General features: G+C 34.6%; 54 protein-coding genes, 1 tRNA gene, 4 pseudogenes, 1 riboswitch and 2 other annotated features (2 of these 62 only partly in view). Of the genes and pseudogenes, 16 read left to right on the forward strand and 43 right to left on the reverse strand.

The window, feature by feature from the left end:
* The 7 genes from NST60_RS05435 to NST60_RS05465 form a co-directional block, all read right to left on the reverse strand.
* On the reverse strand, positions 1 to 1,100 hold the 5' end (the start) of the coding sequence (locus tag NST60_RS05435; protein WP_341098319.1) for an ATP-binding protein. It extends 1,132 nt beyond the left edge of the window; 1,100 of the gene's 2,232 nt are visible here — the first part of the coding sequence; it begins with the start codon at positions 1,098 to 1,100; its stop codon lies off the left edge, out of view.
* Between the two features lie 24 nt (positions 1,101 to 1,124).
* Positions 1,125 to 1,307 carry a hypothetical protein gene (locus NST60_RS05440; protein WP_341098321.1) on the reverse strand — a complete coding sequence of 61 codons (183 nt, stop codon included), beginning with the start codon at positions 1,305 to 1,307 and terminating at the stop codon, positions 1,125 to 1,127.
* Positions 1,304 to 1,663 (reverse strand): response regulator transcription factor, encoded by a 360-nt coding sequence (locus tag NST60_RS05445; RefSeq protein WP_016201880.1) that lies wholly within the window; start codon positions 1,661 to 1,663, stop codon positions 1,304 to 1,306. Before NST60_RS05445 ends, NST60_RS05440 begins: the two co-directional genes overlap by 4 nt.
* Positions 1,664 to 1,674: 11 nt before the next feature.
* Entirely contained in the window at positions 1,675 to 3,279 is a 1,605-nt protein-coding gene (locus NST60_RS05450; RefSeq protein WP_341098323.1) for a response regulator, read from the reverse strand.
* A 198-nt stretch (positions 3,280 to 3,477) separates the two neighbouring features.
* Positions 3,478 to 4,287: a pyrroline-5-carboxylate reductase gene (gene proC / locus NST60_RS05455; RefSeq protein WP_016201878.1), complete on the reverse strand. Its 810-nt coding sequence runs from the start codon at positions 4,285 to 4,287 to the stop codon at positions 3,478 to 3,480.
* 91 nt (positions 4,288 to 4,378) lie between these two features.
* On the reverse strand, positions 4,379 to 4,696 hold the full coding sequence (locus NST60_RS05460; protein WP_016201877.1) for a hypothetical protein: 318 nt from the start codon (positions 4,694 to 4,696) through the stop codon (positions 4,379 to 4,381).
* A 48-nt stretch (positions 4,697 to 4,744) separates the two neighbouring features.
* Positions 4,745 to 4,954, reverse strand: coding sequence for a helix-turn-helix transcriptional regulator (locus tag NST60_RS05465; protein ID WP_016201876.1), 210 nt, complete (start codon positions 4,952 to 4,954; stop codon positions 4,745 to 4,747).
* Between the two features lie 168 nt (positions 4,955 to 5,122).
* Between NST60_RS05465 and NST60_RS05470 the strand changes: the two genes are divergently transcribed.
* Complete coding sequence (locus NST60_RS05470; RefSeq protein ID WP_016201875.1) at positions 5,123 to 5,512, forward strand: helix-turn-helix domain-containing protein; 390 nt, start codon at positions 5,123 to 5,125, stop codon at positions 5,510 to 5,512.
* Between the two features lie 72 nt (positions 5,513 to 5,584).
* Complete coding sequence (locus tag NST60_RS05475) at positions 5,585 to 6,007, forward strand: DUF4395 domain-containing protein (protein ID WP_169188054.1); 423 nt, start codon at positions 5,585 to 5,587, stop codon at positions 6,005 to 6,007.
* 83 nt (positions 6,008 to 6,090) lie between these two features.
* On the opposite strand, the gene thrS is transcribed toward NST60_RS05475, so the two are convergent.
* Both thrS and NST60_RS05485 read right to left on the reverse strand, forming a co-directional pair.
* Positions 6,091 to 8,016: a threonine--tRNA ligase gene (thrS, locus tag NST60_RS05480; RefSeq protein ID WP_341098325.1), complete on the reverse strand. Its 1,926-nt coding sequence runs from the start codon at positions 8,014 to 8,016 to the stop codon at positions 6,091 to 6,093.
* Between the two features lie 53 nt (positions 8,017 to 8,069).
* Positions 8,070 to 8,297: a binding site (T-box leader), on the reverse strand.
* A 257-nt stretch (positions 8,298 to 8,554) separates the two neighbouring features.
* Positions 8,555 to 8,785: a binding site (T-box leader), on the reverse strand.
* Positions 8,786 to 8,901: 116 nt separating this feature from the next.
* Positions 8,902 to 9,972 (reverse strand): bifunctional transcriptional activator/DNA repair enzyme AdaA, encoded by a 1,071-nt coding sequence (locus tag NST60_RS05485; RefSeq protein WP_341098327.1) that lies wholly within the window; start codon positions 9,970 to 9,972, stop codon positions 8,902 to 8,904.
* A gap of 315 nt (positions 9,973 to 10,287) precedes the next feature.
* On the opposite strand from NST60_RS05485, the gene NST60_RS26740 reads away from it, so the two are divergent.
* The gene (locus NST60_RS26740; protein ID WP_084668632.1) at positions 10,288 to 10,488 is read left to right on the forward strand and encodes a DUF3888 domain-containing protein; all 201 of its coding nucleotides are present in this window, start codon (positions 10,288 to 10,290) and stop codon (positions 10,486 to 10,488) included.
* A gap of 164 nt (positions 10,489 to 10,652) precedes the next feature.
* Here NST60_RS26740 and NST60_RS05490 read toward each other — a convergent pair whose 3' ends face one another.
* The 7 genes and pseudogenes from NST60_RS05490 to NST60_RS05520 all read right to left on the reverse strand — a co-directional run bounded on the left by NST60_RS05490 (position 10,653) and on the right by NST60_RS05520 (position 15,885).
* Positions 10,653 to 12,296, reverse strand: a complete 1,644-nt coding sequence (locus NST60_RS05490; RefSeq protein ID WP_016201870.1) for an FAD-dependent oxidoreductase — start codon at positions 12,294 to 12,296, stop codon at positions 10,653 to 10,655.
* 55 nt (positions 12,297 to 12,351) lie between these two features.
* Positions 12,352 to 13,650 (reverse strand): arsenic transporter, encoded by a 1,299-nt coding sequence (locus tag NST60_RS05495; RefSeq protein ID WP_016201869.1) that lies wholly within the window; start codon positions 13,648 to 13,650, stop codon positions 12,352 to 12,354.
* 15 nt (positions 13,651 to 13,665) lie between these two features.
* Positions 13,666 to 13,995 carry an ArsR/SmtB family transcription factor gene (locus NST60_RS05500; protein ID WP_016201868.1) on the reverse strand — a complete coding sequence of 110 codons (330 nt, stop codon included), beginning with the start codon at positions 13,993 to 13,995 and terminating at the stop codon, positions 13,666 to 13,668.
* 193 nt (positions 13,996 to 14,188) lie between these two features.
* A pseudogene (locus NST60_RS05505) lies at positions 14,189 to 14,527 on the reverse strand (ArsR/SmtB family transcription factor).
* A gap of 542 nt (positions 14,528 to 15,069) precedes the next feature.
* Positions 15,070 to 15,480: pseudogene (locus tag NST60_RS05510) on the reverse strand (RNA-guided endonuclease TnpB family protein); the annotation flags it as partial.
* Positions 15,465 to 15,662: pseudogene (locus NST60_RS05515) on the reverse strand (arsinothricin biosynthesis radical SAM protein ArsL); the annotation flags it as partial. The pseudogenes NST60_RS05510 and NST60_RS05515, both read right to left, overlap by 16 nt.
* On the reverse strand, positions 15,661 to 15,885 hold the full coding sequence (locus tag NST60_RS05520; protein WP_016205525.1) for a carboxymuconolactone decarboxylase family protein: 225 nt from the start codon (positions 15,883 to 15,885) through the stop codon (positions 15,661 to 15,663). The gene NST60_RS05520 and the pseudogene NST60_RS05515, both read right to left, overlap by 2 nt.
* Positions 15,886 to 16,437: 552 nt before the next feature.
* Here NST60_RS05520 and NST60_RS05525 point away from each other — a divergent pair.
* The 3 genes from NST60_RS05525 (at position 16,438) to NST60_RS05535 (ending at position 18,016) form a co-directional block, all read left to right on the forward strand.
* Entirely contained in the window at positions 16,438 to 16,890 is a 453-nt protein-coding gene (locus NST60_RS05525) for a MarR family winged helix-turn-helix transcriptional regulator (RefSeq protein WP_016201864.1), read from the forward strand.
* Between the two features lie 87 nt (positions 16,891 to 16,977).
* Positions 16,978 to 17,877, forward strand: a complete 900-nt coding sequence (locus NST60_RS05530; protein WP_341098332.1) for a permease — start codon at positions 16,978 to 16,980, stop codon at positions 17,875 to 17,877.
* 16 nt (positions 17,878 to 17,893) lie between these two features.
* Positions 17,894 to 18,016 carry a hypothetical protein gene (locus NST60_RS05535; protein ID WP_016201863.1) on the forward strand — a complete coding sequence of 41 codons (123 nt, stop codon included), beginning with the start codon at positions 17,894 to 17,896 and terminating at the stop codon, positions 18,014 to 18,016.
* 292 nt (positions 18,017 to 18,308) lie between these two features.
* Here NST60_RS05535 and NST60_RS05540 read toward each other — a convergent pair whose 3' ends face one another.
* The 5 genes from NST60_RS05540 to NST60_RS05560 form a co-directional block, all read right to left on the reverse strand.
* Positions 18,309 to 19,061, reverse strand: a complete 753-nt coding sequence (locus NST60_RS05540) for an iron ABC transporter ATP-binding protein (RefSeq protein ID WP_016201862.1) — start codon at positions 19,059 to 19,061, stop codon at positions 18,309 to 18,311.
* On the reverse strand, positions 19,058 to 20,122 hold the full coding sequence (locus NST60_RS05545) for an iron chelate uptake ABC transporter family permease subunit (protein WP_169189623.1): 1,065 nt from the start codon (positions 20,120 to 20,122) through the stop codon (positions 19,058 to 19,060). Before NST60_RS05545 ends, NST60_RS05540 begins: the two co-directional genes overlap by 4 nt.
* On the reverse strand, positions 20,122 to 21,039 hold the full coding sequence (locus NST60_RS05550; RefSeq protein ID WP_224427985.1) for an ABC transporter permease: 918 nt from the start codon (positions 21,037 to 21,039) through the stop codon (positions 20,122 to 20,124). The genes NST60_RS05545 and NST60_RS05550 overlap by 1 nt, the downstream gene beginning before the upstream one ends.
* A gap of 124 nt (positions 21,040 to 21,163) precedes the next feature.
* Positions 21,164 to 22,177 (reverse strand): siderophore ABC transporter substrate-binding protein, encoded by a 1,014-nt coding sequence (locus NST60_RS05555; protein WP_016201859.1) that lies wholly within the window; start codon positions 22,175 to 22,177, stop codon positions 21,164 to 21,166.
* 457 nt (positions 22,178 to 22,634) lie between these two features.
* Positions 22,635 to 23,654 (reverse strand): ABC transporter substrate-binding protein, encoded by a 1,020-nt coding sequence (locus tag NST60_RS05560; protein WP_235678805.1) that lies wholly within the window; start codon positions 23,652 to 23,654, stop codon positions 22,635 to 22,637.
* A gap of 164 nt (positions 23,655 to 23,818) precedes the next feature.
* On the opposite strand from NST60_RS05560, the gene NST60_RS05565 reads away from it, so the two are divergent.
* The 3 genes from NST60_RS05565 to NST60_RS05575 are packed head-to-tail and all read left to right on the forward strand — an operon-like array spanning position 23,819 to position 26,696.
* Positions 23,819 to 24,823 carry a FecCD family ABC transporter permease gene (locus tag NST60_RS05565; RefSeq protein ID WP_169188049.1) on the forward strand — a complete coding sequence of 335 codons (1,005 nt, stop codon included), beginning with the start codon at positions 23,819 to 23,821 and terminating at the stop codon, positions 24,821 to 24,823.
* Complete coding sequence (locus NST60_RS05570) at positions 24,820 to 25,875, forward strand: FecCD family ABC transporter permease (protein ID WP_016201856.1); 1,056 nt, start codon at positions 24,820 to 24,822, stop codon at positions 25,873 to 25,875. Before NST60_RS05565 ends, NST60_RS05570 begins: the two co-directional genes overlap by 4 nt.
* A gap of 17 nt (positions 25,876 to 25,892) precedes the next feature.
* A complete protein-coding gene (locus NST60_RS05575) occupies positions 25,893 to 26,696 on the forward strand; it encodes an ABC transporter ATP-binding protein (RefSeq protein ID WP_016201855.1) in 804 nt (267 codons plus the stop codon).
* Between the two features lie 232 nt (positions 26,697 to 26,928).
* Here NST60_RS05575 and NST60_RS05580 read toward each other — a convergent pair.
* Both NST60_RS05580 and NST60_RS05585 read right to left on the reverse strand, forming a co-directional pair.
* Positions 26,929 to 28,373, reverse strand: a pseudogene (locus tag NST60_RS05580) (spore germination protein).
* Positions 28,374 to 28,554: 181 nt separating this feature from the next.
* Positions 28,555 to 28,677 carry a hypothetical protein gene (locus NST60_RS05585; RefSeq protein ID WP_016201853.1) on the reverse strand — a complete coding sequence of 41 codons (123 nt, stop codon included), beginning with the start codon at positions 28,675 to 28,677 and terminating at the stop codon, positions 28,555 to 28,557.
* A gap of 145 nt (positions 28,678 to 28,822) precedes the next feature.
* Positions 28,823 to 28,972, forward strand: a riboswitch (cyclic di-AMP (ydaO/yuaA leader).
* Between the two features lie 149 nt (positions 28,973 to 29,121).
* Here NST60_RS05585 and NST60_RS05590 point away from each other — a divergent pair.
* Positions 29,122 to 30,948, forward strand: coding sequence for an APC family permease (locus tag NST60_RS05590; RefSeq protein ID WP_169188047.1), 1,827 nt, complete (start codon positions 29,122 to 29,124; stop codon positions 30,946 to 30,948).
* Positions 30,949 to 31,089: 141 nt separating this feature from the next.
* Here the strand turns inward: NST60_RS05590 and NST60_RS05595 are convergent, their stop codons facing one another.
* On the reverse strand, positions 31,090 to 31,479 hold the full coding sequence (locus NST60_RS05595; RefSeq protein WP_016201851.1) for a sporulation protein: 390 nt from the start codon (positions 31,477 to 31,479) through the stop codon (positions 31,090 to 31,092).
* 1,383 nt (positions 31,480 to 32,862) lie between these two features.
* Here NST60_RS05595 and NST60_RS05600 point away from each other — a divergent pair.
* Positions 32,863 to 33,843: an aldo/keto reductase gene (locus NST60_RS05600; RefSeq protein WP_016201850.1), complete on the forward strand. Its 981-nt coding sequence runs from the start codon at positions 32,863 to 32,865 to the stop codon at positions 33,841 to 33,843.
* A gap of 84 nt (positions 33,844 to 33,927) precedes the next feature.
* Here NST60_RS05600 and NST60_RS05605 read toward each other — a convergent pair whose 3' ends face one another.
* The 6 genes from NST60_RS05605 to NST60_RS05630 form a co-directional block, all read right to left on the reverse strand.
* Entirely contained in the window at positions 33,928 to 34,830 is a 903-nt protein-coding gene (locus tag NST60_RS05605) for a phosphotransferase (protein WP_016201849.1), read from the reverse strand.
* Positions 34,831 to 34,878: 48 nt separating this feature from the next.
* Positions 34,879 to 35,226: a GNAT family N-acetyltransferase gene (locus NST60_RS05610; protein WP_016201848.1), complete on the reverse strand. Its 348-nt coding sequence runs from the start codon at positions 35,224 to 35,226 to the stop codon at positions 34,879 to 34,881.
* A 565-nt stretch (positions 35,227 to 35,791) separates the two neighbouring features.
* A complete protein-coding gene (locus tag NST60_RS05615) occupies positions 35,792 to 36,307 on the reverse strand; it encodes a hypothetical protein (RefSeq protein WP_016201847.1) in 516 nt (171 codons plus the stop codon).
* 196 nt (positions 36,308 to 36,503) lie between these two features.
* Positions 36,504 to 36,896 carry a DUF454 family protein gene (locus NST60_RS05620; protein WP_016201846.1) on the reverse strand — a complete coding sequence of 131 codons (393 nt, stop codon included), beginning with the start codon at positions 36,894 to 36,896 and terminating at the stop codon, positions 36,504 to 36,506.
* Positions 36,897 to 36,934: 38 nt separating this feature from the next.
* The gene (locus NST60_RS05625; RefSeq protein ID WP_341098339.1) at positions 36,935 to 37,108 is read right to left on the reverse strand and encodes a hypothetical protein; all 174 of its coding nucleotides are present in this window, start codon (positions 37,106 to 37,108) and stop codon (positions 36,935 to 36,937) included.
* 224 nt (positions 37,109 to 37,332) lie between these two features.
* Positions 37,333 to 37,818, reverse strand: a complete 486-nt coding sequence (locus NST60_RS05630; protein ID WP_016201845.1) for a CBO0543 family protein — start codon at positions 37,816 to 37,818, stop codon at positions 37,333 to 37,335.
* A gap of 134 nt (positions 37,819 to 37,952) precedes the next feature.
* Between NST60_RS05630 and NST60_RS05635 the strand changes: the two genes are divergently transcribed.
* Positions 37,953 to 38,246, forward strand: coding sequence for a hypothetical protein (locus NST60_RS05635; protein ID WP_016201844.1), 294 nt, complete (start codon positions 37,953 to 37,955; stop codon positions 38,244 to 38,246).
* Between the two features lie 104 nt (positions 38,247 to 38,350).
* On the opposite strand, the gene NST60_RS05640 is transcribed toward NST60_RS05635, so the two are convergent.
* Together NST60_RS05640 and NST60_RS05645 are read right to left on the reverse strand one after the other, a co-directional pair.
* The gene (locus NST60_RS05640) at positions 38,351 to 39,832 is read right to left on the reverse strand and encodes a putative bifunctional diguanylate cyclase/phosphodiesterase (RefSeq protein ID WP_341098341.1); all 1,482 of its coding nucleotides are present in this window, start codon (positions 39,830 to 39,832) and stop codon (positions 38,351 to 38,353) included.
* Between the two features lie 71 nt (positions 39,833 to 39,903).
* On the reverse strand, positions 39,904 to 40,359 hold the full coding sequence (locus tag NST60_RS05645) for a PAS domain S-box protein (RefSeq protein ID WP_341098342.1): 456 nt from the start codon (positions 40,357 to 40,359) through the stop codon (positions 39,904 to 39,906).
* Positions 40,360 to 40,499: 140 nt separating this feature from the next.
* Between NST60_RS05645 and NST60_RS05650 the strand changes: the two genes are divergently transcribed.
* On the forward strand, positions 40,500 to 41,855 hold the full coding sequence (locus NST60_RS05650) for a transposase (RefSeq protein ID WP_016205203.1): 1,356 nt from the start codon (positions 40,500 to 40,502) through the stop codon (positions 41,853 to 41,855).
* A 1,284-nt stretch (positions 41,856 to 43,139) separates the two neighbouring features.
* Here NST60_RS05650 and NST60_RS05655 read toward each other — a convergent pair.
* The 8 genes from NST60_RS05655 to queG form a co-directional block, all read right to left on the reverse strand.
* On the reverse strand, positions 43,140 to 43,541 hold the full coding sequence (locus NST60_RS05655) for a hypothetical protein (RefSeq protein ID WP_016204250.1): 402 nt from the start codon (positions 43,539 to 43,541) through the stop codon (positions 43,140 to 43,142).
* A gap of 122 nt (positions 43,542 to 43,663) precedes the next feature.
* Entirely contained in the window at positions 43,664 to 44,839 is a 1,176-nt protein-coding gene (gene yhbH / locus NST60_RS05660; protein ID WP_016204251.1) for a sporulation protein YhbH, read from the reverse strand.
* Positions 44,840 to 45,112: 273 nt separating this feature from the next.
* Positions 45,113 to 47,008 carry a PrkA family serine protein kinase gene (locus NST60_RS05665; protein ID WP_016204252.1) on the reverse strand — a complete coding sequence of 632 codons (1,896 nt, stop codon included), beginning with the start codon at positions 47,006 to 47,008 and terminating at the stop codon, positions 45,113 to 45,115.
* 419 nt (positions 47,009 to 47,427) lie between these two features.
* The gene (gene nfsA / locus NST60_RS05670) at positions 47,428 to 48,183 is read right to left on the reverse strand and encodes an oxygen-insensitive NADPH nitroreductase (RefSeq protein ID WP_254416265.1); all 756 of its coding nucleotides are present in this window, start codon (positions 48,181 to 48,183) and stop codon (positions 47,428 to 47,430) included.
* A 40-nt stretch (positions 48,184 to 48,223) separates the two neighbouring features.
* Positions 48,224 to 48,583 (reverse strand): DUF4181 domain-containing protein, encoded by a 360-nt coding sequence (locus NST60_RS05675; protein WP_016204254.1) that lies wholly within the window; start codon positions 48,581 to 48,583, stop codon positions 48,224 to 48,226.
* Positions 48,584 to 48,666: 83 nt separating this feature from the next.
* Positions 48,667 to 49,143 (reverse strand): tRNA (uridine(34)/cytosine(34)/5-carboxymethylaminomethyluridine(34)-2'-O)-methyltransferase TrmL, encoded by a 477-nt coding sequence (trmL, locus tag NST60_RS05680; RefSeq protein ID WP_016204255.1) that lies wholly within the window; start codon positions 49,141 to 49,143, stop codon positions 48,667 to 48,669.
* A gap of 79 nt (positions 49,144 to 49,222) precedes the next feature.
* Positions 49,223 to 50,101, reverse strand: a complete 879-nt coding sequence (locus tag NST60_RS05685; RefSeq protein ID WP_016204256.1) for an amidase domain-containing protein — start codon at positions 50,099 to 50,101, stop codon at positions 49,223 to 49,225.
* Between the two features lie 856 nt (positions 50,102 to 50,957).
* Positions 50,958 to 52,091 carry a tRNA epoxyqueuosine(34) reductase QueG gene (queG, locus tag NST60_RS05690; RefSeq protein WP_016204257.1) on the reverse strand — a complete coding sequence of 378 codons (1,134 nt, stop codon included), beginning with the start codon at positions 52,089 to 52,091 and terminating at the stop codon, positions 50,958 to 50,960.
* A 92-nt stretch (positions 52,092 to 52,183) separates the two neighbouring features.
* On the opposite strand from queG, the gene NST60_RS05695 reads away from it, so the two are divergent.
* The gene (locus tag NST60_RS05695; protein ID WP_016204258.1) at positions 52,184 to 52,849 is read left to right on the forward strand and encodes a B3/B4 domain-containing protein; all 666 of its coding nucleotides are present in this window, start codon (positions 52,184 to 52,186) and stop codon (positions 52,847 to 52,849) included.
* A 126-nt stretch (positions 52,850 to 52,975) separates the two neighbouring features.
* Here the strand turns inward: NST60_RS05695 and NST60_RS05700 are convergent.
* From NST60_RS05700 to NST60_RS05710, 3 genes are all read right to left on the reverse strand, one after another.
* Positions 52,976 to 53,049: transfer RNA gene (locus NST60_RS05700), tRNA-Gly, on the reverse strand.
* A gap of 230 nt (positions 53,050 to 53,279) precedes the next feature.
* Positions 53,280 to 53,537 carry a hypothetical protein gene (locus NST60_RS05705; RefSeq protein WP_016204259.1) on the reverse strand — a complete coding sequence of 86 codons (258 nt, stop codon included), beginning with the start codon at positions 53,535 to 53,537 and terminating at the stop codon, positions 53,280 to 53,282.
* Positions 53,504 to 54,991 carry an MFS transporter gene (locus tag NST60_RS05710; protein WP_016204260.1) on the reverse strand — a complete coding sequence of 496 codons (1,488 nt, stop codon included), beginning with the start codon at positions 54,989 to 54,991 and terminating at the stop codon, positions 53,504 to 53,506. The genes NST60_RS05705 and NST60_RS05710 overlap by 34 nt, the downstream gene beginning before the upstream one ends.
* Positions 54,992 to 55,397: 406 nt before the next feature.
* Here NST60_RS05710 and NST60_RS05715 point away from each other — a divergent pair, with 406 nt between their 5' ends.
* Entirely contained in the window at positions 55,398 to 56,186 is a 789-nt protein-coding gene (locus NST60_RS05715; RefSeq protein ID WP_016204261.1) for a formate/nitrite transporter family protein, read from the forward strand.
* Positions 56,187 to 56,501: 315 nt separating this feature from the next.
* Positions 56,502 to 57,671 carry the 5' portion of a SulP family inorganic anion transporter gene (locus tag NST60_RS05720; RefSeq protein ID WP_016204262.1) on the forward strand. The gene runs 579 nt beyond the window's last position, so 1,170 of the gene's 1,749 nt are visible here — the first part of the coding sequence; its start codon is at positions 56,502 to 56,504; the stop codon falls past the right edge of the window.

A 57,671-nucleotide genomic window follows, 5' to 3' on the forward strand; every position in this document is an offset into this window, starting at 1 on the left:
ATAAATTCTTCCTTATCAAATACGGAGAAAGGATCACTAAAACGACTCAGCATCATGACTGCTGTAATTTCATCATCCGAATTATAGACAGGAATATACAAATCATGCGTATATCCTTTTTCGAGGTGATAGCCTTTTTCGGATAATACCATTTCTCTTGTGATAATAAACGGATCTTTCTCTTTTTTTAGTCGATCAAGCATCCCTTTAAATACATGATTTTTAAATTGCTCCGCTCCTTCATCCACGATTCCGTAGGAGGCATAAGCTCTATCCTTCAGTAATAGTATAATTCCTCTGTCAGCCTTTAGGATTGCTGCTAGATGGATAATCATACTTTCTAACACTTCATTCTTATATAAAGAGTTAGAGATACTATTAATTAATTCATTTCTTCTTCTTAATGACTCCTTATTTTCCTGAACAGTATTCAATACTTCTTCTAACTCCGTTTGCTGAGCGTGCAGCTCATCCTGCTGGGCTAATAATTCTTCATTCTGTGCCATTAAATCCTGTTCTTTATCCTGTACACTTTGATACATTTGATAAAATGCAACAGAAAGTGTTCCTAGCTCATCTGCTCGTTTTGAATCTACTTTTATTTGCGCATCAATTCCTTTCGCGATTTCATTAGCAGCATGCGATAAATCCGCTAAAGGTTTGCCAATTTTTTTGATACTTGCTCGACCAATCAGATAAATAGCCGTCATAATCAAAATAATATAGACAAGAAAACTTACTTGTAAAAGTGTAATATTTTTATTTAGTTCCGCTATCTTACTATTTAGCTCATTACTCATCAATTCTATATAACTACTTATTGAGCCTTTTATATAGCTAATTCGGTCAGCGCCACCATTATCAGAAATTTTTATAACTTTTTCCGTTTCTCCTTCTTCAAAGTAGAGTAATGCTTGTGGTAAAATTTCTTTGAAATAATAGGAATGGAAACTGGTTAATTCTTCTGCTAATAACAGCTCTTCATCTGTTGTAGCGATGGTTTTAAATCGCCCTATAAGTTCATTTGTCTCAGCATCCATTTTTAAAGCAGAGGATCTCATTTCTGAATTATGAAAAGCAAAGTATCCTCTTGCATCCAATAAAGCAGTTTCTAGTTTATCTTGTTATGTTTGAACGATTGCTGTTTTTTCTAGAATCTTTGCCCTTTTCTCCGCATACTGGTCATTTAATACCTTTTGACCAATTGCAAGAAAGAAGCAGCCAATTAAAAATAGTAAACTGAAAAAGCACATTAAAGCAACAAACTGCCTTGATATGCTTTTACTAAAATAAGCTTTAATTTTCATCCAATTATTTCTCCTACTTTGTCTAATAAAGCAAGTGGACTAAATGGTTTTGCCATGAAATAATCTGCCCCAGCTTCAATAATCTCTTGCTGTTCGTTCGCTTGGCTTTTAGCAGACAACATCATTATTTTTTGATGTTTCTTTTCTTCATCTGCTCTTACCTTTTCAATCACTTCTAATCCAGTCATAACAGGCATCATGTAATCTACTATCAATAAATCGTATAGACTAGATTGAATTAATTGTAATGCCTCTTCTCCATCTTGTGCTTCATCTACAACATATTCATCTTCTAATGTATCAACAATTAACATTCTTAAAACTTCTTCATCTTCTGCTAGTAAAATTCTTTTCAAATCTGTTCCTCCTATTTTATCCTCATAATTAACCGTGTAATTCTTGCCTGTAATTCGGTAATACTAAAAGGCTTCGTCACATAATCATCTGCGCCAAGTCGTAATGCTTCTGCTATATCTTGCTTACTTTTTCTTCCAGTCAACATGAGAATATGAGCGTTATGCTCTTCAGAGGTCTCTTTCACCTTTTTTAATACTTCTAATCCGTCCATAACAGGCATAATACCATCCAATATAAGAAAATGCATGCCTTCTTCTTTTAATCGATTCGATTCAAGGAACTGTAGTCCATCTTCATATTCCTTTATAGCGATTGTAAGATGACTTATTTCAATCGACTTTAATATATTCATTAAAATCGATCGAATCAATGAATCATCTTCCACAATAGAAACATTAAGTAATTTTTTATTTGGAGCATCAATCATTTGATTCGCACTTTCTACACGAGCCCGTCCATTTTCCTTTGCTAAAAAAAGTGCTTCATCCGCAATTTCAAGCGCCTTTTTCAACGGGATATCCGTTGTTTTTATTTCATATATTCCCGCAGAGAAAGTTAAAGAAAATCTATTTCCATCTGCTTTTAAAACCATCTCTGAAAAACGGTTTAACAAACCATTTAATACAATCATAATCTCTGATTCCGTAGCGCGTTGAAAAAGAATAACAAATTCCTCTCCACCATAGCGAAAAAGAGTATCCGTATTTCTAATATTTTGCTTAATAAACTGAGCAAACACTGTTAATATTTTATCTCCCATTACATGTCCATATGTATCATTCACCTTTTTAAAGTGATCAATATCCAATATGGCAATAGTTCCTGACGTTTTTGTTCTAGAAGTCTCACTAATAAAACGATTATAGGAATCCTGTAAAAATTTTCGATTGTATACTTGTGTCAATTCATCGATTATGACCGACTGATCAAAAATACGCTTTCTTTCCAAATGCCTTTCAATTCGAATCAAAAATTCTTCCATATCAAGTGGCTTTGAAATGAAATCATCGGCTCCCATTTTATAAGCTGCTATTCTCTTCTGACGAGAATTATCAATACTGCACATGATTTTTGGTACAAAGGAATGCTTTGTATGTTTTTGAATAGCTTCGAGTACCTCAAAACCTGATTTTTTTGGTAGATTAATATCAATAATAATACAATCTGGATTCATGGAGTAAAATTGTTCAATCGCATGATCTTCTTGAGAATTAGCAATGACCATCCAACCCTTGCTTTCTAACTTCTCTTTTAAAAAGATTAACAACGAAATATCATCGTCAATTAACTGGATAAGCGGAATATCAATATCTCTATAATCTGGGATTTTATTTAGATCTTGATGAAAATGTTCATATTCTTCACATACATCCATTAGCCCACCAAGAAAATGCTTTAGTTGCGGTTGGGACCAATCTTCTTTTCTCTGCTCCACGTGTTCCATTAAATCTGACACTAGCTGAAACAATAGATCGAGATCTAAAGTACCAGAAGTTCCTTTTATTGTGTGCAACAATTGATATACTTCTTCATTTCTAATAACCTGTGAATTATTTAGTAAGTTTCTCAATTGTTCTGTCATTCTTGTAATAAATATTGCCTTGTATTTATCCATATCATATCCTACCCTCTTTGCAAAAGAGTTTCTCCTATTATTTAATAAATGAAGAACTTCCCTTTATTTATTAAATATAGTTCCAATAAAAAACAGACCAAAAATGGCCTGATTAATCATTTTCATGTCTACTATTATATAGAATGAATTTTCATCTAGATAGAACAATATCTAGTTGGATTCATTTTCTACATATAACTATTTTTGCATATCTTTGTTTTTCTGATTGCAACTTTCCATTGCCGCTAAAATGGTTCCTCTAAAGTGATTTTGTTCTAGCGTCGTGATCGCTTCAATTGTTGCTCCACCCGGTGTGCATACTTCATCTTTCAAAATTCCAGGATGCTTTCCTGTTTCTAAAACCATCTGCGCTGCTCCCAAAACAGCTTGAGCAGCCAATTTATAAGCTTTATCTCTCGGAATTCCGCTTCGAACGCCGCCATCTGCCAATGCTTCAATAAACATATATACATATGCTGGAGAAGATCCACTAATGGCTGGAATATAATCCATTAAGCTTTCATCCACCATTTCCACTTGTCCAAATGACGCAAACAAGTCTTTTATAAAAGCTATCTCATTCTCGTTTACCTTGTCATTTGCACAAAAAACAGTCATTCCTTCCCCTACAAGGGAAGGTGTATTTGGCATGGAACGAATAACTTTTATCTCTTTAGACATCTTAGACTCTATGTATGCTAGATCTATTCCTGCAGCAATCGTTACAAGGATTGTTTCCTTCTTCACATAAGAGCTTACTTCTTGTATGACTTCTCCATATAAATGCGGCTTTACTGCAATAATAAGAACATCAGCGAAGCCTGCTACTTGCTTATTATCTAACGTTGTTTCTATTTGAAAAGTTTCCATAATCATTTGTGCACTTTCCATTGACTTCGTACTTGCGAAAATATCTTCTCTTTGCATAAAAGATGATTGAAGCATTCCATTTACCATCGCTTGGGCCATTTTTCCACACCCAATAAAACCAACTTTTCTTTTTTCCACTCTGATCTTCCTCTCTCGTTTGTCCTTCTACTCTTACATAGTACGAGAAGAAAATCAACCAATCCATCTAACCACTAGCTAAATAGTATAGTTAACACATTATCTTCGGACCGTTTCTACTTTGATAGCCCTGCTTAAGCTGATCTATTCTAATTGCTTCTATCATACATAAACTCCCTTTATCTGAATGGAATGATAATAAATAGATACCATATTCGATGAGTGAAACAAGAATGATTTCCATTTCCATTCCATCCAACCTCAACATACTATCATCACAATTCGACACCTTCTCTCTCACCATTTCTAAAACGAATAGAATTCCTTTGGACGCATTTTCTATACTAAAATCCATTGCCTCTTTTATTAGTAAAAGATTTTCTTCGGTTACGTATATTTGCTCCTTCACTTTAAGCCTCCCTCATTCATTTGAAATTCTATCCTTATCACGAAATCATCATTTAAGCTTTATATAATCTGGAAGAAAAATCTCGTCTGGTGTTTTTGAAAAAATACTAGATATCTGTACTGCTTGATCATAAGATAAACCTCGTTTGCCATTTTCGATTTGCCAATAATAAGACTTCGTAATTCCTAGCTTATCAGCCATCATTTGATAGGTATAGCCATATTGCTTTCTTATGATACGCAGTTTATTCCGATGCATTTTTTACACCTCATCTTCCCAATTATCATTTTTTTCCTTATTAAAATTATACGTAAACAAGTGGTTTACATCAATATAAAATTCCGAATTTGTTAACAAAAATTCATTATTTACTGTTAGCTAAATGTTAACTTATAATAGAGGTATCGAAATTAGGAGCTGGTTTAGATGAATTTTCCAGAAAGATTGAGACATTTACGGAAGTCTGCTAACATTTCTCAACAAACACTTGGGGATGCAATGAATGTAACCAAGGTATCAATCTCGGGCTACGAAACAGGAAATCGAAAACCTGATACAGACACCTTACAAAAACTTGCGGATTATTTTGATGTAAGCACGGATTATCTACTTGGCCGATCAGAAACAAAGGAAACAAGAGCTACCTATCATAGTAAAGCGACGGATAATAACATTTCTTTCGAAGAATCAAAACTGCTTTCGCAATTGCAAAAATACCCAACTCTGTATACCCATCTCATTAAAGACCCGGAAAGAACAGTTCCACAGCTATATAGACTCTGGAATTTTATAGAAGAAGAAAAGCAAAACAAATAGGAGTTTATTAACTTAACAAAACCCTTATAAGAGCGTATAATATATATAATTCTTATAAGAAAGGTTGGTTTTATGACTGATCTGGTGAAAACAATTCCTCTACCATTAGTTCGTACTAATCAATGGGTTATTTTTCTGTCTGTTTTACTTAGTTTAGTTTTGCAGCAATACTGGATTATGCTTATTCCACTTATTGCAGGAATCTGTGGATTATTATTTCAATGGAATCCCATTATGAAAGTAGCAAGTTTGTTTCTTAAAAAGCCAAAGAAGGAATACCATCAAGAGGACTGGGATCAGCAACAGTTTAACCAAATAATTGCCATTTTTTGCTTAACAATTGGTTCCCTTTCCTTTTTCCTTAACTGGACTGTCCTTGGTTACATCTTTTCGATCATGGTTGGGATTGCTTCCATTGTTGCAATACTTGGATTTTGTATTGGCTGCTTCATCCGTTTCCAATGGAAAAAATATCAATATAATCGAAGCTTATAATACAATAGAAGAAAGGGATTCAGTCTTAATCACTTGAATCCCTTGTTTGTTTATAAAGAAAACGTCCATTAGTCAGGGTCTTTCTACCCGTTAAGAGTGGATAAACTTCTCTCTTTTATTTGTTTTTCGATTATTTCTTTCCATACATTTAAAGAAAGTTCTTTAGACTTCTCTTCTCCATATTTTCTAACATTAACAGTATGTTGTTTCATTTCTTTATCACCTAGTACAAGTAAATATGGAATCTTTTGCATTTGTCCTGCGCGGATTTTATACCCTAATTTTTCGTTGCTGTCATCTATCTTCACCCTTACCCCTACTTCTTTTAAAGCTGATTGGACGTTTAAGCAATAATCTAGGTGAACACTTGAAACAGGAACAATTTGAACTTGTGTTGGAGCAAGCCAAACAGGGAAGGCACCTGCAAAATGTTCAATTAATATTCCAAAGAATCGATCAATCGAGCCATATATAGCACGGTGAATAACGACCGGACATACTTTTTCATTATTTTCATTTATATATGCTAAGTTAAATAGCTTTGGCATTTGAAAATCGAGCTGAATAGTTGCACATTGATGACTTCTTTTTAAAGCATCCTTTATATGAAAGTCAATTTTCGGACCGTAAAAGGCTCCGTCTCCTTCATTAAGAATATAATCAATTTCTAAATTCTCTAGAACATTTCTTAATGCACCTTCTGCCAATTCCCAGATGTCATCGCCTTCCAACGAATCTTCTGGTCTAGTAGAGAGCTCTACAGTGTATTCAAATCCAAAAGTACGATAAACGTTATCGATTAATCGAAAAATGCTTTTTATTTCTGCTTCTATTTGGTCTTCTCTCACAAATAGATGGGCATCATCCTGACAGAATGTCCTTACACGAAGCATTCCGTTTAGTGCACCACTATATTCATGACGATGAACCTGGCCAAATTCAGCTAGGCGAATTGGCAAATCTCGATAAGAGTAGAGACTATTTTTGAAAATAAGCATATGTCCCGGGCAATTCATCGGTTTTAACGCAAATTTTTGCTCATCTACTTCTGAAAAATACATATTTTCATGATAATGATCCCAATGCCCTGATTGTTTCCACATTCGTTCATTCATCATCAATGGAGTTCTTACTTCTTCATAATTCGCCTCACCCTGAAGTTCTCTTGAAAATTGCTCTAATTCATTACGAATGATTTGTCCTTTTGGTAAATAAAACGGCATGCCAGGAGCCTCTTCCGAGAACATAAAAAGCTCCAATTGCTTGCCTAATTTACGATGATCCCGTTTGCCTGCTTCTTCTATCATTTCCACGTATTCTGCTAATTCTTGCTGACTCGAAAAAGCAACTCCATATACTCTTTGTAATACCTCGTTCTTACTATCACCTCGCCAGTAAGCACCAGATACACGCATTAATTTAAATGCTTTAATAAAACCTGTAGAGGGAACATGAGTCCCACGACATAAATCAATAAACTCTCCTTGTTGATAGAGGGAAATCGATTCATTCTTTGGTATTGCATCTAATAGCTCTAGTTTAAATTTCTCTTCTTTCACTTGAAAAAGTTGTAGTGCTTCCTCGTACGAAACTTCTTTTCGAACAAAAGGAAGATTTTCCTTGATGATTTTTTTCATCTCCTTTTCAATGGCTGCCAACTCATTGGCAGTTAAGCTATGGTCAAGCTTCATATCATAATAAAAACCATCCTCTACAACTGGTCCGATTGCTAATTGTACATTCGGATACAACCTTTGTATCGCTTGTGCCATTACATGGGCGCTGGAATGACGCATAATAGATACCCCTTCTTCGGAGTCTATTGTTAAAATAGACAAATGCACATCTTCCTCTATTCGATGACTCATATCCACGATCCATTCGTCATTTATCTTTGCACCAACTGCTTTCTTCTGCAAACTTACACTAATAGACGCAGCAACTTCTGCAACTGTACTTCCTTTTGGATATTCCTTCTTACTTCCATCTGCTAATACTACCTGAATCATTTTTTACACTCCTTTTTTTATTTTATGGGTTAAAAAAAACACTCATCCCTAAAGAAAGGGACGAGTGTTTTTTACCCGTGGTTCCACCCAAATTCCCATGAAAGACATTGTAGTTTTCTCATGGCTTGGGGCAGTAACGCTGCCTAAACGATATTGGTTACTTCAAGTTCACCAATATAGCTCAAAGGTGGTAAATTATTTTCCTTTGCTAGGAAGCTCGCACCTTTTCTTCCCTCTCTGCTAACAGTAAAAATAATTCATGTCCTTTTCATCGCTTGATTATTAAATTGTTAAAAAACAAGGCTGTTTTCGTAAAGTTTGTTGCGATTACACGCAGCCGGAATACACTTCGCTTTCCGTGGGGCTAAGCTTAAGCCTCCTCAGCTTCGCCTCCGGGGTCTCAGACTGTCTCGCTAATCCCTGTGGCGTCTTCGTGTATTCCGACTGCTCCATTTTTCCAACTAATTCTTTTTTCCTATTGAAAAAACAACAATCCTTTAGAAAACAGCCAAAAACAAAAAACGCACTCATCCCTAAAGAAAGGGACGAGTGCGTTTACCCGTGGTTCCACCCAAATTCCCATGAAAAACACATTGTGGTTTTCTCATGGCTTGGGGCAGTAACGTTGCGTCTACGGTATTGGATACTAGTTTGTTCCCCAATACAGCTCAAAGGTGGTAAGATACTCTTTCTGTGTTAGGAAGTTTTCAGCAATTCTTCCCTCTCTGGAAACCGAAATAGTAGCTCATGTCCTTGTCGAAGCTTTTCATGATCAATTTTTTTAATATTCTATTACAGAATGAGAAATTATGCAACCTTTGTTTTTATTTTTTCTGTTCCTTCAAACAATCGTATAATTTTGTAATAAATCACAGAACGGTTTGCTTATATAAGTAAACCGTTCTGTGATTTTCCCATAGACTGCTCTAAATTCAATAAGTATTTCTTTCGCCCTACTCCTCCACCATAGCCACCTAACTCACCGTTTGTGTTAACAACTCTATGACAAGGAATCAATATGGAAATTTGATTTGCACCATTTGCATTACCAACAGCTCTTACTAGATTTTTATTTCCTAATTCCTCCGCAACCTCTTGATAAGTCAATGTTTGCCCAGGAGGAATAGAGTTAAGTATATCCCAAACTTTCACTTGGAAAGGTGTTCCTTTTTTTAAAAGTGGGATGGTAAATTGAGATAGTCCCTTTGTAAAATACAGATTTAACTGCTGTACTAAATTTGTATTTATCTCAGTGTTTCCAGGTAAAATCCTAGCATTATGTTTCTCTCTTAATTTTTCAATTTCTTTTTCAAGACCTCTTCTATCTAGAAACTCTAACAAATATAGATAGTTGGCATCAGATAGACTAATCATTTTTCCAAGAGGTGTGGAGAATATATTTGCATTAATGATGGAAATGCTTGTCTTCTTAGGAGGGTTTCCCATAATTTTTGTAAACGCATCGTTAAATCCGCTGGGTGACTCATATCCCAATGAGAATTGTTGATCAATTACCTTTCTCCCCGTCAATATCTCTTTAAAAGCAAGCCCCATTCTACGTGATCGAGCATATTGTACAAATGTCATCCCATATATCTCTTTAAACATTCTTCTAGCAGTAGCAGAATGAATTCCTATTTCATGAAAGTCTGCTTCTTTCCATCGTTTCTCAGGATTTCTTTCAACAGCAGCTACCAAAATCTCGACCTCTTGAGGAATACTATTAGGATAAAACAAAGGATTACACCGCTTACAAGGCCGATAACCAGCTAACAAAGCCTCTTCTGCTGATAAAAAAAACTCGCAATTCTCGTATTTCAGTTTTCTAGCTGTACATGTTGCATGGCAAAAGACCCCTGTTGTTTTGATACCTGCAAAAAAGATCCCATCATATTGAGGATTCTTGTCCACTAAAGCTTTATAAAATTCTTTTTTCTTTTTTTCACAATTAATCATGTGTATAAGCCACCTTAATTTTGAGTCAATTTTATTTTGCCCCTGACTTTGGAGTTCTTTTAATGATTCAATTAGTTATTTCTATATCTTTTATTATAAGGATTTAATAAGGAGATACTTTCGAAAAATGAACAAGTATTTTTTTATTTACTCACTCAAAAAAAATGTTCTTTTAACCTAATTTCTAATTTTATGTTTAAAACTAATTGGTGAATAAAATTCAATTAAAAATATGTTAGCTATAGTTCTAATTCCACATATTCAAAGGGATGTAAGTAAATCATATCCCGAAGGTTATGGGATTGAAATAGAACCTTGGCTTGTAAACTTGATTCAAACCAAAAGAGTCAATGGTTTTCGTGGATTTATATTAACGTTAACTTTGAAGTACAACCTTCCATTGGTCATCATGTACTAGTTGGTAAAGACAGACTGACATATGAAATATCGTATGGTCCTGAGATAAAATTACTAGATCATACTCATTTAAAAACTTATAAACTGAAACTTCCATAAGTGGGGGTTTTCCTTCCTCCCCCACTTATGGTTAGTTGAACCAATATCCATTTAGGGAGACTATAAATCTCTAACATTGGATAAATTCCAACTATAACTGATTTTCTGAAATGCCCGTTTTAGTAATTAAAGTAGACCTTAGGAACACCTAAGGTCTACTTTAATTACTTGTTTTTCATGTAATTTTGATAATTCTTATTGCCACCAGAAAGATTATAAATATCATAGAATCCTAAGTTGCGTAGAACATTTTGTGCTGCATTTCCCGTTATTCCACCATTGCAATAAGTTACTGTAGGTAAGCTCGGATTAAGGTCTTTGCATTTGTCACGCAAGGCTCCTAAAGGTATATTAATGGCACTCTCCACTTTTGATACTTTATATTGTTCTGTGGAACGTGTATCAATTACCTGAATCTTTTCTCCTTTTTCAAGCCTATCCGTCAGTTCTTTCGGTGTAATTAGCTTATTTTTCTTTTCAATTGCATTCTGCAAGGCCATTCCAGTATACATAACTGGATCTTTCGTAGTACTAAATGGAGGTGCATAGGCAAGATCAAGATGAAACAAGTCTTCTGCTTTCGCCTTAAACGTGATAGCTGTTACAAAGACATCAATTCGTTTATCTACTCCTTCTTTCCCTACTATTTGTACACCTAAGATTCTTCCTGTTTGTCTATCTGCTATTGCTTTAATGAGTAACTCTTTTCCGCCTAGATACTCTGCTCTAGCTGGTTTAATATTATGGAGTATTTCAATATCATAACCTTCTTCTAATGCTTCCACTTCATTCATTCCAGTTTGGCCGACTGCTAAATCAAATACTCTTAATATGCCAGTTCCTAGAATACCTCGATGTTCTAAAGAGCCACCCGTTATTACGTCTCCAGCAATTCTCCCCATTTTGTTAGCTGTACTTCCTAATGGACGATAGATAGATTTTCCTGTAATAACTGAGTAACTTTCTGCCACATCACCTACAGCATAGATATCAGGAAGATTAGTCTGCATTTTGCTGTTAACAGCGATAGCTCCACTATTACCTAGTTCAACACCGATTTCCTTAGCCAATTTTGTATTTGGGCGAACCCCTGTAGCTAATATAACCATATCTGTTCCAATAAATTTTCCAGATTTAGTTTGTACATTCATCTTGTCTATAACTGTTACTTCCTCATTTAAGATTAGGGTGATACCTTTCTTTACTAGATGCTCTTCCACACGGGAAGCAATATCTTTATCCATATGTGTCATTACATGATTACTACGTTGTATAATCGTGACATCTAATCCTCTATGACTAAGTTGCTCCGCCATTTCTAACCCAATATATCCTGCTCCAATAATAGTAGCTTTCTTTGGTTGGTTTGCTTTCATATATTGATCAATTGCTACTGTATTTTGTATGGTACGTACTTGGAAAACGTGGTCTTCTTCTACTCCAGGAATATTAGGAGTTATTGGTGAAGCTCCTGTTGCAAATACCAATACATCATAAGTATCTTCTTTTATTTCATTTGTATCTAAGTTTTTCACTTGAATTTTTTTCTGCTTAGCGTCAATCTTAATAACTTCGTGACGAATAAAAATATCAACATTGTATCGCTTTTTGAACCAAGCAGCACTTCTTGGAGTTAATGTTTCTAATTCTTCTACTTCTCCGCCTAGAAAATAAGGAATGCCACATATCGAGTAAGAAATGTCATAATCTGCATTGTACAATGTGATATCCGCTGTCTCATCGTTTCTACGTGCTTTTGCTGCTACAGAAGTTCCTGCTGCAACAGATCCTATAATAATTACTTTCATGATTATACCCTCCGAATTTAGTATCTATATAAGATGTACACTTAGCTAACTTTCTCTATGACAGAATGGAAAGCCACAAATATAAACCGATTAATGTAATTAAAAGAGTTGGAATAGTTAAGATGATACCAGTTTTGAAATAGGTACCCCATGCTATTTTCACCCCTTTTTGAGATAAAACATGAAGCCATAACAAGGTTGCTAAAGAACCAATTGGTGTAATTTTAGGACCTAAATCAGACCCAATAATATTTGCATAAATCAATCCTTCTTTTACTACTCCAGTTGCGTTTGTATCGGCTATGGCTAAAGCATCAATAAGTACTGTGGGCATATTATTCATAATAGAAGAAATAATAGCAGCGATGAATCCCATACCAAGTGTTGCAACAAATAATCCTTGATCTGTAACTGCCTGAATAACACTAGAAAGCAGGTCTGTTAAACCGACATTTCGTAAACCATAAATGACAACATACATTCCAATTGAGAAAAAAACAATTGCCCATGGTGCACCCTTTACTACTTTCTTAATAGATACTACCGAGCTTCTTCTAGCAATTCCAAGGAAGATAATTGCGATTACTCCTGCAATGAGTGAAACCGGAATAGACAAGAATTCACTGACGAAATAACCAATGAGTAATACAGCTAAAATCAACCATGATAAACGAAACATCTTTAAATCTTTTATCGCATCTTGAGGTACTTTTAATTGGTTTAAATCATATACCTTTGGAATTCTTTTACGGAAATATAAATACAACACTAAGATACTTGCTACTAAAGAAAAAATATTTGGCACAATCATTCTGGAAGCATATTCTACAAAACCAATATCAAAGAAATCAGCAGAAACGATGTTAACCAAATTACTGACAACCAAAGGTAAAGATGTAGTATCGGCAATAAAACCACTTGCAATGATGAATGGAAAAACCATTTTTTCTTCTAACTTTAACGCTCTAACCATTGCTAAAACGATTGGTGTTAAAATTAGTGCTGCCCCATCGTTTGCAAAAAAAGCTGCAACAATAGCACCTAGAATAGCGACGTAAACAAACATCTTCAAGCCGTTACCACCAGCGAATTTTGCCACATGTAAAGCAGCCCATTCGAAAAATCCTATTTCATCTAGTATTAAAGAAATAATAATAATTGCGACAAAAGCCAGTGTTGCATTCCAAACAATGCCTGTTACGTCAATGACATCTTGGAAATCAACTACACCAACAAGAAGGGCTAAAATTCCACCCCCACATGCTGACCAACCAATCGAAAGATTTTTCGGTTGCCAGATAACTAATGTCAGTGTTAATAAAAAGATAATTATTGCTAATATTGTTTGTAACAAAGCTGTTAACCTCCACTAATTACATATAATTCTTAAACCCTTTTCCTCTAGCCATTGAAACTTTTCTCTCTGGCTTGGTACATGTTTTAATAACGTTTTTACTATTTCGTAGTATTCACTTGTTGTGCTTAAAGAATAGACCACCCACTGACCTTTTCTTTGTTCTTTTACAATTCCTAGATCCCTCATTTTCCTTAAATGCTGGCTTATAGAAGGCTGTGACATTTTGAAAATTTCAACAAATTCACATACACAACATTCCTGCTCAGCCAACATACTTACCATAGCTAATCTTGTTTTATCACCTAAAAGCTTTAATACATTTGCTGTTTCTTTTAATTCCAATTCATGTATCAATACTATTAACCTCCCATTCTATACCTTCACAAGAACATATAAGTATATTGTTATTTACTTATATGTATATTACAATAAGGAATACTAATAAGTCGTAGTGTCAGATAAATGTCACCACTTACATAAGTATATACTTATATGTTAATAAGAGAATAAGTTAATGTCAACTACATTAATCTATTTAATCACAGGATATACGCAATCCGTTATCCTCAAGCCATCTAAACTTTGCATTTTGATTCGGGACATAACCTAAAATATCTTTTATCACAGGAAAAAAGTGATTTTGTTGGTCAAGAGAGTAAATAACCCATTGGCCTTTTCTTTGTTCTTTAACTAGACCTGCATCTTTTAATTTTCTTAAATGTTGACTTACAGCTGGTTGAGTCATTTGAAAAACATCTACCTACTCACAAACACAACAATCATGTATCAGAAGCATTCCCATTATGGATAACCTTGTCCGATCACCTAGCAGGTTTAAGATATGAGCAGTAGATTCTAATTGTCCAGTAGTCATGTTTAATCACCAGTCCCCTTTGAATTAAGTTTATATTAAATGGATTTCCTATAGTTTTCAAGAAAATAAAAGCTAGTCAAGGTTTATTCACTATTTCATGTACCATATTAAAAAAATATAATATTCATTCCCTATTGCATAATTGCATAATTGCATGAAGATATTTGTATCTAGAATAAGATTATTATGCCTTTCGATTACCTAAAGGATAAAAAAAGTAGTAGTACTCTTGGAGACACTACTACTTAACAAAGTCTTCTATATGGTAGATTAATTAACTTAGATAAATTCTTTTACTACTTGTTCCTATATGGGGTTTTGTGCCGAAACTTATCAAATTACCATTTACTACTACTGTAGGTGTTACATTCTTAAGAATCTCGTCTTCACTATTGAACTCCCCCCACTTATCGACCTTGCGATCTGATTGAAGTGGGAGATTCTTGGGAACAGAGCGTACTTGTTGACGTATTTCTTTGCCAACAGAGGTTTCTCTTATTGACCAAGCTATCCCCATCGATTCCTACGGTTCTATATTTTGTTTAAGCCAAAACTAAAGTTCTTAAGCCTTCAGCTAGGATATTTTTGCTGGCATTTATATCTCTATCGTGATGTTCGTGGCAAACAGGACTAGTCCAATCTCTTATTTCAAGAGGTTTCTTGCCATCCTGATGTCCACAATCGGAACATATTTGACTGGACGGAAACCATCTGCTTATTTTTACGATTGTTTTACCGTACCATTTGGCTTTGTATTCTAATTTCGATACAAAAGCAGACCACGATACATCAGAGATTGATTTTGCTAACTTATGATTGCGTAACATTCCTTTCGTATTCAAATCTTCGATACAGACAATATCGTGGTTTTTGATGATTTCTGTACTGAATTTGTTAAGGAAATCGTCACGTTGATTCATGACTCTTTCGTGCAATCTAGCGACTTTACGTTTATAGTAGCATGCTGTCCAAAAAATGTTATATGAGCATTGGGATTTAGTTTAGCAGCGCGTTTAGCAATTTCTACTCCAGCATGTACCGCATTGAATAATGGGACAGATATGGCAATTAATCCTTTATGTAAAAATTTTTCTTCCACTATTCCCTCTACATAAGTATCTAATACGGAAACGTTAAGCATTAACAGCAATAGCTGTGATTTGTCCAATTTCTTCACTATTAAATCCAAGCTGCTTAGCCATCAGTACAGCATTCTTTAAAGCCCCCTGATCATTAAGCAAAGTTGCTGACGTTAATATAGCAACCACTTTTTCTCTTTCTGGTAAAGTACCACCTTCAACTGCTTCGTTAAAAAACGTATCAAAAATAGAATTTAATTGTGGGTTTAAAGATAACATATTAATCTATCTACTTATTAACTTTATTAGAGGATGGGACATAACTAAATAGATACTCTGTAAAGACGAACAATTTCTAATATAGCTAGTAAATAGCGGCTGCTTTCGCATACTTTTTACAAGAGGAAATATAATTAGTTGGAAAAACAGAGCAGCCGGAATACACGAAGACTCCTATGGGATTAGCGAGACAGTCTGAGACCCTGCAGGCCACAGGCCGAAGCGGCTCAGCGCGAGCCCCATGGAAAGCGAAGTGTATTCCGGCTGCGGGGAATCGCACCAAACTTCATGGAAACATCCTTTGAAAAACAAATAAAAGCCCGAACAATTATACGGAACATTCATTAGCATCTTCGTATAATTGTTCGGAATTATCCTTGGCTGGAATACTTATGTCCCAGCCTCTTCGTTATGTTAATTCGATGATATAACCTATCTTGAGAACTTTCAATTAAAAATTCTGAAAAAAACATCAATTCAATTATTGACAAATGAAACAGTTGTATTTTACAATTAATTTATTAAATACTAAAAAAGACTGGTGTTGTAATTATGACTAACATGGAAATAGGGCAAGATTTGTATCAATTTCGTCAAATGCTTCAGATTTTAATTCGTCGTTTTGGATTACTTGAAAAAGAAGGTGCCCAATGTTGTGGGGTTTCTTTAGTGCAAAGTCATATATTATTTGAAGTAGATCGTATTAAAAATCCTTCATTAAATGATTTGTCATCATCGCTCGGTTTAGATAACAGTACATTAAGCCGCCACATTCAAGGTTTAGTAGATCGCAATTTAGTAAGTCGTATCCAATCTTCTACTGATCGTAGATACGTAACCATTACACTTACTTCTGAAGGAAAGAAATATGAAGATGATATTGCCAAACAAATGAATATATACAATCAAGAAATCCTCTCTAACATACCTGTAAATAAGCGTGGTCAAGTTTTAGAAAGTATTGATTTAATTCTGGAGGCTATGCAAAACAGCAGTTGCTGTTAAAGCCCCTTTTTTCTCGGAAATAATAGTTGTATTTTACAACTATTATATAAATATTATTTTCATATTTTGATTTAGGAGGAAAACTTCATGTCAGAGGTGGTAACAAAGGTATTATTAGAATTTCTTTCATTAAGTAAGAACTTATTAGTATTATTTATTGGTATTTCATTCTTTATTAGCATTATTCAACCCTATGTACCATTTGAAAAAGTAGAAAAATGGATGAGCAGTAAGAATCCGTTTTTAGCCAACTTAGCGGGAGCTTTACTAGGATTTATCACCCCTTTTTGTTCTTGCTCCACTGTACCATTATTGGTTACGATGATTAATCGTAAAGTACCTTTCCAAACTGTTATGACTTTTTTATTTAGCTCTCCATTATTAGATCCATGGATTTTAGGCTTAATGGCATATATTTATGGACTTAAGGTAACCATTGTTTATTCCGTTACAACATTTGTCTTCTCCATGATTATCGGGTGGTACTTAGACAAAAAGAATTACAAAGAACAAGTTAAAAATGTAGTCATTAAAGGTGTTCTTCCAGAGCAAGATGAAAAACGTAGAAAAGATTTCAAATTGAATATTAAGGAATCCATTAAGGAGACAATAGATTTAATCCGCTCCGTTCTAGTATATATATTAATTGGGGCATTAGTAGGAGCCATTATCAAAGAAGCCGTGCCAACTAACTTCTTTAACCTTATCTCTGAACATAATCAATTATGGGTAATTCCTTTGGCAGCTATTATTGGGATTCCTCTATATGTTCGTCTATCAACAATGTTACCACTAGCTCAAGCCTTAATGGTTAATGGATTCCCAATTGCTCCTACTATGGCATTGCTGATAGGAGGTGCTGGAGCAAGTTTACCGGAAATAATAATGTTGAAAAGTATCTTCCGTACTAAATTAATAAATGCTTTTGTAATATCTGTATTCCTAATGGCTACTGTATCTGGATATTTATTTTTAATACTAACTTAAATGGAGGTTTTTAATAATGGGACTAATGTCAATTTTTAAAGGAAATAAAAAAGAGAAAGATTGCTGCAATATAGAAATTGTGGAAGTTATTAATGAAAATACTAATTGTTGTTCAAGTGAAGAAAAGAAAGAAGCTTAGGGACAGATAAACACTATAGCATTTGCTAACAGTATATTATCATAAGTCAATCGTTTAATTGTTATTATTCAAAGCCATATCACTTAAGCGATATGGCTTTGAATTTTCCTGGTATACATTATTTCAGTACTTTACCTTACTTTAGCTTAATTTTTATCATAATTTTACGATAATCCTTCTTAGATCGAATGATGATATAATAAAAAAACGTCTAACCCCTTTTGTATCAAGGATTTAGACGCTTAGTATCCAAAATTAAAATTATTTTTTTCCTTTTAAAATAACTTTGTAATTAATAAATCGCTATTGGCCCATATGGACCATCCATAATTTCTATTTTCGTTTCAAAAATATCTGTCAAAACTACTGGGTCCATTATCTCCTCTACTGTTCCAAAAGCAGCAATTTGTCCATCTTTCATAGCACAAATTCTATCAGAATATTTAGCTGCAAAATTTATATCATGCATAACAGTCACAATAGTTCTTCCAAATTCATTAGCAGCATGCCTTAGATGTTCCATCATTTGAACAGAACGAGCAACATCAAGATTGTTTAAAGGCTCGTCCAAAAGTACATATTCCGTCTCTTGGCACAAAACCATTGCTACATATGCTCTTTGTCTTTGACCACCCGAAAGCTCATCTAAATATCTATTTTCTAGAGCAGTCAAGTCTAAAAAATCGATATATTTAGAAATAATAGCCTCATCCTCTTTTGTTAATCGACCCTTTGAATAAGGGAAACGCCCAAATCCAACCAGCTGTCTAATAGTAAGCCTAGTTACAAAATAATTTTCTTGTCGCAAAATAGTTAATATCTTTGCTAAGTCATTTGATTTAGATTTAGAAACATCCATACTCGCCACCTGTATTTGGCCTTCAGTCATCTCTAAAAGTCTTCCAATCATTAAAAGCGTCGTTGACTTTCCAGCACCATTTGGTCCAATTAAAGAAGTAAGACCAGCTTTTGGTATTTCAATATTCAAAGGTCCTATTTTCACCTTATCATTATATAATTTTCTAACATTATTAATCTTTATCATAGAGCCCTCTTCCTTAATATTACAATTAAAAATATTATTCCACCAAATAGTTCGATAATAACGGAAACGACACCTTGAGCATGAAATACATGATACATTAAAAAGTACGCACTCGTAATGATCAAAAATCCTATAGCAAGAGCCATCGGAAAAATATATCTGTGATCATAAGTTGGAGCCGCTTGATAACTCAGCGTTGCAACTAAAAATCCATAGAAAGTAAGTGGTCCTATCAAAGCCGTTGAAATAGACATTAAAATAGAAACTAATACAAGTACATAAATAATACTAGATTGATATTTTACTCCCAAAGAAGTAGAGACATCCTTTCCAAGTGACAAAGCATTTAATTTCTTAGAATAAACAAGAAGTAATAATGCTATAACTATTACCATTGGAATAACAACAGGAAAATATTCTGAATCTGCATTATTGACAGAACCAAATAATTTTGCCTGTAAAATATCAAACTCAGAAGGAGCTAGAATTCTTCTCATAAAAGTGGACACAGAATTCAGCCCTGTTCCAATAATAATTCCAACCAACAGCATGAGTTGCAAGTTCCCATACTTTCCAGATAGTAACCATCCATATAATATCAAACTCATCAAGACCATAACAATAACTTGTAATACAAATGGTCCAATACCAGTAAAATTTATCAGTGCACTAGCACCAAAGAAAAATATTGTACTAGTATGAATGGTTGAATATAGTGATTCAAATCCTAAAAGGGAAGGGGTAATAATTCTATTATTCGTAATCGATTGGAAAGCAACGGTCGACAAACTCTGACAAACTGCCGCAATAATCATAGCAACAACTGCTACTATTCTTCTCATAACAACGGGAATAAAAGAAGGTGAATTTACTGGAACTGGATTGTTATATACTAAAAGTCCATAGGAAGACAGGAGACCCAAAGCAATAAAAGTTATCAGCAGAATCCAATATCTTTTTTCCTCTTTCTTAGAACGAAAAGCTCTAGCTGATCTTTTTTCATTATGAAGGCTAGAATCAATTGCAACATATTCTTTATTTCTATACTCCAATACGTTCATCATAGCCTCCTTTGTTTTCTCTGTCTCAATAATATAGTAATAAATACGACAGACCCTACTGTTCCAAGTATTAAAGATACAGGTACTTCAAAAGGCATAATAATGGTTCTAGAAATGATATCACAAAGAGTTATAGTACCCATTCCTATCATACATACCCAAGGCAAATTACTCCTAAGATCATCTCCTCTAAACATGGAAACAATATTTGGTACTATTAAACCTAGAAAAGGTAAGTTTCCTATAACAGCTGCAACTATTCCAACTGCAAAAGAAATCAAAGCAGTGCCCAAAAGAACGATCCTATTGTAATTTAATCCAAGACTTGTTGCAACATCTTCCCCAAGTCCAGCTAAAGTCAATCTATTTGCATAAAGAAAAATAAGAATAGTAACTATAACAATAAACCATAAATATTCATATCTTCCCACTTGAACTGCCGCAAAAGAACCTACAAACCAACTTTCAATATTTTGTGTCATTTGAAAAGTGAGTCCAATAAAAGTGGAAACTGCAGAAATGACTGCTCCAAGCATCATTCCAATAATCGGTACAATTAAAGACGAACGAAGTTTAACTCTTCTTAAAAACAAAAAGAAAATCATCGTTCCTATAAAAGAAAAAATGATTGCACCAGTCATTCTTAGAACTAAGGATGGGGAAGGAAACAATAAATAAACAAGCAGAAGTCCTAAACCTGACCATTCACTTGTTCCTGTTGTGGTAGGTTCAACAAAACGGTTCTGTGTAATTAATTGCATTACGAGTCCAGCCATCGCCATTGCAGCTCCAGTAAGCATTAGTGCTACTGTTCTTGGAACTCGAGTGATGAAAAACATATCCATACCATCCTCTTGCCCCCTTATATCATAGACTCCAGTAAACAGTGATATAATTCCTAAAATCATAACAACTATACTCGTTATTATAAAAGGTTTTGTACAGATTATATTATGGTTATAAAGCTGGGGCTGAGAACTTTTCTCAACCCCGGCAATTTTGTTTATTGTCTTTTTCAACACTATGTTATACTCCCTTAGACTACTTAGCTAAAACACTTGCAAGGTTTTCAAATAACTCTATATACGTTTGAATTGATTCATTTGTGTAAGTATCAGTTGGTGCATATACGATCTGTCCCTTAGATACAGCAGTAGTGTTTTGAAGAGCTGGTGATTTTTCAATTACATCTTTAGCTGGAACTGATTCCGCTGCCGCAGATGTTGCAGCATCACGATCTAGTACGAAAAGCCAATCAGGATTACTTTGTGCAATAGCTTCAACAGAAACTTCATCACCTTGATGATCTGAAGAAGACTCGTCCACTTCTAATGCTGGAGCCCAATCAAAAATTTCATACATTGGTCCCCAAACGCGTCCAGAATGAGGAGCGGCAAAACCAATGTCTCCACCAGAAACGATTACACTCATTACTTTATCTGTTCCATTATATGCAGATTTAGCATCTTCAATAGCTTTATCAAAATCAGCGATCAATTGTTCAGCTTCTTCTTTTTTATCAAAAATTTGTGCTAAAGAATTTGTAGTATCCTTAAATCCATTTACAAAGTTTTCTCCAGGTGTATCCGTTTCCTCAGAAACATCAAAATTAAGATCAATAACAGCCACATTTGGCACTAATTTTTTTATCTCTTCATAATAGCTAGCAAATCTTTGACCGATTATTACAAGGTCAGGGTCTGCTGCTGCTATAATTTCAAGATTTGGCTCGCGGTGATTTCCAATATTTCGAACTGATTCATCTTTAACATATGCAGAATCCGCAGGCATTACATCTTTTGGAGCAGCCACTAATTCAACTCCCCAATCAGCTAAAGTTTCAAAAGTTCTATTATCCAACGAAACTACCTTTTTTGGGTTTACAGGAACAGTAACAGTTCCGTGAGTATCAGTAATTTCAACCGTCGATGCTTCAGTAGAATCCTTTTCTTGCCCATTAGTTTCCGTTTTACCACTTCCATTACTTGAATTGGAGCAAGCTGCCAATATCAAAGTAAAAATTGCTAAAATAACAGTTAATTTAAATTTCCCCATTTTTTATATACTCTCCCTTTATAAGATTTATAAACAACAGATTATTGAATTAATAAAATTAACATCTATGTAATGGTTTTTATGTATGAAAGTAAATAATTATCTCTATTTATCTATTGTATTTTGAGATAATTCAAAAACAAAGATGATAATGATTATCAATTTCAATAATGGTTTTAGTATACCAATTCAAAATTTATTGTCAAGTTGAATTCTAAATAGGTGAAATAAAAGTCAGTTACCTAGTGGCAACAGACTAAATTTTTTGCTATATCATAATTATTCAAATCAAAAATCATCATCTATTTAAGATTTATACATTAAATAAGGTATTAGAGTTACTTTCCCTTACAAGTATTAGGAGTAATATAAAAAATCTCCCTTTTTTGAGAACTATAAACAGACAACCTACTTACTACTAAAACCAATAATTAGAATACCGTATTAATCTAAGAACTTATTTATTTAACATAATATCTTCTAACTCGTCTAACATTTGATTTGCTGCAATTACACCGCCTGCAGTATTCCATACTGCATCACTTACTTCATGTGCATTTCCTTCTTTCACTACATTTAAGTTCTTCCACAAAGAATCACTTGTCCATTCTTTGGCAGTATCCAAGGCTTTTCGATCACCATCTGGAGCGTATGTAAAGTAGAAAAGTATATCTGCATCCATTTTAGGGATAACCTCTTTTCCTACTTCAATAGCCAGATTACCAAGCTGGTTATCAGCAGTGAAAAGGTCTTTTTGCTGTTCAGCACGCTTGAATCCTAATTCATCTAAAATGACACCTGAAAAAGAGTCTGTATAATATATACGGGAAGTTCCAGACATAAACCGAACAACGGAAACTTCTTGATTCACTTTATCCCCCAGTTTTTCTTTCACTTCTGAAACATGATTATCGAAATCACTTAAAACTAATTTCCCTTCTTCTTCTCGATTTAACGATTTTGCATATAATTCAAAATTCTCTTTCCAATCTCCCCTTAATGTCTCGGAAAAAACAGTAGGAGCAATAGCACTTAATTTACTATAAACTGCTTCTTGACGGATTTTACTTCCTATAATCAAATCCGGTTTTAAAGCAGCGATTTTTTCTAAATTGACTTCATGTTCTACCCCTACTACTTCCACACCATCCATATCACTTTTAATATGATCATACCAAGGATCCCCCAACCATGATTGTACGGCTCCAACTGGCTTGATCCCTAATGCTAAAAGCGCCTCTGTTCCTTCATTAGTTAAAACGACAACACGCTTTGGTGTCCCTTTAATTTCTGTAGTTCCCATTGCATGTTCAATCGTATAAGATTTGCTTTTTGAGGCGTTTGATTGGCTTGAGGGCTCATTTTTTACTGATGCTTCTTTCTTTGTATTTTCGCAGCCTGTCAGTGTTAAAAGTGCAACTACCAGCAGTGCTGCAATCATTGAAATAAAACGCTGTTGTTTAAAGTATGTAAGCAATTGTGTTACCTCCATATTTAATAATGATATTCATTTACAATTAGATGTTATGTTATAAAGAAAAATATGTCAATTATTAATTGAAAATGATTTTCATAATCATTGACAGCCTTTTCTACTTCTCATAAACTAAAATATAGAAACTATTAGAGGAGAAAAACTACATGTTACTAACGAATAATGGAAGGAGAATTACTGGACTTGTAATCGGTTCATTATTATTATGTATCATTTTCATTTTTAGTATTGTACTAGGTTATACAGATACTAGCTTCAAAACGGCCATACAAGCTTTTCAGCATTTCAATGGTTCAAATGAGCATATTATTATTAAAGAAATCCGCCTTCCAAGGGCATTAATTGGAACAGTCGTAGGCAGTAGTTTAGCGATTGCCGGGGCTCTACTACAGGCTTTGACTAAAAACCCACTGGCTTCTCCAGATATACTGGGCATTAATTCAGGTGCCAGTTTTTTTGTCATTTTAGGACTTATGTTCTTATCGATTACTTCATTACAGGCATTTGCTTGGCTCGCTTTTTTAGGGGCAACAGTTACCTCTGTCATTGTTTATTTTCTGGGATCATTGGGGCGTGAGGGACTAACACCCATTAAATTAACACTAGCCGGAGCTGCGATGGCAGCATTGTTTTCATCCATGGCACAAGGATTTTTAGTAATGAATGAATCTGCCTTGGAGGAAGTGTTATTTTGGATGGCTGGTTCCGTCCAAGGAAGAAGTTTAAAGATTTTATTCTCTGTCTTACCTTATCTTATTGCCGGGAGCTTAATGGCATTTTTAATTTCGAATAAGATAAATATTTTGACCATGGGAGAAGATGTTGCAAAAGGACTTGGGCAACGAACTGGTGCGTTGAAATTGCTGATTGGAATTTCAGTTATCTTCCTTTCAGGAGCTTCAGTTGCAGTCGCTGGTCCAATTGGTTTTATTGGTATTGTTGTGCCACACATCGTAAAATGGCTGGTAGGTAATGATTATCGCTGGATTCTTCCTTATTGCGGAATCACTGGAGGAATCTTACTATTGCTTGCAGATATTGGCGCCAGGTACATCGTCATGCCTCAAGAAGTACCTGTAGGCATCATGACTGCTATCATCGGCACACCGTTCTTTATTTACATAGCTCGAAAAGGAGGTAAGGATTCATGAAGAAATATACATCTTTTAGAGTAGCCAAGAATCATATTTCCTTTTTATTTGATAGTAAATCATTATTCCTTATTTCTACTTTTTTTATTTTTCTGCTTGTTATATTCTTCATAAGTGCAGGTATAGGCGAAGAATTTATTCCACCTTGGGAAATTGTTACTATTTTATTAGGACATGGTTCAGATTTCGACACCTTGATTGTCCAATCTTTCCGAATGCCAAGAATTCTCTTATCCATATTAGTCGGGATGAGTTTAGCAGTGGCAGGAGCCATTTTACAGTCTGTTGTACGGAATCCGCTGGCTTCCCCCGATATCATCGGTATAACAGGTGGCGCTTCAGTAGCTGTCGTCCTATTTCTAGCTTTGTTTAGTGATATGAATCACTCTTTGACAATAAGCATTAGTTGGATGCCGCTAGCAGCTTTTATTGGTGCCACTTTGGTAGCGTTTCTACTCTATCTCCTTGCATGGAAGAAAGGTGTTTCACCTGTGCGCCTTGTTCTGGTTGGGATCGGGCTATGGGCATTAACAAAATCATTAACTACTTTGTTCATGATTTTAGGCCCAATTTATCAGGTTAGTCAGGCAAACATTTGGATTACTGGTTCTGTTTATGCCGCAAATTGGGGCAATATCCAGATTGCCGCTCCTATTATTTTAATTTTACTAATGATATCATTCATTATGATTAGAACTGTAAACATTCAAGATCTCGGGGAAGAGATAGCGATTGGATTAGGTTCTAAAGTACAGCAGCAGCGTTTCGTATTACTACTCATTTGTACTGCTTTAATTGGGACTGCTGTAGCATTTGCAGGTGGAATTGGGTTCGTTGGATTGATGGCACCTCATATAGCTCGAAAGCTTGTTGGTTCATCTTTTGGTGCGTTATTGCCATTATCTGCTTTTATCGGGGCAATTTTAGTACTAATTGCAGATACGATCGGCCGTACTTTATTTTTGCCGATTGAAGTTCCTGCAGGAATTTTTACCGCTACAATTGGGGCTCCATACTTCATCTTTCTTTTATATAAGCAACGAAATGCATAGAAAGGAGCAATTATCAAATGGTTATATTAGAGACAAAATCACTGATCTTATCATATGGGGATACAGTCATCATAGATGAATTAGATTTACAGATTCCCAAAGGAGAGATTACTGTATTTATTGGAAGTAATGGATGTGGAAAATCAACACTTCTTCGTTCATTAGCACGCTTATTAAAGCCACAGTCAGGCTCCATTTTAATTGAAAAAGAGATGATTTCTAAGCTTTCTACGAAAGAAATCGCTAAACAATTAGCCATTCTTCCACAAGGTCCAGTTGCTCCAGAAGGACTGACGGTATTTCAATTGGTGAAGCAAGGACGTTATCCATACCAAAAATGGTACCGACAATGGTCTGAGGAAGATGAACAAATTGTCAATAATGCTCTTGAAGTGACTGGTATGTTACCATTGGGTGAACGCCTAGTGGATTCCTTATCGGGAGGACAGAGACAACGTGCCTGGATCGCAATGACTCTTGCACAAAATACAAATATAATATTGTTGGATGAACCGACTACCTATTTAGATATGACGCACCAAATTGAGGTTTTAGACCTTTTATTTGAATTAAATGAAAAGGAAAACCGCACGATTGTGATGGTTCTTCATGACATAAACCTAGCATGCCGCTATGCAGATCATTTGATTGCTATTAAGGACCGGTCTGTTTATATTCAGGGAAAACCAGAAGAAGTGATTACATCAAAGGTAGTTAAAGACGTTTTTAATCTTAATTGTGAAGTAACGACAGATCCCCTCTTCGGGACACCTTTATGTATCCCTCATGGCAGAGGACGCCATATAAAGCGAATAATATGATTAATAATAATTTTTTCCTCCTGGTATTTGAGAAATTTCCTTAACGCTAGCTTTCAAGACTCTCACCTGCCAAGAGGTTGTTTATTCATCCTCGCTATAAATGGTGAGATTGTCTAAACGAACGCATCTACATTTATGTTTGAAATTAGATAAAAAGCAAGATTAGGATAAATCAACTCATATTAGTTAATGTTTTAATGTTCTCTGCAAATCGTTAACCATTTACAAATAATTAATCATCTTTATAAGTATGTTTGCTATTAATGAGTGTCTGTAAATCTCCCCTATAGATTGTATCTTTCAATTCTTGTATTCTAAACGGAATCAAAGGAGATAGATAGGGCACACCTAAAGATTTAATGCTTACCATATAAATTATTTGAATGGTTGCAGAGATAATTAATCCGTTAAATCCAAAAAAATTAGCAATAATCAAAAAATAGGTCTTAAAGTATTTTCTGCAGCAATCATTCCTCTGTTAGCAAGAAGTAAACTAGAAATAGTTGTTATACCTACTAATATGAGACTAACTGGATGAACTAGCTTTGCCGTGACTGCTGTTTCTCCTACTACGATTGTTCCGATTAAGGAAAGCAAAATTACTGCATTTTTTGGAATACGAAAGGAAGCATCTAATAATATTCGAATGAAAAATAAAAGAATAGCAATTTCCCAAAAGGTTGGTAATAACTCACCTTTAGATATAAGAGCCTTTGAAATCTTGTCAGGTATATTTTCTTGATGAAAATTTGCTATTGCAATATAAATACCAGGTAAATATACAGAAAGAATGAAGCAAATCATTCTTAATATTCGATTTGTAAACCGCCCCATTTTTAAGTGATATTCATCTGGTGACTGAAATAAATCCATAAAAAGCGTGGGAGTAATGATAGCATGAGGAATGCCATCTACTAGTATTATTACTCTTCCTTCATATAAGGAGGATACAACTCCATCTATTCTTCCTGAAGTTCTTGCCAAATTAAAAATTGTCATGGGTTTTCCTTCTAATACATCTTCTACAACTTTTGAATTTAGTACATACTTTATTTTTAGACTTTCTAGCCTTTTTCGTACTTCTAGTAAAATTCCTTTATCAACAATACCTTCTATAAATAATATTGAAACTGTTGTTTTGGAGATTGTCCCAAATTCCATCGTTTGTACACAAAAATCGGGAGTTTTTATTGTACTTCTTAACAAATTGATATTTGTTTTCATTTGTTCCGTTAGCCCAATGACCGGTCCCTTTGGAGACCTTTCTCCTAGTGATTCTTCAAGACTTCTTTCCTTCCACTTAGCGGATGGTATGATAATTCCTTTTCGGTAACCATTAATCAATATTATAGTATTTCCTTGTACGATAGCATCTATTAAGTCTTTGTACTGGCATGTGGTTTGCACATCAACCGTTTCAAAAATCCTTTCAATCATTTGATCAATAATAGATTCCTTAAATTCTACAGTCTTAAACGGCTCTAATAATGGTTTGACAACATATTCTTGTACGAGGTCTGTATCAATAATTCCATCCAAATAGACAATGTTGATATCAAAAGAATTTTCGAATCCAGTCTTTATCTTTCTTACGATAAGGTCAGTTGTATGATGAAATGTATTCTTTATATTGCTAATATTTTCTTGAAGGCATTCTAGCAATTCTTTTTTAATCATTCTATTACTCCCTTAAAGTGTTATTCACTTTAGTTTGTGGAAATATCTAATTTTTATCCTTATTCAACTAAATTAATAAAAAAACGTCTTCCCCTTATGTATCAAGGTTTTAGACGTTTATAAATATTAATGAAGGGGCAATTCATACCGAGTTTGTCTTTATCTCAAATAACTTTTTTGATTAACCATTATTTTTATAGTCCTCGCTTTCTTCCTCTGCTGGCTCTCCGTATAATTGATTAATTTCTTCAGCTAATTTATCTAAAAATTCATCCGAGATTATAGGTTTGTTTTCTTTCTTCATGAAATCCTCCTTTTACATCAACTTTTATTTTATAACGAAAATAAAAGCAATTTTTACTATTAGCATTTCCAGCTCCTTCGAATATTACTCTAAAAAACTATTTACAATTCCCACACGCGGGAGTATGATAATTTCATTGTTTCAAATTTCTAAATCGCTGAAACCATAAGGTACGGGGGAACCATTCTTTACTGGGTATTATATTAGTTAATCCCATGGGGTGAATCCTTTTTAGGTAGGGCTACTCAAGGCCCGAATCCGACAGCTAACCTCGTAAGCGTTTATATGAGAAGGAAGGTGGAACTTGTGACACAAGAAAATTAACGTGCCTACAGGTCTATTAATACTGGCTTGTAGGCTTTTTTATTTAAATAACAAATACATGAGTAACGACTTTATTTGAGGTAAGTATTAATAAGACATATTAACAGGCGGTGGATTTGCATGTTTGGAGCTATTAAAAGATTTTTAATTGGACGTCCATTAAAATCATATGAACTAGGTGAACAAAAACTGAATAAAACAAAAGCTTTAGCCATTCTCTCTTCCGATGCTTTATCATCGGTTGCGTATGGTCCTGAACAAATTTTGATTGTTTTAATAACAATAAGTGCAGCTGCGTTTTGGTACTCCATTCCAATAGCTATAGGGGTATTAATTCTTTTAAGTGCACTTATATTATCCTATAGACAAATCATCTTTGCTTATCCAAATGGCGGCGGTGCTTATATGGTGTCAAAAAGCAATTTAGGTGTAAATCCTGGATTAATTGCTGGTGGTTCCTTATTAGTAGATTATATCTTAACCGTTGCGGTAAGTGTCTCTGCTGGTACTGATGCAATTACATCTGCATTTCCTGCTTTACATAACTACAATGTAGAGATTGCGATTGCATTTGTCCTTCTTCTAACTGTTTTAAATTTAAGAGGCGTGACTGAATCCGCTTCTATTTTAGCTTATCCTGTTTACTTATTCGTCTTAGCATTGTTTATTTTGATTGGCGTAGGTGTCTATAATATACTGACCGGAAATGTTTCATCTGAACTTCATACACCAATTGGTACACCAGTTGCGGGAATCAGTTTATTTATTTTATTAAAAGCCTTTGCTTCAGGAAGTTCTGCTTTAACAGGTGTTGAAGCTATATCAAATGCGATTCCTAATTTCAAAAAACCTGCGCCTAACAACGCTGCTAAAACCCTATTATTGATGGGAGCTTTGCTTGCAGTATTATTTACTGGAATTGTAACTTTGGCCTATTATTACGGAATTACTCCTAAAGCAGAAGTAACTGTTGTTTCCCAAATAGCAGAGGGAGTTTTCGGACGTAATTTTATGTATTTCTTTATTCAAGTAACAACGGCCTTGATTCTAATTCTTGCTGCCAACACTGGATATTCTGCATTTCCACTACTTGCAGTTAATCTTGCTAAAGATAAATTTGTTCCGAGGATGTTCCTAATCAGAGGAGACCGTCTAGGTTATTCAAATGGAATAATAATCTTGGGTCTAGCTTCAATCCTTCTAATCCTAGTTTTTAATGCTAAAACAGAGCATCTAATTCCGCTTTATGCTGTTGGGGTTTTCCTCCCATTCACCTTGTCACAAAGTGGAATGATGGTTAAGTGGCTTAGAGAAAAACCAAAGGGTTGGGTTCCCAAATTTATTATTAATACAGTTGGTGCTTTAATAAGTTTTATCGTTACAATGGTATTCTTTTTAACAAAATTCTCACAGATATGGTCCATATTAATTTTCTTGCCTATCATTGTGTTTATCTTTCATAAAATAAATAAACACTATTTAGCAGTTGGTGACCAGCTTAGACTTACTACTTGTGAACCGGCTTTAACTATTCAAGGGAATGTGATGATTGTACCTGTAGCAGGAATGACTCACGTAGTAGAGAATACCCTAAATTACGCTAAATCACTTAAACCAGAACAAATTATTGCTGTTTATGTTTCTTTTGAGAGAGAAGAAGAAAAAATTTTCGAAGCGAAATGGGCAAAATGGCAACCTGAAATTAGGCTTGTGACACTTCACTCTTATTACCGAAGTATCATTAACCCACTTAGAAAATTTGTTGATACAGTTGAGCATAAAGCAAAAGAAGGAAATTACCAGGTAACGGTGGTCATTCCACAATTCATACCGAAGAAAGGTTGGCACAATATTCTTCATAATCAATCTAGTTTATTGATTAGAACATTTTTATTGTATCGAAGAAACGTTGTAATAACAACAGTACCTTACCATTTAACAAAATAAAACATAAAAATCAGTCAAATCAATAATTAAATATTATATTAGTAGGAGCCTCTTAATCATATAGAGGCTCTTTTTTCATGAATGTCCCAAATTATTATTGTTCATCTTTTGGATTTTCTATCCAAAAGATAGTCTATCTTTCTATTCTTTTACTATTACTAATTCATCATGGTCTGTACTTACCTTATTCTCAGCGAAAAAGAGATTTGTATGCAATTTATAGGTAAATTCCTCCGTTGATGGTTCCATTTCTTTAGATACTAAAAAAGTAAATGGGATCATAGCATTTTCTTTAGCTAGTAATGTCCTAGACATAAGAATTGTTTTTACCGTTTCTACTGTCTCTTTTGATTCATCTTTATACACCTTGAGCAAAATACACTCTAACCTTTTTAACTTTTGCTGCTTTGCTCCACCTTTTATATAAAAATCCCCTGCAATAGTTTCGTCGTGCCTCACTTCGTTTTTCTCTAAAACTAAGTCTACATTCGGCAAACTTCTTGCAAAAAAATTCTTAATGTTTTTCAACAATGAACGTCTTCCTCCTAATTTATAAAGTGAAACTTCCATCAGTGGGGGTCTTTCTTCCTCCCCCGCTGATGGTTAGTTGAACCTCTCGGACCTTTACGGACAGTTGATCTCCCACCTAGCTTCCTCGTAGGCTCATAAGCTTGAGGGGGGCTTACTGTTCGTTAAGAGTGGGGTAAAGTGTAATGATTCATTACCGTTTGTTGAGATTGGGTTGTAACCATCGATTGAATGGAAATCCTTCGTGGTGGGTAATTTATTTCTAAGGTTACAATACTAATTAGATATAGTTTGACGGTAACAAAAAATGTAAATAACATAGATAATTTCCTATGATCATCACTGTCCATTTAAAAATTTTTTCTCCTTTTTCACAAATTAAAATGAATGTAACGTGTAGATGGTCAGCTCTTTTTCCTCCTAAAACACAAAAAGACCTTCACCGTAAACTGGTAAAGGTCTCTAATTCTAATTTTATATCCCTTCACCTAATGGCAAAGGTCTCGCAAACAACTTACGTTGCCAGTTAAGCCGGTGATAAAATTATCACGTATTGTCGACATAACTGTTAGCTACTCCCCTTTGGAGTTTAATAACTTTTATTGTGTACAATCTTAACTCTAAGACTGTATATTAATATTACAATTATTTAATACAGTACGTCAACTGTAAATTAATAGGTTGTTTTATTTTAAGTATTCAAATCTTAGATTGAATGCTCTAATCTTTTATTAGATCCAACTAAATAACTCAATTAAAAGCCAATCTCTATAATTCTCGTGTCCTCTTGTACCAATTGCTTTTGTCTTTAAACGAACACTGATAAAATTCAGAGACTTTGTTTCCTTTTAGATTTTACCCGTAGCTCCACCCATTTTAATCAAGAGCTGCAAGGGAAGCAATGGTCATAATAATTAATATAAAAGAAACGGTTAACCATATTGTATTCTTGGTTGTATAATCTTCCTCTTTTATCTTCTTTAATAAAGATACAAGGTTTAAACAGAAGATAATACAATAAACAGGTAACAAATAAAACCCATAAATAGTTAAAAACTGTAGGATAAAAATCACAACCTTTAACATTTCTTTAAAAGTACTGTAAGGCTCTATTTAAATACTAGATTTATATTTAGCAAAACAGACTTCAATCCATTATAATCCCCCAATGGCTATAACAAAGTAATATAACAGCGCTTAATTAATTTCTTACCTTTTTATATTATCAAAGAATGACCTTTCTAAAAACAAAGAATGCATCTTAACACAAAATCCAACCCTATAATAAATTTCTAGCAATACAGAATTCTTCATAAATTCATAATTCATATCCCTCGCAATATCAAAAGACGGACTTTATAATGAAACCAAAAGGAGGAGTAGCAAATGGATTATGTTAAATTAGGCTCTACTGGTTTAGAAGTCTCTCGTCTTTGTCTTGGTTGTATGAGTTATGGGGAACCCGATCGTGGTGGTCATGCATGGACATTAACAGAAAGCGATAGTCGTCCATTTATCAAAAAAGCATTGGAGCTTGGCATTAACTTTTTTGATACCGCAAATGTCTACTCTGATGGTTCAAGCGAAGAAATTGTAGGACGGGCATTACGTGACTTTACGAGTCGCGATGAGGTTGTTCTTGCTACAAAGGTACATGGCAGAATGCGTCCAGGTGTTAATGGTGCTGGACTTTCCCGAAAAGCAATTATGAGTGAAATTGACAATAGTTTAAAAAGACTTGGTACAGATTATGTGGATCTCTATCAAATACATAGATGGGATTATGGAACGCCAATTGAAGAAACAATGGAAGCATTACACGATATTGTTAAAGCTGGAAAAGTCCGTTATATCGGAGCTTCATCCATGTATGCATGGCAATTTTTAAAAGCAAATCATATAGCGGAAAAGAATGGCTGGACACGTTTCGTATCAATGCAAAATTACTTGAATCTTCTTTACCGTGAGGAAGAACGAGAAATGCTGCCCCTCTGTAAAGAAGAAGGTATTGGAGTCATCCCATGGAGCCCGATGGCACGTGGTCGCTTAACTAGAGATTGGGAAGAAACAAGTACCCGCAAAGAAACAGATGAATTTGGCAAAACATTATATTCTCACACAGAAGCAGCGGATCGCCAAGTCGTGGAACGCGTAAAAGCAATGGCAGAAAAACGTGGCGTGCCTCGTGCACAAGTTGCACTTGCATGGGTTTTACAAAAAGAACCCGTTACCGCACCTATTATTGGCGCAACAAAACTGCATCATCTAGAAGATGCCGCTGCGGCACTTTCTTTACAATTGACACAAGAAGAAATTACTAGCTTAGAAGAACCATATATTCCGCATCCAGTACTTGGATTTGCGTAAAGTTCAAGCATTAACCGGGCGTAAACATTCAGTTGATCGTCCGGTTATTTTATATGGAGACAAAATATGTTTAATCATCCTTAACTATTCTCCTAACAAAGCAAGAGATAAACTAATTTTCCCTTCTTCATAAAGTTCATTATCTTTTTTATCTATGCTGTAGGTAAGCAAGGATACAATCGTAAATATCGCTTTAAACTGAGCTAGTTTTAACGTAGTATCATCTACTTCCCCATAGATAGAGAAAAATTGCTTTTGTCCTTCAGAAGGAAATAAACTGTAAGCAATGGATAAATCAACAGCTGGATGACCAATATGTGTATCACCCCAATCAATCATTCCAGCAAGCTCCTTCTCTTCATTTACAAGCATATTGCGAATGTGCAAATCTCCATGCGTCAATACGGTAACGTTTGGGACTGTATTATGTGTTACGTTCTTTGCATAGTCTTCGGCTAAATCGAATAAAGAAAGATTTTCATATTTTTGCAGTTTCTGAATAGCATCAATTAATCGGGATTTTCTTTTGTCAATATGAAGTCGATCGAATTCATCATATGGAACCGTCTGGAATCGGTCTATTGTAAGAGAATGCAATTTTTTCAAAAACATCGCTAACGGCTTTATCATCTTTAATCTTTCTTCATTGGTTAACGCTTGAGGAGCTTTCCCAGCTAAATAATGATATCCTATAAAAATTCTTGGAAAGGCATGGCTTTCTGTCCCTAAAAAAATCGGCTTCGGAACGGGTACTGGCAGTTGATCTGCGATAATCCGTAATAGCTCCCATTCACTTTTTAAAAGTTTCACCGCAATCTCTCTTCTCGGGAATCGAAAAGTATAACATTTATTGACGCGGAAAATAGTATTATCAAACCCTTCCCCTATATCTTCAATAGAATCTACACTAATAGGAAACTGTTCCTCTATCAATTGCGAAGCTAGTTCCTTTGTTATCGTGTATTCTGGATCCCATATATTCGTCATTAGATTAACTCCTTTCCATTATTATTCCCAACTAAAGAAACGATATAATTATAACTTCAATAAAAAAAGTTGTTGACTTTTGATCTTATCACAACCAATTTTCTTATAAAATTTATGGGCTTCTTTTCTCTGTTCGCCTGGACGTAATTTTATTTCTTGATAACCATTTTCTATTGCCCCTATCTCACATTTTCCCATTAATTTTAAGCCGATCCCCTGTCTTCTAGCATTACAATCTATATCTAATCCACCAATTTCTGCATACTCAAGTTCAATTAGATACTTACCAAAAACATGAACCCATCCTAAGAGCTTATTCTCAATCTCTTCATAGACAAAAATAGCATTATCTTTAGCCTCAGTTATTCGTAGCACACGAGTATTCATCTCTTCCATTGATACGGAATAACCTAATTAGACACATAATCTAGAAATCTCCTCTGCATCTCTTAATCTTGCATTCTAATCACTTTCCACCCAACTCCTTTATTATTAGATAGGTTGTTTTCTAAATGATTGTTATTTCACTAGAATAAATTATTAAGGAATACTGAGCAGCCTGAATGCACGTAGACTCCTGTGGGATTAGCGAGACAGTCTGAGACCCCGGAGGCGAAGTGCCGAGGAGGCTCGCCGCTCGCCCCATGGAAAGCGAAGTGTATTCAGGCTGCGGCTTACTAGCACCAAACATGACAAAAAACAGTCATAAAATAAGTTTAATCCAAAAATAAAACCAGCCAAAGAATAGATTCTACTCTTTGACTGGCTTCTTCATAGAAGGATTTAGAGGACTAATATGGTCTGCGACCGCCATTGCAATCATGGGTAAAGGGTTAAGCGTAAACGAGTAATGGGTTAGTGGTCATTGGTTTAGCCAGCACCATGTAAACGTACCTTTGTACACCAAGAGAGGAATCCTTCTATCCTTGAATAGGAGTCTCACCTATTCAAGGCCATAAATTTAAAAATATTTCTCTCCATCAAAATCTAGTTCAATTTGATAGTTTTTACTGTTAATTAAATTCGATAGGCGGTTCGCTTTTCTTTCACATTCAAGACTTTTCAAACGATAATCTTCTGGTTCAAACGTTGCTACCTTCATTAGTTGGACCGTTTCACCATAAGAATAGACGTATTCTTCCTTTTCCGCTGCCGCAAACTCTTTATATTTTCTCGCTTTAGCACGAAGCTGTGTTGCTAGCTCAATCGCTTCTACTATTGAGATATTCGTATTTTCAAAGCTTATTTCGTTATCAATATTGGCACGATACATTAGCTTATCAAGCAATCGATAGTCAGCACGTACGTCTTCTATTTCCTGCTCTACATCAAGAATCGTCCGTTTTTGCTTCGGAATAGATTTACCTGCTTCTATTTGCACAAAAGCAACTCTATCCATTTCCTCTTCTAGTTCATGGATTCTTTTAGAAAGAACACTCTTTAATTTAACTGCTTCTGCTTGTGAAATTTTATTCATGTTTACCTCCAAAATGAAATGTTGGTATTGCTGAGGAAATAATATGGGGATTTAATCAATATCTTATGTGTTTATATTTTACTATTAAAAAGGAAATCTTTTCAACTATTAACAACAGGAGCCATATTTTTAGTTGCAAATTTGGAGAAGAACACAAAAAAGGATTCCTTAAATAAGGCCATCCATCGATTTGTTTCTATTTTTTTATAATTACTTCCGGATTCTCTTTTTTCGTCTTTATAATAAACATGGAGATCGCTTGGACAATCGCAATGCATCCTAAAACAATCCTCGTATATAAATGATCAACAAAGATAGCACTTATAGCTAAGCAAATATAACAGGAGATAATAATTTTTATCTTTTGCTTTATCGTCAGTTCCCCTTTTCGGAATCCTTCCACATAATCACGATAAAAGGAAGTAGAACGAAACCACTTATTAATACGCTCAGAACCTCTCGTATAGAAAAAGGAAGTTAATAATAAGAAAGGGGTAGTTGGCAACAAAGGTAAAAAAACTCCAATTATCCCTAAAATCAAAAAGATTGTTCCTAAAAAAATATACATCCATCGATAGATAGGCTTCATTTTTTGCTCCCTTCCTGCCCTTTTTTCAGAAAAGATACTTAACGTCGTCTTCTTTTTACATCTCTTACAAGATCTCTTAGACAAAAAAGAAGCATAATAACACCAGAAGATAAAAACTCCACTCGGAATATATTCGTATTAAGAACCCCTGCTGCATAAAGAACAATTCCTATAACATTAATTAAAAGAATGATATTTACGATTTTCGTCATTTGCTTTCCTTTCTTAGGATTACCATTACTATCCTAATCACGTACAGTATGTATTAAATACTAATTCACAATTCATCTGTTTTATACACTATTCCACTTCGCCATTTTACAATAAAAAAGACGAAATAACTATGTTTTCTTTTAAAATGAGATAGAAAGATTTAGTTCGCAAATTTTATATTCCCCTTATTAGTAAGTTCATAAACGTTTGTATACCTTGTTAGTCACCTTAAAAATTTCATTTTCCTTAGTGCTTCGATAATCGATCTTGTCAAAAGTGACTTAAGGATAATGCTAAAATAAGTATGATACCATTTCCAGCCTTTTTTCCATTTAATTAACTTTGTTTTTCTTTCCGCCCATATTTCGATAAATAAAAATGGTATTGTAAATAAAATTAATTTATATAAAACAACAAAAGGTTTATCTTTCTTCGTTAACTGATTATAAAAAACTGTAAATGTCGGATAAATTAAAAAATCAAACAATATATGAATTTTGAATAAGTTGGGTAGAAAGCGAACTGGATATCTAATTACTTTATAGGACGTTAATAGCATATCAATTAAGCCATTTGTGACTGCATTATACAAATAAACAAATATCCAATCTTTTATTGGAGGCTTCCTAAATAAAACAGGTAGTAGAATTAATAAATTCCCAATAAGTAACCCTTTTAAAAATCGTTTCTCCATCTTATTTTTCTCCATTAAATTATCCACCTCTGCATTTAATATGCTCTTCATAAAGCCGTTTATTCCATGCTTTTGAGTATAAATTACTACCTATTTGTATTAGTTACAAAAGGACATGGAATACTAATTTTTAAAAGGTGGTGCATTTAATGGATTTCCCGACTATTCAAACAAACTTTTGGGACGCCGTAATAGCTGTCCCTGTGGTTATGATTATTACCCAACTACTCAAGATTTTTTTAAAGATACCCAAAAAGTATGTTCCAACCATCGCCTTAGCTCTAGGATTATTCATCTCTGTTTTTATCAGTCATAGACATAGTCTCGTTGCTGGTTTATTTATGGGCTGGTTTTACGGTTATTCTGCTATCGGGTCCTATGCTTCATTAAAAACAACTATTTTATCCTATCTCCAAAAAAGAAAAGAAAAGCACTCTAACTAATATGTTCCATTTCATTTTTCAGTAAAGGAACAGGGGCAGCTCCGCCTTTACTTACAACGTACCCCTGCCTTTTTAAATGATATAAGAGGAAAGGAATGCTTATATTAACAGTCATCCTTAACTTGTTTGTTCCAGTATTCAATAAGCTCTTCAGCTGGTAATGGCTTGCTGAAAAAATATCCTTGAATTTCGTCACACCCCCATTTGTTAAGTATTTTTAATTGTGCTTCTGTCTCTACCCCTTCTGCTGTTACAATCATATCCAGGTTTTTAGCAACAGATATTAATGATTCAACAATGGCTCCATTATTCCTATTATCTGGAAGTTCCATTATAAATGAGCGATCAATTTTAATCCGATCTAAATTAAATTGTGATAAATAAGTTAAGGAAGTGTACCCCGTTCCGAAATCATCCATTGATATTTGAAATCCTTTTTTCTTAAGAATATTGATCTTTTTTCTGGTCAATTCCGTATTTTCTATTGCTAAATTTTCTGTTATTTCAATATCTATCATAGAAGTAGGTATATGATACTTTTCTACTTGTTTTAATAAGAAATCAATAAAACCATTATCTAAAAAATGGGCTGGAGATACATTAATCGATAGATGAAAGGATACATGATAACTTTGAATCCATTGTGAATAAATCCTGCAAGCTTCTTGAATAATCCAATTACTAATAGGAATGATTAAACCATTTTGCTCCGCTAAGGGGATAAATTTTACTGGGCTGATAATTCCTTTTGACGGATGCTGCCATCTTACTAATGTCTCTATTCCAACAATTTTATTATCATTAGAACTATGCTTAGGTTGAAAATTCAAATGAAATTGCTCTTGGTTAATTGCTAATTTTAATTCTTGCAGCATTGTTATTTGGTTTAACTTTTCTTCCTCAAAAGCAGATGAATATTCTATAAAGTTATTTCTGCCATGTTTCTTCGCTTTATACATCGCCATATCCGCATGCTTGATTAAAGTGTTAAAGTCCTCTCCATCTTCGGGAAAATAAGATACCCCAATACTTAATGTGATTTCTTTAGTGGATTCCTGAATTTTAAACGGTTCTTTCATTGCTGTTTGAATTTCTTGAAGGATTTCAATTACTTCCCATTTATCCTGAGTTGCTGTCATACATATTAAAAATTCATCTCCACCCATTCTTCCAATCAATCCTTTTGTCTCTATTACCTGATGTAATCTATAAGCTACTTGTTGGAGAAAAATGTCCCCAGCCATATGACCGAGATGATCATTAATATCCTTAAACATATCAATATCAATTAAAATGGCTGCAGCAAGTGTTTTTGATTGAATATAATTCTCCACTCTCCGATAAATCCCTCTTCTATTTAATAGTCCGGTCAATTCATCATGATAAGCCAAGAATCGAACTTTATTTTGCATTTCAATTTGTTTCGTTATATCTTGCGCAATAAAGTAGGCACCTGTTATCTTTTCATTAATATTAATAGGTAAAGCAGTAACTTTTAGGTTTACTGTTTTTTCCCCTTTTGTTCTCATAATCGTTTCAAAACTTGCATTGCTCCCTTTATAGACATCTTTGAGTATTAGCAACATTTTGTTTTTTTCTTCTTCTACCAGTAAATCCATTAATGTGAGCTGGAGAAGTTCCTCTAACGTAAGATTAGTTAAGGGGGGAGAACAGATGCATTTACTGCAATAAAGTTGCCTGCTAAATCTAATGTAAAAACAGCATCTGGATTATTTTCAAAAAGAGAACGATAATGCTGTTCATTAATTGTTAAGATGTTATTTTTATGCTCTAATTGCTCCTGCTGATATTTAAGCTGATTTTCAATATAATGGATTGTTAAAATAAATAATACTACCACACTAACTAATGCGACTGTTCCCATATAAAAATTAAATTTTAAAAGAAGGCTAATAACAAAAATATAGAGACTGGAATTGATACAAATACTAAACATAAAGAAAAGAAAAAGCATTTTAAAGAAAGATATTCTTCTTTTAATAATGAGCTTATCAATATAAAGATGCTCATATATTCTTGACAAAGTATAAATAGCGGAAATTAACAGTACTAGTGAAATAATTAAATGTTCTTTTAATAAAAGTAACGGCATTTTTAAGGTATATGAGTCAATTTCATAAATTAAATCCTTAGAGCCACAAGCTATCAAATGTACGAAAAAAGGAGTACCTCCCCAAAATGTCGAAATAAGTAAGCACCACACAAACTTATAAGACTGGAGGAAGACTCCCTATGACTATTATACGACAAGGAAGCCTATTTGACCTACAAGAATTATATAATTTAGAACCTACCCAACGTTTTGAAGCTATTTTTTCTTCTATTGATATAGACCCAATCTTCGCTGTGGTAACGAAGAAATCACGTTTTGGAAGACCCGTTAAGTTGAACTATGCAGCGATGATTTATTCACTCGTTGCTAGAATCACAGAGCGTATTTCATTTATTAAAGATTTAGTGAAAAGATTACAGAATGACATGATTTTTCGCCTTGATTGTGGCTTTTTAGTGTCAGATACTATTCCGTCAGAAGCAGCTTATTCCAGAATGGTCACAATCCTCAGTGAATCGAATGTACTTGAAAAAGTCCAAGGAACCTTGCTTCATCAAGCGATTTCAGAAGGTTTTATTTCCGATGACACAGTAGCCATTGACGCTACACACTTTCTCGCAAAAGATGGAGCACCACCAAAGGAAGAACAACCGAAAAGTGAACCGAAAAAGCGTGGGCGTAAATCAAAAGAAGAATATGAAAAATGGCTCATTGAAAAGGCGGAACTGGAAGCCAATCTGCCTCTTTTTGATAAAAAAATCGAAGATCAGTTAGACATTCCTTTAGCCGACCTTCGAGCTGAAATTCCTCAAGATCCACAGTGGGGTGTGAAGAAAAACAGTGAAGGAAAAAACGTTTTTTGGTATGGATTTAAAGCTCATTTGGCTGTTGGAACATCCAGTCAATATATTCTTCAATCCCTTCTTTCTTCGGCCAACTTGAATGACGGAAAGGCTGCGATTCCTTTATTAAAAGGAATTCATGAACGAATATCGCTTTCTTCTTTACTCTATGAAACAATGGACGCTGGTTACGATTTTGAAGCCATTTATACGCAAATACATCGAATGGGTCATCGAGCTGTGATTGCTTATAATAAACGCAATGAACCAGAACCAATTGGTTTTGATAAGCATTTCGCTCCTACTTGTGTCCGTGAACATTCCTATCGCTATGATAGCTTTGAAGTAAAATATGAAACACTAAAATACACACGTCCAAACGAATGTAAAGACTGTCCACTAGCCAATGATGCTCTATGTCAAAAGGTGTATAAAGTAAAAATCACTACAGATTTAAGAAAATTTACAGCGCCAGCACGTGGATCTCAAACATGGAAAAAAATCTTCAAAAGACGCACGGCGGTAGAACGTGTGAATGCTTATCTTAAGGGATATTTCCAATTAAACAATGTTCGTTATCGTACAGGAAAAAAGGCTAAAGTCCATTTTGACCTCGTTACGTTAGTTTATAATGCTTCAAAATTAGCTGCAGACCGTCTTAATCAAATGTTAAATCAACAACAAGTTGCTTAATCAAAGTAAAAAAATTAAAAGGAATTAAATTCTGCAAGTTTTTGATTTTTTAAAAGTTGGACTTATGAAATTGATTCAAGTAAAGAATCAAATCATCTTTTGTTAACTCATTAGGGATTTTCTCTTCCAAACTAAATATCCCCCCTTTCTCTCTAATTTCAATACTAGCTTAGCAACCTAAAAAATACATTATTTTTTCATTTTACCAATATAATTGGATTTTTTAATAATAACTGTTAGACGATGTAAATTTCTTAAGGTTTCAAAATATAAAAATAAATTTTTTAGTCTCTATCTTAAATACACAGAAATTATTAGTTTTTTTCTTTCTAAAACTGCTATTTTACTTTTTTAGCAATCCCCCCCATAATACCATTTCCTTCCATTATGTTTATTTTGACACGCTCGCTAAATTTCCTAAATACATTCTATGCTTTTCCTTCGATACAGCGATCCACACCATCTTCCTCTACCATGTGAAGTTAGACAATTCACCAAATTTGTTTGTATTTGTTTAAGCAAGGACAGTATACGTTTTTCCCCTTCCTGCCGTGACTAACCGCCTTAGGATAGGCAAAAAAAAAAAACACCCAATAAAACGAGCGTATTTTCACCGTTTATGTATACATCTGTCCCTCTTCCTCTTTTCGGAAGAAACTTGTCTTTGTATTATATAATAGCAGAATTCATCTTGAAGTTTTTTTGTTGCCGGATATAGTCGTAATTCGATAATGTTAGTTGACTTCCCCATCCTATATACATTATTTTTATTAATGAAGCCTCAAAAATAAAAGATACGTCCAAATCACTAGATTTAACGAAAAAAATTTTAGTAGTAGTTTTTCTATGAATATCCATCCAAAGATCAACAAATCAAACATACTAATAGGAAACTAACAAAATTGTTTTTGAGAAAGATTGGGAAGTAAAAGACGATTCTTCAGGATACAACTTTAGATTAAATACATCAAATTTTGAAGAATGATCATAGATATTTAAAATAGTTAAAGAAAACAAAAAGATATTGGAAAGTAATATGATTTTATTCAAACAAATCAAGAAATAGGAAATCTTCTTCTATAAATGAGATTCAGTTAATTTCACTAGACATGCAACTATTCTATTTCACTGACTTAAGTTCATAGATTGAAAAAGCTCAATCCTACTTCTAGATATGTCTAAAACTTTATATAAATTAAAAGAGATTTACAGCTGCGTATATGAAAGATAAGACAGTTCTCTCCGGGATAACCTCCATTTATATTTCCTATTCTACTTATCCAACTAACTTTTCATAAATGTAGTTACACTTCTTTTAGAAGCAATAGTTCTTCTTGAAAGATCTTCCTTCCATTTCTTAGAATCTAATTGATATTCACCAAATTGATCCTTATAGGTTTTATTCAAAAGATTTATAGTTATTGCCTCCTCTGGGAAATTTTCCGAAAGTGCTATTCCATTACGCCCTTCTTCATAAATGTACTGCTCCACAACATCTCCTAACTGCATGAAATCATCTAAAAAGGATATAAATTCTATATCATCTCCGCCTACTTCATAAACATATGGCATTGTAAAAGGTAATTCCTCCTTATAAGCTTCCCCACTTATAAAAGGGGCGTTATTCTCCTTTTCATGAAATTCAGAAATAGGTCTCATGGTAGCGATAAAATAATGACTCGTCATTTTTCCACTTCCTTCCCTACAGTTAATTTATCACAAAATAATTTCATATAGTTTTGGTAACAAATAAATAATAATCAACAAACAGAAAAAAACACAACCCCCATGAGTTGTGCCTCCATTCCTTATGCATACATCTGTCCTTCTTCCTCTTTTCGGAAGAAACTTGTCATCGCATTAAATACATCTGCCTTCTGACGCAGTAAGTAGTAGCGGAATTTTTCATTTTGAATATTTTTGTAAGCGGACATAAGCGTGCTATGTCGGTTGTATTGGTTGACTTCCCCATAACCAAACATATTGGAAACTTCCATCAACTCTTCTACTAATTTAACACATCTAGCATTATCGGATGTTAAATTGTCTCCGTCTGAAAAATGGAAAGGATAAATATTAAATCGGCCGGGATCGTACTTATCATCAATCAGTTCCAATGCTTTTCGATAAACAGAGGAACAAATTGTACCTCCACTTTCTCCTTTGGAAAAGAAATCTTCTTCCGACACAACTTTTGCTTCAGTGTGGTGGGCAATGAATTCGATTTCCACAGTTTCATATTTTGTACGAAGAAATCTGGTCATCCAGAAGAAAAAGCTTCTTGCCATATATTTTTCCCATAAGCCCATTGAACCACTTGTGTCCATCATCGCAAGTACAACTGCTTTGGACTCTGGCTTTTGCACTTCATTCCACGTTTTGAATTTTAAATCTTCTGGATAAATGGGGTGAAATGCTGGTTTTCCAGACATGGCATTTCGTTTAAATGCTGATATCATCGTTTTTTTCTTGTCTATGTTACCCATTAAGCCTACTTTTCTAATATCATTAAATTCAATATTCTCGACAACAATTTGGTCTTGTTCTTTTCTTTGTAAATTCGGCAATGCTAATTGCTTGAATAGAGCTTCTTCCAATTCCATTAAAGATACTTCTGCCTCAAAGTAATCTTCTCCAGCCTGATCTCCTGCTCCTTGCCCTTTTCCTGGGCCTTTTTGATTTCCAGATCCATCGCGTGCGACCACATCGCCAACCTGACTGTCTCCATTCCCTTGCCCAACGTGTTTGTTTTTATCATAATTATATCGAATTTTGTATTCGTCTAATGAACGAATGGGGATTTTCACAACTTCTCTACCATTTGACATGACAATGTTTTCTTCTGTAATTAAATCAGGTAGGTTATTTTTAATGGCTTCCTGCACTTTTTCCTGATGACGTTGTTGATCATCATGGCCTTTGCGATGGAGGGACCAATTTTCTTGGGATATTACAAACTGATGGTTATTCTGCTTTTCGGTCATCTTACCCCTCCTAAATTTTTTTCATCCTTTTGTGCACATATGAAGTAATTTGCGCATACACTAATTTGGGTAATGCTATATCTAAATAAAGTGATTACTCTATCATATGCAGATGGCATAAATAATTTACTAATAATTTCGATAATTTTACTTTTTTTAGAAAAGGGCCTTATTAGATATGTTTCATTTTAGAAATACATACAAGCTTCTCTATCCTATTAGGCAAAAGAGGAACAGACGTGTTTTAGCCTGTTCCTCCTTTGACCAATTTATTTAGCGATTCAATAAGCTTCCTACATAACGCAATAACTCGTTTGCTGAAGTGGAATTATAGCCATGTTCATCGATTAGGCGTGCTACTACTTCGTTTACTTTCTTCAATTGCTGCTCATCTGGTGTCTTAGTTGAAGTAGTGATTTTCACGACATCCTTCAGATCTGCGAATAACTTCTTCTGAATGGCCTCACGTAAGCGATCATGAGAGTTATAATCAAATCTCTTTCCTTTTCTTGCATAAGCGGAAATACGAATCAAGATTTCTTCACGGAAAGATTTTTTCGCATTTTCAGAAATGCCAATTTGTTCTTCAATAGAACGCATTAGTTTTTCGTCTGGATTAATCGCTTCACCTGTTAATGGATCACGAAGCTTATTTTTATTGCAATAGGCTTCTACGTTATCTAAATAATTATCCATTAACGTTTTAGCAGACTCTTCGTAAGAGTAAACAAATGCCTTTTGTACTTCTTTCTTGGCAATTTCATCATATTCCTTACGCGCTAAGGAGATGCAATTTAAATATTTTTCTTTTAATTCATTTGTAATAGAAGAATGTTGATCCAATCCTTCTTTTATTGACAACAGCACATCTAATGCATTGATGCTTGTTACATCCTTGCGAATGATCGTTGAAGAAATACGGTTAATGACATAACGTGGATCGATCCCACTCATTCCTTCATCACCATATTCATTTTGCAGTTCCTTCAAGTCAGCAGAACTGAAGCCTTCTACACTTTCGCCATCATATAAACGCATTTTTTTCACTAAATCAATATCGCCTTTTTTCGGCTCTTTTAATCGAGTTAAAATCGTAAAGATTGCAGCGATTTTCAATGTGTGTGGAGCGATATGAACATCCGAAACATCACTTTCTCGAATCATTTTTTCATAGATTCTTTCCTCTTCAGATGCCTTTAAATTATATGGAACCGGCATGACAATAATACGGGAATGCAATGCTTCATTCTTTTTATTAGAAATAAAGGAGCGATACTCTGTTTCATTTGTATGAGCAACGATTAGCTCATCGGCAGAAATGAGGGCAAATCTTCCCGCTTTAAAGTTACCTTCTTGTGTTAATGATAATAAATGCCATAAGAATTTCTCATCACATTTTAACATCTCCTGGAACTCCATCATCCCTCGGTTCGCCTTATTCAGCTCTCCATCGAAACGATAAGCCCGTGGATCTGATTCCGATCCATATTCAGCAATCGTAGAGAAATCAATACTTCCCGTTAAATCAGCGATATCTTGAGATTTCGGATCAGATGGACTAAAGGTTCCAATCCCTGTTCGCTTATCTTCTGAGAAAAATACTCTTTCTACAATTACATCTTCAATTTTTCCATTATATTCTTCCTGAAGTCTCATCATATTGAGTGGCGATAAGTTTCCTTCAATGCGGATTCCATATTCATCATAAAAATCTTTTCTTAGACTATGTGGTATCATGTGAAGTGGATCTTCATGCATTGGGCATCCTTTAATTGCATATACTGCTCCACGCTCTGTGTACGTATATGCTTCTAAGCCTCTTTTCAACATCGTAACCAATGTAGATTTACCCCCGCTGACTGGACCCATTAGTAATAAAATACGTTTTCTTACATCTAGACGTTTGGCAGCTGGATGAAAATACTCTTCTACTAATCTTTCTAATGGCTCTTCTAAACCGAAAAGCTGATCAGAAAAAAATTTATATTGTTTTTTCCCATTTACATCATCAATACCTGCATCTTTAATCATGTTATAAACCCTTGAATGTGCAGATTGAGCTACCCATGGCTTTTCCTTCAATATTTCTAAATACTCTTCAAATGTCCCTTCCCACTTCAACAACTCTTCTTCTTGTCTATGCATCTCGATTTTCTTTAATATACTCATATGGACCTCCCCTGTCACTTTATCAGAGACGATTAATATAATCTATGCACCAGAGAATACGAACATGCTTAAAAGAAGGAATAGTTTTTTTAGAGAACCTAACTAATTAGGAGAAAAACCTTTTCTTTAGCGCGGAGAACCGCTATAAAATAACAATTGATAGGAAAGAGGAATTTTTTCTTTTTCCTAATTCTTATTTAGCAATTCAGACTTTTGCATAAAGAAAACTTCCATAAGTGGGGGTTTTTCCTCATCCTCCACTTATGGTTAGTTGCACTTATCGGACCTTTACGGGCAGTTTCCCCCACCTAGCTTCTTCAATTTCCGCAGCTTGAGGTGGGGGTCTTACTGCCCGTTAAGAGTGGGATAAAAAAACAGCATCGGTTCACTCCGACACTGTTTTATTGTCCTTCTTTGAGTTATTTCAAATCGAATTTCTTCTGTTGCACGAACCCTTTCATATACATACGCGATTTTTGTGCAAAATTACCGGCCATTTGCGCTGTCCATGTATCCGATCTTGCTCCATTTGTTCTTTCCTCGTAATACTCGGTGATTTCTTCGTTGTATTCCTTTAGCCCACTTTTATATTGTTCTAGGTCTTGCTCATATTCATTTTCGTGATAAATATGATGAAATGGAGCTCTTGGTTTTTTCTCTGTTTGTTGATCTGGATAGCCTACAACTAAAGCAAATACCGGTAAAACATGATCCGGTGTTTTTAATAGCTGACTCACTTCCACTAAATTATTTCGAATGCCACCTATGTAACAAATGCCAAGTCCTAATGACTCTGCGGCAATTGCCATATTTTGTGAAGCTAATGCTACATCTATAAGGCTGACCATAAATTTTTCTGTGCTTTCAATCGATTCCAGTGCCGCTTCCTTTTTCCCTTCCATTTCTGCTGCTACAACATGGCGATATAAATCAGCGCAAAAAACAAATAAATGACCATTGTTTTCCACATATTGCTGATTTCCAGCTAATTCCGCTAATTTTTTCTTTTTTCCCTTATCTTTTACACCAATAATACTATAGGCTTGTACAAAACTAGAGGTAGAAGCACTTTGGGCAGCTTCTACAAGGAGACGAATTTGATCTTGGGTTAACTCCTTATCTGTAAATTTTCTTACAGAGCGATGATTGAGTATTGTTTCAATTGTTTGATTCATGAAATCCTCTCCTTTATTTTTTTCTTATTGTTTTCAAAAATTACTGATAGTAACTATATCCTAATAATATACCAATAATCGTTAGGACAAAAAGAATTAGCCCGCTTGTTAAATAAATAATCCATTCTTTTGACTTTTTATTATATCTCCACTCTACAAAAGATTGAAGAAAGCTATGACAGATTAATATACACATACTTACTATTGGACTATCTAATAAAAACATTAAGATTATAGCACTGAGTATCATCGTAAAATCCAACCATTTTTGTAGTGGATGGACCTTTTTTTCCTTTTTATTTGGCAGTCCTAGCTTTTTTCTTAAGTAGCCTTCTGATCCAAAAAGAAGGATAAAGAAGCTTAATAAAAAGAGAAAATCTTTCGATATAGTAAAGACCATTTCACATCCACTTCCCTTTAGTCTATTTATAATAAAAAAGAGTATAAATCTATTACGATTTACACTCTGTCATTGTTTCAATATTATTTTTTTAGATGTCCAAAATTTTGTTGCCTTAATGCCTCATAAATAAGAACAGCTGCTGTATTTGAAAGATTATAAGAACGAATATTATCTGTCATTGGGATTCGTAAAGTTCTATCTAAATTATTCTGAATAACTTCTTGAGGAAGCCCCGTTGTTTCGCTTCCGAAAATAAAGTAATGATCTTTATTTATTTCACTGTAATTGAAGGAGTCATAAGGCGTTTCTCCAACCTTCGTAACATAGTAAAAAGCTCCGCCGTCATTTTTTTTGTAAAATTCATCTAAGGAGTCATAATAATGAATCTCGACATATTCCCAATAATCTAAGCCTGCTCTCTTTAACGCTTTATCGTCGGTGGAGAATCCAAATGGACGAATTAGATGAAGCACCGTGTCTGTTCCCGCACATGTTCTGGCAATATTGCCTGTATTGGAAGGTATTTGTGGTTGGTATAGAACAATATGTATTGCCAAATTTGTCACCTCTAACTATTACTTTCCGTTCCATTATACACCTACTTAAAAGGAAATGCGAAAGAGATTATTCTCCTTTTTAACCATCAATAATCGTAAAGAATTTATATTTAATATTTGGAGTATAGGCAGTTGAATCTTCATATTTCCAGTAGCGCATGCGACTATTATACGTATGTGCATTTACTAACGGCTCTCCATTTGCATCTTTTCCCGTGACAATCGTTGTATGATTATATTTCCCATCCCCTTCAAAATCATAACAAATGACATCTCCAAGCTTTAACTCCATTGCGCTATTTACTTTATTTGCACGTAGACCGGCAGTAGAAGTTTCTAAATATCTTGGAAATGCATTCGCTACAGACCAACTGTAGCTCCAATTATTATTTTGCATCCACCAACCCTTATTACGGTTCGGATAGCCTCTCATCGGTGCCCCTCCCTCATGCACACATTGCGATATATAATTGGTACAATCGACCTCAAATTGGTGGTATTTCGGATTGTAACTATTCCACCATTTCTCTGCATATTGCACTGCTTTTAGACGATCATATGTGTAGCGACTCGATCTCTCTTTCGTTTCTCTAAATTCTTCAGCTAATGGTACCTCTCGATAATCTTCTGGATAAGCTGGGAGGAGCTCCGTATCTTCAATTAATACGCCTTTATAAAAAACACCTTTTCTATTTTCGACCTCTTCTTCAACAATAAAAAGCTCGCCTTGCTTGATAAAATATTGGAGATGAACAGAATAAACCAATTCTTCTGTCTCATCCGCCTTTTTTTGACTATCTTCAATTTTCCCTTTTGCCTTCACATGAACTATTTCAGCATTTCTTTTATTCATACTATTTCTTTTTCGCTCTAATTTCTCATCTACTATGGCTGTTCTTTCTTTTGCAACACATTGCTGAATCCGTTTCTCGATAAGCTCCATTAATTGTTGTTTCATTCCATCTACTCCCTTCTTTAATAACTATGTTTAAAGGGAGAAGAACTGTACAAAAAAAAGAAGGCATAGATATCCTTCTTTTTGGTCTCGTATTAATTAGTAAAAAATGAGGAAAGGCATTTTCCCTCTTACTGTATGAAGTATTGGCGTTCATCCTACTGATGAAAACCACTTTTTCTCTTTCTCTATGAAATTTTGGTGTTCATTCACTTGATGAAAACCACTTTTTCTCTTTCTTCATGAAATTTCGGCGTTCATTCACTTGATGAAAACCACTTTTTCTCTTTCTTCATGAAATTTTGGCGTTCATTCACTTGATGAAAACCACTTTTTCTCTTTCTCTATGAAATATTGGCGTTCATTCACTTGATGAAAACCACTTTTTCTCTTTCTCTATGAAATTTTGGCGTTCATTCACTTGATGAAAACCACTTTTTCTCTTTCTTCATGAAATTTTGGCGTTCATTCACTTGATGAAAACCACTTTTTCTCTTTCTCTATGAAATATTGGCGTTCATTCACTTGATGAAAACCACTTTTTCTCTTTCTCTATGAAATTTTGGCGTTCATTCACTTGATGAAAACCACTTTTTCTCTTTCTCTATGAAATTTTGGTGTTCATTCACTTGATGAAAACCACTTTTTCTCTTTCTCTATGAAATTTTTGCGGTCAGCCACACGATGAACGCCTCTTTTCCTACCACTCCACGAAATATTAGCGGTCAGCCACACGATGAACGCCTCTTTTCCTACCACTCCACGAAATATTAGCGGTCAGCCACACGATGAAAACCTCTTTCCCTCTCACCACAAGAAAAAACAGCGATCTTCCCCCAAAGGAAACCAGCCATATTAATTAATGCGCTAATCGCTGTAAAGCATCTTGGATTTCTTGTAGAACTTCTTGATCTTCTTCTTGTTGTGTTGCTGTTTGCAAGGCAGTCTTTGACTCGTCGCCGCCAATTTTCCCTAAAGCCCATGCTGCTGTTCCTCTTATCACTGGTCTTGGGTCTTTTTTCATAACAGTAATTAAATCTCCGACTGCTCCTTCCTCTTTAAAATGAGCAAGTGCAATAATCGCGTTGCGCTGAATCGGCTTTTTTCCACGCCAAGAACCAGAAATATAACCATACTTTTCCTTAAATTCTTTATTACTGATAAATAGTAGTGGCTGGAGCAATGGTTTTGCAATTTCTGGGTCTGGCTCCATTTCTGGATGATTGTGAAAATCAATTCCTTTATTTTTCGGACAAACAGTTTGGCAGGTGTCACAGCCATAAATTCGGTTTCCGAGCTTTTCTCTAAATTCTTCTGCTAGAAATCCCTTTGTCTGTGTTTGAAAAGCAATACATCTTTGAGCATTTAACTGTCCACCTTGAATAAGCGCACCTGTCGGACAAACCTCTACGCATTTATTACATGTTCCACACTGATCTTCCATTGGAGTATCTGGATCTAGTGGAAGATTGGTAATCATTTCTCCTAAATAAACATAAGAGCCAAACTCTGGCGTGATGATCGCACAGTTTTTTCCAGACCAGCCAATACCTGCACGCTGAGCAACTGCTCGGTCCACCAATTCCCCGGTATCTACCATCGATTTACACAATGCATCCGGGATTCTTTCTTTTATATAATCCTCAAGTTTCTTCAAACGATCATTTAAAACAACATGATAATCAGTTCCCCAAGAAGCACGGCAAAATATGCCTCTGCGTGCTCCTTTTTTGCTGACTACCCTTTCTTTCATTTTAGAAGGATAAGCAAGTGCAATCGAAATAATCGACTTTGGCTGTTCTAATAGAAGGGAGGGGTTTACCCGCTTCTCTATATCTTTCTCTTCAAAACCAGATTGATAATTTAATTCTTGCTGCCTAATTAAACGTACTTTCATTTCTTCAAAGGTACTTGCACTGGTAAAGCCTATTTTATCTATTCCGATTGTTTTACTATATTCAATGATATCTTTCTTTAATTCACGGAAATCCAATGGGCTCCCTCCTTCCTTTTCATTGGTTTTTCATTAAGATTACGCTAAAATATAGGATAACATAAACAACTATTATATTGGAGGTGTATATATTGGATATTTCACTCTCAGCACAGATTAAGCAATTGATACCTAATTTTAAGATTGGATTCATTCATTATCAAGGAATGGAAGTAATGGACACACCACAGATGATAAAAGGGCGAATGCGACTTTTTCAAGAGTCTATTTTTTTTGATTTAGAAGATAACAACGTAACCGATATTCCTTCTGTAAAAGAATGGCGGGAAATCTTTAAAAAGACAGGTAAAGATCCAAATCGCTATCGCCATTCAGCAGAAAGCCTGCTTAGACGCATCAAAAAACAAAATTACTTAGAGCCAATCAATAGTAGCATTGATATTAATAATTTCTTTTCCCTTCAATATGGCGTTCCTATCGGTATTTATGATTGTGCCAATCTTCAAGGAAATATAAACATACGTATTGGAAAAGAAGGCGAACAATATGCTGGTCTTAATGGAAGAATGAATTCGATTGAAAATTTGATTGTATCTGCAGATGAGCTTGGTCCATTTGGCAGTCCTTTTGTCGATTCCGACAGAGCACCTGTCCAACCATCTACGAAAAATGCCATTCAAATTGTCTATCTTCCCCCATCCATTGAAAGTGAAAAAGCAAACCAAATGGTAGAATCCCTACTTAATATGTTTGTACAGGTTCATGGAGGAGAAGCTTCTTTTTCCATTGTAGAATAATAATTTGTCAGGAGAGCCGATACAGCGGAAACACCCTCTCCTGCATATAGCTATTTTCTTTGTAAAATTAAAAAACGCAATGCTTCGTTCTTAATGAAACGAAACACTGCGTTGTGAGCGTATGTATGGAGCGGGTGATGGGAATCGAACCCACGACATCAGCTTGGAAGGCTGAGGTTTTACCATTAAACTACACCCGCATTTATTAAGTTTTCTTTACTGTTTTTTTACTTATTTTTAACACGTTTTTTATTATATAGCCGTATTGTTAAAAAAGCAACCTCTTTTCGACAATTTTTTTATTTTTTTCTTTTATACGGATTCTACCACTTGTAGCTTCTACTTCTCAATGGTTTAGGGAATCTACTTACCTTTTTAAAAACACAATTTTAGCCACCCAGATCGTCTCTGTCTACGGGGCCTTCCAATGTTAATTCTGATGGAATTTCAAAGCAGATTCCCTTCCCAAAGTTTGCTTTAAAAATACTACATCACCATTGTATTCAATAGTCCAAGATTTATTATCATTTTTTTGTATCTTTACATTTACTTTACGATTCTCTCCTTTTTCCAAAAATAAAAAAACCAGTTCCCACTTAAAAGTAGAAAACTGATCTTTAATATTTACAAAACTTCCCTCAGTGTGAGATATGCTTATTTTGTAAAAATGGTTTTTCTTTCTTTCCAAGCAAAACCTGCAATTAACAATATAAGCGCCCCCATGATAAGTACATATGTTGTTACGGCGCCAGCAACTCCAAATGTCTGTGATAAATAGCCGAGACCAATAACCGGCAGGCTTACACCTAGATACGTAATTACAAAAAAGGTAGAAACAATATTTCCTTTTATTTTACTTGGTGCCATTTCATTTACTAGCGCTAAGCTTCCCGCATATGCTGGTCCATTCCCTCCACCAATAAGTACAGCTGAAATCAACAATAACGTCAGTGATTGAGTGTTAATTGTAATAACTAGGAGCATAAGCCCTACCGCTAGGAAGACATAGCCAATTGTGATCAATTTTATTAGGGATAATTGTTTTAATAAAATTTGGTTAAAGGCCGCAGCGATTAATCCAAGTGCTACAACAATTCCTGATATGGTTAAGCTCGTTACGGTCGTAAAGCTAGACAGATTGGATGGTATTAAAGACATAAACATACTAATAATCGACCATGCCACAAAAGAAGTAAAGGAAGCTAATAAAAATGGTTTCATTATTTCTTTTGGAACAAATGGTTTCTTTAATTGAACAGGCTTTAGACCTGGTCTAATATTTTCATTTAGGAAAAACAGAAGGATAAAACATGGGATGATAAATAATAAATGTACATAATAAGATAATCTTAATGGGATTGGAGCAAAGTCACCAAGCAATCCGGAGAGAATTGGCCCGAATGCATTACCAAGTGTAACAGCAAGAGCACATATTAACGCGGTCTTTTTCGTGTTTTTCTTCTCATCTAACTCTGTTAAAGCAGCTACTGCTACTCCATTTAAAATACCGACAGATAATCCTTGGAATAAACGGCCAATAAGCAGCATTCCAAGACCATTTGCGATGATGAAGCAAAATGTTCCTATCAGTGAGAAGAAAATCCCTGGAATTAGCACTTTCTTTTTCCCAATTTGATCTGATAATTGCCCTGCAATGACGATAGCGGGAATTACGGTAAAGGCATAAATAGCAAACACAAGTGTAATCATTCCCGATGTAAGTCCCCACTCCATTCGATAAAGCGAATAAAGAGATGCTGGAATATTCGTTCCGAATAATGTTAAAAATAAACTGCAGGCAACTAGCCAGTAAGATACTTTTTTGCTTAATGTTTTTTGCTCTCTTAGTGTTTGAATAGTATCTGTACGTTGAAGCAGTCTTTGTTGGAAAGCCGATTTATGAATGGCATCTGCATCCACTTCTACGACATCCATTAGTCCCTGTAATCCAATTAAAAGGTTTTGAACTTGCTTGTCTCCTGCTGAACTAGAAATTTGTATTCTCGTCGTTGCTTCTCGTTTATATTTTTTCGTTTTTATATCTTCAATATTTACATGATGCGTTCCAAATAAGCTGGATATACGAGCCAGAACTCCCGGCTGATCATTTACAAGCATCGATATGCGATATGCTGAAGTCATGAGCTCTTCACTCCCTTGTTAGTTTCCATCTTCTATTTTATGATTGAATAAATATAAAGTCTATACATTTGTAAGAAAATATAACATGAATTCTTCGACAAATTATTCCATTGTGATTTTATGCATTAGATTTAACTTTTTTCTCCTTTATAAAAGTTTTTATTTACTGTATTTTCAGAAAAATCTTGCATATTTTTTGTATATTTTAATCTAGTTCTTTTTGGGGAATATAATAAGATAGCTTAAATCCCTTTTAATTTGTGAACAAATTTTGAATAAATGTTTCTATTGTGATTTTTTTCACATATTTTCATTGACCTCTTAAGGAATCAGCATGATAATAATAGGGTAATAAACATTACTACAGTGAAAACTAAGAAAAACCTTGATCAGGAGGATTATGAATATGGAAGGCGCATCTCTTTTTGAAGTAGAAAAATTAGCGTTAAAAAAATTAAAAATTTATAAACAAAGTAAGTTTCGCTTTTTTATGCGTGCCGTTGTTGCAAGTATGTTCATAGGCTTTGGCGTAATCGTGGCATTCAAAACTGGAAATTTCTTTTACGCAGTAGAATCACCTTTTGCTTACCCAATGGCTGCTTTAGTATTCGGCGCAGCAATTATTCTTATCGCATATGGCGGCGGTGATTTATTTACAGGAAACACTTTTTACTATACTTATGCAGCATTAAGAAAAAAAATTAAATGGACGGATGTTTTTAAAGTTTGGGGAACTAGTTATGCAGGAAATATTGTTGGGGCAATCTTCTTTGCTGTTTTCATCTTGTTAACTGGGCTATTTAAATCTCCTAGTGTCAATGACTTCTTGCTCCATGCTGCAGAAACCAAATTAGAAGCACCAATTAGTGAACTTTTCTTTCGAGGAATTTTATGTAACTGGCTTGTTTGTTTAGCTTTCTTTATCCCTATGGCTTTAAAAGAGGATATCGCTAAAATTACGGTAATGATTTTATTTGTTTTCTGTTTCTTCATTTCTGGCTATGAACACAGCATTGCCAATATGGCGACATTCTCTATTTCTTATGTATTAGATCAAAATCCAGCTGTTACTATTCCAGCAATTATTCGTAACTTAGTACCTGTTACGATAGGGAATTTAATTGGCGGTGTCGGTTTTATGGGCGTTATGTATTATTACGTTAACAAACCATTTATGGATGAGGAAGAAAAATAATCAAGGTTCAGTAGGAGTTGGTACCACACATTATATCAAGTGTGGTACCGTTTTTTTATTAGGCCGTTTTCGTAAAGTTTGTTGCTACCCCCGCAGACGTCATATATGCGAAAATTTTCAAATAACATCCAAATTCTCTCATTTATTCCCCCCTCTAATCCTCATAAAGAAACAAACTATTATCCCTCCTGCCTCCCTATCTTCAAAACAAAATAATTCACAAAATTTATTTTGACTTCTACTAAAGTAAAGAGTAAATTTTAATAGTATATTCAAATAATCAAATATACAAATATTCAAAGAAGAAGGGTTAATATGAAATGGAAATTGATTGACAATCGATTTACTCACTACTCGTTTGCGTCTTTTAGAAAAGATATTACTTCTGGAATTATTGTTGGTATTATCGCGATTCCACTGGGGATGGCATTTGCGATTGCATCGGGTGTGAAACCTGAATTCGGGATTTATACAACGATAATCGCAGGAATTCTTATCTCCTTATTAGGAGGATCCAAATTTCAAATTGGCGGTCCGACCGGAGCTTTTATCCCTATCGTGCTTGGCATTGTTCTCGGATATGGTTTTGAAAATTTATTAATTGCGGGGTTCCTAGCTGGAGTTATCTTAATACTCTTTGGTTTATTTAAACTTGGTTCCCTTATTAAATATATTCCTAGATCTGTAACTATCGGATTTACTTCTGGAATCGCCGTAATCATTTTTACTGGTCAAATCTCCAATTTTTTAGGCTTGCGGAATATAGAAAAACATGAGGCATTCTTAGCTAATATGAGAGAAATCATTCAGCATTTCGATACAGTTAGTCTATATAGCATTTTTACAGCTGTTATTTGTCTTGTGATTATTCTTTTTTCACCGAAATGGTTTCCAAAACTCCCTGGACCATTAATGGGATTAATTATTTCTACCATTATTGCAACGTTTTTTTATCCTAGCGAAATCGCTACTATTGATTCGATGTATGGCGGCATTCCAAATAAATTGCCATCCTTTCATCTTCCGCCTATTACTTGGGAGCGAATTACATTATTGATTCAACCCGCGTTTGTTATTGCGATTCTTGGAGCAATTGAGTCCCTATTATCTGCTGTTGTGGCAGATGGCATGACAAACAGCAAACATAACAGTAATAAAGAGTTAATTGGTCAAGGGATTGCCAATATGATTGCTCCCTTATTTGGGGGCATTCCAGCTACAGGCGCAATTGCCCGAACAGCTACAAATATAAAGAGTGGGGCAGTTTCCCCTCTTTCCGGAATCATTCATGGTATCGTAGTGCTTCTGGTTCTAATGGTTCTTGCCCCTTTTGCAGGCAAAATCCCACTCGCAAGCATGGCTCCTTTATTAATGGTAGTTGCATGGAATATGAGTGAACAGAAATCATTTCGTACAATTCTCAAAACAAAAACAGGAGATTCCCTTGTATTAAGCGTCACTTTTCTACTAACGGTCTTTTTTGAT

It is taken from the genome of Niallia sp. FSL W8-1348 (genome assembly GCF_038006745.1).
GTDB lineage: Bacteria > Bacillota > Bacilli > Bacillales > Cytobacillaceae > Niallia > Niallia alba.

Excerpts from the sequence above, each read along its gene's own strand:
- NST60_RS05440 (WP_341098321.1), bottom strand. The coding sequence starts at position 1,307 with ATGAAAATTAAAGCTTATTTTAGTAAAAGCATATCAAGGCAGTTTGTT.
- NST60_RS05450 (WP_341098323.1), bottom strand. The coding sequence starts at position 3,279 with ATGGATAAATACAAGGCAATATTTATTACAAGAATGACAGAACAATTG.
- NST60_RS05465 (WP_016201876.1), bottom strand. The coding sequence starts at position 4,954 with ATGCATCGGAATAAACTGCGTATCATAAGAAAGCAATATGGCTATACC.
- NST60_RS05470 (WP_016201875.1), top strand. The coding sequence starts at position 5,123 with ATGAATTTTCCAGAAAGATTGAGACATTTACGGAAGTCTGCTAACATT.
- NST60_RS05475 (WP_169188054.1), top strand. The coding sequence starts at position 5,585 with ATGACTGATCTGGTGAAAACAATTCCTCTACCATTAGTTCGTACTAAT.
- thrS (WP_341098325.1), bottom strand. The coding sequence starts at position 8,016 with ATGATTCAGGTAGTATTAGCAGATGGAAGTAAGAAGGAATATCCAAAA.
- NST60_RS05485 (WP_341098327.1), bottom strand. The coding sequence starts at position 9,972 with ATGATTAATTGTGAAAAAAAGAAAAAAGAATTTTATAAAGCTTTAGTG.
- NST60_RS05490 (WP_016201870.1), bottom strand. The coding sequence starts at position 12,296 with ATGAAAGTAATTATTATAGGATCTGTTGCAGCAGGAACTTCTGTAGCA.
- NST60_RS05520 (WP_016205525.1), bottom strand. The coding sequence starts at position 15,885 with ATGTTATCTTTAAACCCACAATTAAATTCTATTTTTGATACGTTTTTT.
- NST60_RS05525 (WP_016201864.1), top strand. The coding sequence starts at position 16,438 with ATGACTAACATGGAAATAGGGCAAGATTTGTATCAATTTCGTCAAATG.
- NST60_RS05530 (WP_341098332.1), top strand. The coding sequence starts at position 16,978 with ATGTCAGAGGTGGTAACAAAGGTATTATTAGAATTTCTTTCATTAAGT.
- NST60_RS05535 (WP_016201863.1), top strand. The coding sequence starts at position 17,894 with ATGGGACTAATGTCAATTTTTAAAGGAAATAAAAAAGAGAAAGATTGC.
- NST60_RS05540 (WP_016201862.1), bottom strand. The coding sequence starts at position 19,061 with ATGATAAAGATTAATAATGTTAGAAAATTATATAATGATAAGGTGAAA.
- NST60_RS05545 (WP_169189623.1), bottom strand. The coding sequence starts at position 20,122 with ATGAACGTATTGGAGTATAGAAATAAAGAATATGTTGCAATTGATTCT.
- NST60_RS05555 (WP_016201859.1), bottom strand. The coding sequence starts at position 22,177 with ATGGGGAAATTTAAATTAACTGTTATTTTAGCAATTTTTACTTTGATA.
- NST60_RS05565 (WP_169188049.1), top strand. The coding sequence starts at position 23,819 with ATGTTACTAACGAATAATGGAAGGAGAATTACTGGACTTGTAATCGGT.
- NST60_RS05570 (WP_016201856.1), top strand. The coding sequence starts at position 24,820 with ATGAAGAAATATACATCTTTTAGAGTAGCCAAGAATCATATTTCCTTT.
- NST60_RS05575 (WP_016201855.1), top strand. The coding sequence starts at position 25,893 with ATGGTTATATTAGAGACAAAATCACTGATCTTATCATATGGGGATACA.
- NST60_RS05585 (WP_016201853.1), bottom strand. The coding sequence starts at position 28,677 with ATGAAGAAAGAAAACAAACCTATAATCTCGGATGAATTTTTAGATAAA.
- NST60_RS05590 (WP_169188047.1), top strand. The coding sequence starts at position 29,122 with ATGTTTGGAGCTATTAAAAGATTTTTAATTGGACGTCCATTAAAATCA.
- NST60_RS05600 (WP_016201850.1), top strand. The coding sequence starts at position 32,863 with ATGGATTATGTTAAATTAGGCTCTACTGGTTTAGAAGTCTCTCGTCTT.
- NST60_RS05605 (WP_016201849.1), bottom strand. The coding sequence starts at position 34,830 with ATGACGAATATATGGGATCCAGAATACACGATAACAAAGGAACTAGCT.
- NST60_RS05610 (WP_016201848.1), bottom strand. The coding sequence starts at position 35,226 with ATGGAAGAGATGAATACTCGTGTGCTACGAATAACTGAGGCTAAAGAT.
- NST60_RS05615 (WP_016201847.1), bottom strand. The coding sequence starts at position 36,307 with ATGAATAAAATTTCACAAGCAGAAGCAGTTAAATTAAAGAGTGTTCTT.
- NST60_RS05620 (WP_016201846.1), bottom strand. The coding sequence starts at position 36,896 with ATGAAGCCTATCTATCGATGGATGTATATTTTTTTAGGAACAATCTTT.
- NST60_RS05625 (WP_341098339.1), bottom strand. The coding sequence starts at position 37,108 with ATGACGAAAATCGTAAATATCATTCTTTTAATTAATGTTATAGGAATT.
- NST60_RS05630 (WP_016201845.1), bottom strand. The coding sequence starts at position 37,818 with ATGGAGAAAAATAAGATGGAGAAACGATTTTTAAAAGGGTTACTTATT.
- NST60_RS05635 (WP_016201844.1), top strand. The coding sequence starts at position 37,953 with ATGGATTTCCCGACTATTCAAACAAACTTTTGGGACGCCGTAATAGCT.
- NST60_RS05640 (WP_341098341.1), bottom strand. The coding sequence starts at position 39,832 with ATGTTGCTAATACTCAAAGATGTCTATAAAGGGAGCAATGCAAGTTTT.
- NST60_RS05645 (WP_341098342.1), bottom strand. The coding sequence starts at position 40,359 with ATGCCGTTACTTTTATTAAAAGAACATTTAATTATTTCACTAGTACTG.
- NST60_RS05650 (WP_016205203.1), top strand. The coding sequence starts at position 40,500 with ATGACTATTATACGACAAGGAAGCCTATTTGACCTACAAGAATTATAT.
- NST60_RS05655 (WP_016204250.1), bottom strand. The coding sequence starts at position 43,541 with ATGACGAGTCATTATTTTATCGCTACCATGAGACCTATTTCTGAATTT.
- yhbH (WP_016204251.1), bottom strand. The coding sequence starts at position 44,839 with ATGACCGAAAAGCAGAATAACCATCAGTTTGTAATATCCCAAGAAAAT.
- NST60_RS05665 (WP_016204252.1), bottom strand. The coding sequence starts at position 47,008 with ATGAGTATATTAAAGAAAATCGAGATGCATAGACAAGAAGAAGAGTTG.
- nfsA (WP_254416265.1), bottom strand. The coding sequence starts at position 48,183 with ATGAATCAAACAATTGAAACAATACTCAATCATCGCTCTGTAAGAAAA.
- NST60_RS05675 (WP_016204254.1), bottom strand. The coding sequence starts at position 48,583 with ATGGTCTTTACTATATCGAAAGATTTTCTCTTTTTATTAAGCTTCTTT.
- NST60_RS05685 (WP_016204256.1), bottom strand. The coding sequence starts at position 50,101 with ATGAAACAACAATTAATGGAGCTTATCGAGAAACGGATTCAGCAATGT.
- NST60_RS05710 (WP_016204260.1), bottom strand. The coding sequence starts at position 54,991 with ATGACTTCAGCATATCGCATATCGATGCTTGTAAATGATCAGCCGGGA.
- NST60_RS05715 (WP_016204261.1), top strand. The coding sequence starts at position 55,398 with ATGGAAGGCGCATCTCTTTTTGAAGTAGAAAAATTAGCGTTAAAAAAA.